Source organism: Roseovarius sp. MBR-51 (assembly GCF_053628575.1).
Genome location: NZ_JBRJGQ010000018.1, coordinates 1 through 52,264 on the forward strand (window position 1 = coordinate 1; position 52,264 = coordinate 52,264).

Annotated in this window: 68 protein-coding genes (1 of these 68 cut by a window edge); 49 read left to right on the forward strand and 19 right to left on the reverse strand. The window is 61.8% G+C overall.

What is annotated here, in order from left to right; all coding sequences use genetic code 11:
- The 11 genes from ACSSVY_RS19345 to rplP form a co-directional block, all read left to right on the forward strand.
- The coding region (locus tag ACSSVY_RS19345) for an EF-Tu C-terminal domain-related protein (RefSeq protein ID WP_207545791.1) at window positions 1-94 on the forward strand (94 nt) is incomplete at its 5' end.
- A gap of 82 nt (window positions 95-176) precedes the next feature.
- Window positions 177-485, forward strand: coding sequence for a 30S ribosomal protein S10 (gene rpsJ, locus ACSSVY_RS19350; RefSeq protein WP_008281867.1), 309 nt, complete (start codon window positions 177-179; stop codon window positions 483-485).
- 12 nt (window positions 486-497) lie between these two features.
- The gene (gene rplC / locus ACSSVY_RS19355; RefSeq protein ID WP_454271415.1) at window positions 498-1,340 is read left to right on the forward strand and encodes a 50S ribosomal protein L3; all 843 of its coding nucleotides are present in this window, start codon (window positions 498-500) and stop codon (window positions 1,338-1,340) included.
- The gene (gene rplD, locus ACSSVY_RS19360) at window positions 1,337-1,954 is read left to right on the forward strand and encodes a 50S ribosomal protein L4 (RefSeq protein ID WP_009817503.1); all 618 of its coding nucleotides are present in this window, start codon (window positions 1,337-1,339) and stop codon (window positions 1,952-1,954) included. Before rplC ends, rplD begins: the two co-directional genes overlap by 4 nt.
- Window positions 1,951-2,247: a 50S ribosomal protein L23 gene (locus ACSSVY_RS19365; RefSeq protein ID WP_454271416.1), complete on the forward strand. Its 297-nt coding sequence runs from the start codon at window positions 1,951-1,953 to the stop codon at window positions 2,245-2,247. Before rplD ends, ACSSVY_RS19365 begins: the two co-directional genes overlap by 4 nt.
- Before the next feature lie 152 nt (window positions 2,248-2,399).
- Entirely contained in the window at window positions 2,400-3,158 is a 759-nt protein-coding gene (locus ACSSVY_RS19370) for a class I SAM-dependent methyltransferase (RefSeq protein WP_454271418.1), read from the forward strand.
- A 268-nt stretch (window positions 3,159-3,426) separates the two neighbouring features.
- Complete coding sequence (gene rplB / locus ACSSVY_RS19375) at window positions 3,427-4,269, forward strand: 50S ribosomal protein L2 (RefSeq protein ID WP_009817507.1); 843 nt, start codon at window positions 3,427-3,429, stop codon at window positions 4,267-4,269.
- Window positions 4,270-4,272: 3 nt separating this feature from the next.
- A complete protein-coding gene (gene rpsS, locus ACSSVY_RS19380) occupies window positions 4,273-4,551 on the forward strand; it encodes a 30S ribosomal protein S19 (protein WP_009817508.1) in 279 nt (92 codons plus the stop codon).
- A gap of 3 nt (window positions 4,552-4,554) precedes the next feature.
- Window positions 4,555-4,935, forward strand: a complete 381-nt coding sequence (gene rplV / locus ACSSVY_RS19385; RefSeq protein WP_009817509.1) for a 50S ribosomal protein L22 — start codon at window positions 4,555-4,557, stop codon at window positions 4,933-4,935.
- A complete protein-coding gene (gene rpsC, locus ACSSVY_RS19390; protein ID WP_008281875.1) occupies window positions 4,935-5,642 on the forward strand; it encodes a 30S ribosomal protein S3 in 708 nt (235 codons plus the stop codon). Before rplV ends, rpsC begins: the two co-directional genes overlap by 1 nt.
- Before the next feature lie 13 nt (window positions 5,643-5,655).
- Window positions 5,656-6,069 carry a 50S ribosomal protein L16 gene (gene rplP, locus ACSSVY_RS19395; RefSeq protein WP_009817510.1) on the forward strand — a complete coding sequence of 138 codons (414 nt, stop codon included), beginning with the start codon at window positions 5,656-5,658 and terminating at the stop codon, window positions 6,067-6,069.
- 70 nt (window positions 6,070-6,139) lie between these two features.
- On the opposite strand, the gene ACSSVY_RS19400 is transcribed toward rplP, so the two are convergent.
- A complete protein-coding gene (locus tag ACSSVY_RS19400) occupies window positions 6,140-6,877 on the reverse strand; it encodes a hypothetical protein (RefSeq protein ID WP_454271421.1) in 738 nt (245 codons plus the stop codon).
- Between the two features lie 130 nt (window positions 6,878-7,007).
- Here ACSSVY_RS19400 and ACSSVY_RS19405 point away from each other — a divergent pair, with 130 nt between their 5' ends.
- The 15 genes from ACSSVY_RS19405 to ACSSVY_RS19475 all read left to right on the forward strand — a co-directional run bounded on the left by ACSSVY_RS19405 (window position 7,008) and on the right by ACSSVY_RS19475 (window position 13,883).
- Window positions 7,008-7,628, forward strand: a complete 621-nt coding sequence (locus tag ACSSVY_RS19405) for a 2OG-Fe(II) oxygenase family protein (RefSeq protein ID WP_454271423.1) — start codon at window positions 7,008-7,010, stop codon at window positions 7,626-7,628.
- A gap of 222 nt (window positions 7,629-7,850) precedes the next feature.
- A complete protein-coding gene (locus ACSSVY_RS19410) occupies window positions 7,851-8,057 on the forward strand; it encodes a cold-shock protein (protein WP_009817513.1) in 207 nt (68 codons plus the stop codon).
- Window positions 8,058-8,223: 166 nt separating this feature from the next.
- Window positions 8,224-8,802: a hypothetical protein gene (locus ACSSVY_RS19415; RefSeq protein WP_454271424.1), complete on the forward strand. Its 579-nt coding sequence runs from the start codon at window positions 8,224-8,226 to the stop codon at window positions 8,800-8,802.
- A 230-nt stretch (window positions 8,803-9,032) separates the two neighbouring features.
- Entirely contained in the window at window positions 9,033-9,233 is a 201-nt protein-coding gene (gene rpmC / locus ACSSVY_RS19420; RefSeq protein ID WP_454271426.1) for a 50S ribosomal protein L29, read from the forward strand.
- A gap of 12 nt (window positions 9,234-9,245) precedes the next feature.
- A complete protein-coding gene (gene rpsQ / locus ACSSVY_RS19425; protein WP_009817516.1) occupies window positions 9,246-9,476 on the forward strand; it encodes a 30S ribosomal protein S17 in 231 nt (76 codons plus the stop codon).
- A 78-nt stretch (window positions 9,477-9,554) separates the two neighbouring features.
- The gene (gene rplN, locus ACSSVY_RS19430) at window positions 9,555-9,923 is read left to right on the forward strand and encodes a 50S ribosomal protein L14 (RefSeq protein WP_008281882.1); all 369 of its coding nucleotides are present in this window, start codon (window positions 9,555-9,557) and stop codon (window positions 9,921-9,923) included.
- Window position 9,924: 1 nt separating this feature from the next.
- Window positions 9,925-10,236: a 50S ribosomal protein L24 gene (rplX, locus tag ACSSVY_RS19435; RefSeq protein ID WP_454271429.1), complete on the forward strand. Its 312-nt coding sequence runs from the start codon at window positions 9,925-9,927 to the stop codon at window positions 10,234-10,236.
- On the forward strand, window positions 10,229-10,792 hold the full coding sequence (rplE, locus tag ACSSVY_RS19440; RefSeq protein ID WP_009817518.1) for a 50S ribosomal protein L5: 564 nt from the start codon (window positions 10,229-10,231) through the stop codon (window positions 10,790-10,792). Before rplX ends, rplE begins: the two co-directional genes overlap by 8 nt.
- A 19-nt stretch (window positions 10,793-10,811) precedes the next feature.
- Complete coding sequence (gene rpsN, locus ACSSVY_RS19445; protein WP_040650498.1) at window positions 10,812-11,117, forward strand: 30S ribosomal protein S14; 306 nt, start codon at window positions 10,812-10,814, stop codon at window positions 11,115-11,117.
- A gap of 13 nt (window positions 11,118-11,130) precedes the next feature.
- On the forward strand, window positions 11,131-11,523 hold the full coding sequence (rpsH, locus tag ACSSVY_RS19450; protein WP_009817520.1) for a 30S ribosomal protein S8: 393 nt from the start codon (window positions 11,131-11,133) through the stop codon (window positions 11,521-11,523).
- A gap of 12 nt (window positions 11,524-11,535) precedes the next feature.
- Window positions 11,536-12,069 (forward strand): 50S ribosomal protein L6, encoded by a 534-nt coding sequence (gene rplF, locus ACSSVY_RS19455; RefSeq protein WP_454271431.1) that lies wholly within the window; start codon window positions 11,536-11,538, stop codon window positions 12,067-12,069.
- Window positions 12,070-12,080: 11 nt separating this feature from the next.
- On the forward strand, window positions 12,081-12,440 hold the full coding sequence (rplR, locus tag ACSSVY_RS19460) for a 50S ribosomal protein L18 (protein WP_009817522.1): 360 nt from the start codon (window positions 12,081-12,083) through the stop codon (window positions 12,438-12,440).
- 12 nt (window positions 12,441-12,452) lie between these two features.
- Entirely contained in the window at window positions 12,453-13,019 is a 567-nt protein-coding gene (rpsE, locus tag ACSSVY_RS19465) for a 30S ribosomal protein S5 (RefSeq protein ID WP_009817523.1), read from the forward strand.
- Window positions 13,020-13,031: 12 nt separating this feature from the next.
- On the forward strand, window positions 13,032-13,220 hold the full coding sequence (gene rpmD / locus ACSSVY_RS19470; RefSeq protein WP_009817524.1) for a 50S ribosomal protein L30: 189 nt from the start codon (window positions 13,032-13,034) through the stop codon (window positions 13,218-13,220).
- A gap of 225 nt (window positions 13,221-13,445) precedes the next feature.
- Entirely contained in the window at window positions 13,446-13,883 is a 438-nt protein-coding gene (locus tag ACSSVY_RS19475; RefSeq protein ID WP_454271433.1) for a GFA family protein, read from the forward strand.
- 23 nt (window positions 13,884-13,906) lie between these two features.
- Here the strand turns inward: ACSSVY_RS19475 and ACSSVY_RS19480 are convergent, their stop codons facing one another.
- Window positions 13,907-14,881 carry a glutathione S-transferase family protein gene (locus tag ACSSVY_RS19480; RefSeq protein WP_454271435.1) on the reverse strand — a complete coding sequence of 325 codons (975 nt, stop codon included), beginning with the start codon at window positions 14,879-14,881 and terminating at the stop codon, window positions 13,907-13,909.
- A gap of 298 nt (window positions 14,882-15,179) precedes the next feature.
- Here ACSSVY_RS19480 and ACSSVY_RS19485 point away from each other — a divergent pair, with 298 nt between their 5' ends.
- From ACSSVY_RS19485 to ACSSVY_RS19555, 15 genes are all read left to right on the forward strand, one after another.
- Entirely contained in the window at window positions 15,180-15,401 is a 222-nt protein-coding gene (locus ACSSVY_RS19485; RefSeq protein ID WP_454271437.1) for a DUF6732 family protein, read from the forward strand.
- On the forward strand, window positions 15,398-16,666 hold the full coding sequence (locus ACSSVY_RS19490) for a sirohydrochlorin chelatase (protein WP_454271438.1): 1,269 nt from the start codon (window positions 15,398-15,400) through the stop codon (window positions 16,664-16,666). Before ACSSVY_RS19485 ends, ACSSVY_RS19490 begins: the two co-directional genes overlap by 4 nt.
- Window positions 16,667-16,732: 66 nt before the next feature.
- Window positions 16,733-17,377, forward strand: a complete 645-nt coding sequence (locus ACSSVY_RS19495; RefSeq protein ID WP_454271440.1) for a precorrin-8X methylmutase — start codon at window positions 16,733-16,735, stop codon at window positions 17,375-17,377.
- Window positions 17,374-18,585 carry a precorrin-6y C5,15-methyltransferase (decarboxylating) subunit CbiE gene (gene cbiE, locus ACSSVY_RS19500; RefSeq protein WP_454271441.1) on the forward strand — a complete coding sequence of 404 codons (1,212 nt, stop codon included), beginning with the start codon at window positions 17,374-17,376 and terminating at the stop codon, window positions 18,583-18,585. The genes ACSSVY_RS19495 and cbiE overlap by 4 nt, the downstream gene beginning before the upstream one ends.
- Window positions 18,586-18,638: 53 nt before the next feature.
- Window positions 18,639-19,340, forward strand: coding sequence for a precorrin-2 C(20)-methyltransferase (cobI, locus tag ACSSVY_RS19505; RefSeq protein WP_454271443.1), 702 nt, complete (start codon window positions 18,639-18,641; stop codon window positions 19,338-19,340).
- Window positions 19,331-21,148: a precorrin-3B C(17)-methyltransferase gene (cobJ, locus tag ACSSVY_RS19510; protein WP_454271445.1), complete on the forward strand. Its 1,818-nt coding sequence runs from the start codon at window positions 19,331-19,333 to the stop codon at window positions 21,146-21,148. The genes cobI and cobJ overlap by 10 nt, the downstream gene beginning before the upstream one ends.
- Window positions 21,145-21,918 carry a precorrin-4 C(11)-methyltransferase gene (gene cobM / locus ACSSVY_RS19515; protein WP_296634675.1) on the forward strand — a complete coding sequence of 258 codons (774 nt, stop codon included), beginning with the start codon at window positions 21,145-21,147 and terminating at the stop codon, window positions 21,916-21,918. Before cobJ ends, cobM begins: the two co-directional genes overlap by 4 nt.
- A 161-nt stretch (window positions 21,919-22,079) precedes the next feature.
- Window positions 22,080-22,652, forward strand: a complete 573-nt coding sequence (locus ACSSVY_RS19520; RefSeq protein ID WP_454271446.1) for a helix-turn-helix domain-containing protein — start codon at window positions 22,080-22,082, stop codon at window positions 22,650-22,652.
- Between the two features lie 10 nt (window positions 22,653-22,662).
- Window positions 22,663-23,283 carry a LysE family translocator gene (locus ACSSVY_RS19525; protein WP_454271448.1) on the forward strand — a complete coding sequence of 207 codons (621 nt, stop codon included), beginning with the start codon at window positions 22,663-22,665 and terminating at the stop codon, window positions 23,281-23,283.
- Window positions 23,280-23,654, forward strand: coding sequence for a GFA family protein (locus ACSSVY_RS19530; RefSeq protein WP_454271450.1), 375 nt, complete (start codon window positions 23,280-23,282; stop codon window positions 23,652-23,654). The genes ACSSVY_RS19525 and ACSSVY_RS19530 overlap by 4 nt, the downstream gene beginning before the upstream one ends.
- A gap of 11 nt (window positions 23,655-23,665) precedes the next feature.
- Window positions 23,666-26,110, forward strand: a complete 2,445-nt coding sequence (locus ACSSVY_RS19535) for a GcvT family protein (protein WP_454271452.1) — start codon at window positions 23,666-23,668, stop codon at window positions 26,108-26,110.
- Entirely contained in the window at window positions 26,107-27,177 is a 1,071-nt protein-coding gene (locus ACSSVY_RS19540; protein WP_454271453.1) for an alcohol dehydrogenase catalytic domain-containing protein, read from the forward strand. Before ACSSVY_RS19535 ends, ACSSVY_RS19540 begins: the two co-directional genes overlap by 4 nt.
- A complete protein-coding gene (locus ACSSVY_RS19545; protein ID WP_454271454.1) occupies window positions 27,174-28,070 on the forward strand; it encodes a homocysteine S-methyltransferase family protein in 897 nt (298 codons plus the stop codon). Before ACSSVY_RS19540 ends, ACSSVY_RS19545 begins: the two co-directional genes overlap by 4 nt.
- Window positions 28,071-28,100: 30 nt before the next feature.
- A complete protein-coding gene (locus tag ACSSVY_RS19550) occupies window positions 28,101-30,548 on the forward strand; it encodes a GcvT family protein (RefSeq protein ID WP_454271455.1) in 2,448 nt (815 codons plus the stop codon).
- A gap of 97 nt (window positions 30,549-30,645) precedes the next feature.
- Complete coding sequence (locus tag ACSSVY_RS19555; protein ID WP_454271456.1) at window positions 30,646-31,290, forward strand: pseudouridine synthase; 645 nt, start codon at window positions 30,646-30,648, stop codon at window positions 31,288-31,290.
- Here ACSSVY_RS19555 and ACSSVY_RS19560 read toward each other — a convergent pair.
- The 11 genes from ACSSVY_RS19560 to ACSSVY_RS19610 all read right to left on the reverse strand — a co-directional run bounded on the left by ACSSVY_RS19560 (window position 31,262) and on the right by ACSSVY_RS19610 (window position 41,612).
- Complete coding sequence (locus ACSSVY_RS19560; RefSeq protein WP_454271458.1) at window positions 31,262-32,335, reverse strand: 3-carboxy-cis,cis-muconate cycloisomerase; 1,074 nt, start codon at window positions 32,333-32,335, stop codon at window positions 31,262-31,264. The two genes, ACSSVY_RS19555 and ACSSVY_RS19560, sit on opposite strands and share 29 nt — an antisense overlap.
- Window positions 32,332-33,120: a 3-oxoadipate enol-lactonase gene (pcaD, locus tag ACSSVY_RS19565; protein ID WP_454271460.1), complete on the reverse strand. Its 789-nt coding sequence runs from the start codon at window positions 33,118-33,120 to the stop codon at window positions 32,332-32,334. The genes ACSSVY_RS19560 and pcaD overlap by 4 nt, the downstream gene beginning before the upstream one ends.
- Window positions 33,117-33,950 (reverse strand): 3-keto-5-aminohexanoate cleavage protein, encoded by an 834-nt coding sequence (locus tag ACSSVY_RS19570; RefSeq protein WP_454271462.1) that lies wholly within the window; start codon window positions 33,948-33,950, stop codon window positions 33,117-33,119. Before ACSSVY_RS19570 ends, pcaD begins: the two co-directional genes overlap by 4 nt.
- 7 nt (window positions 33,951-33,957) lie before the next feature.
- Window positions 33,958-34,557, reverse strand: coding sequence for a protocatechuate 3,4-dioxygenase subunit alpha (pcaG, locus tag ACSSVY_RS19575; RefSeq protein ID WP_454271463.1), 600 nt, complete (start codon window positions 34,555-34,557; stop codon window positions 33,958-33,960).
- 2 nt (window positions 34,558-34,559) lie between these two features.
- Complete coding sequence (gene pcaH / locus ACSSVY_RS19580) at window positions 34,560-35,282, reverse strand: protocatechuate 3,4-dioxygenase subunit beta (RefSeq protein ID WP_454271465.1); 723 nt, start codon at window positions 35,280-35,282, stop codon at window positions 34,560-34,562.
- Entirely contained in the window at window positions 35,279-35,662 is a 384-nt protein-coding gene (gene pcaC / locus ACSSVY_RS19585; protein ID WP_454271467.1) for a 4-carboxymuconolactone decarboxylase, read from the reverse strand. Before pcaC ends, pcaH begins: the two co-directional genes overlap by 4 nt.
- Window positions 35,659-37,545 carry a bifunctional sugar phosphate isomerase/epimerase/4-hydroxyphenylpyruvate dioxygenase family protein gene (locus ACSSVY_RS19590; RefSeq protein WP_454271469.1) on the reverse strand — a complete coding sequence of 629 codons (1,887 nt, stop codon included), beginning with the start codon at window positions 37,543-37,545 and terminating at the stop codon, window positions 35,659-35,661. Before ACSSVY_RS19590 ends, pcaC begins: the two co-directional genes overlap by 4 nt.
- The gene (locus ACSSVY_RS19595; RefSeq protein WP_454271471.1) at window positions 37,542-38,405 is read right to left on the reverse strand and encodes a shikimate dehydrogenase family protein; all 864 of its coding nucleotides are present in this window, start codon (window positions 38,403-38,405) and stop codon (window positions 37,542-37,544) included. Before ACSSVY_RS19595 ends, ACSSVY_RS19590 begins: the two co-directional genes overlap by 4 nt.
- The gene (locus tag ACSSVY_RS19600; protein WP_454271473.1) at window positions 38,402-39,904 is read right to left on the reverse strand and encodes a tripartite tricarboxylate transporter permease; all 1,503 of its coding nucleotides are present in this window, start codon (window positions 39,902-39,904) and stop codon (window positions 38,402-38,404) included. Before ACSSVY_RS19600 ends, ACSSVY_RS19595 begins: the two co-directional genes overlap by 4 nt.
- Window positions 39,904-40,479 carry a tripartite tricarboxylate transporter TctB family protein gene (locus ACSSVY_RS19605; protein ID WP_454271474.1) on the reverse strand — a complete coding sequence of 192 codons (576 nt, stop codon included), beginning with the start codon at window positions 40,477-40,479 and terminating at the stop codon, window positions 39,904-39,906. The genes ACSSVY_RS19600 and ACSSVY_RS19605 overlap by 1 nt, the downstream gene beginning before the upstream one ends.
- 128 nt (window positions 40,480-40,607) lie before the next feature.
- Window positions 40,608-41,612, reverse strand: a complete 1,005-nt coding sequence (locus ACSSVY_RS19610) for a Bug family tripartite tricarboxylate transporter substrate binding protein (protein WP_454271476.1) — start codon at window positions 41,610-41,612, stop codon at window positions 40,608-40,610.
- Between the two features lie 157 nt (window positions 41,613-41,769).
- Between ACSSVY_RS19610 and ACSSVY_RS19615 the strand changes: the two genes are divergently transcribed.
- Complete coding sequence (locus ACSSVY_RS19615; protein WP_454271477.1) at window positions 41,770-42,462, forward strand: TetR family transcriptional regulator; 693 nt, start codon at window positions 41,770-41,772, stop codon at window positions 42,460-42,462.
- 109 nt (window positions 42,463-42,571) lie between these two features.
- On the opposite strand, the gene ACSSVY_RS19620 is transcribed toward ACSSVY_RS19615, so the two are convergent.
- Window positions 42,572-43,672, reverse strand: a complete 1,101-nt coding sequence (locus ACSSVY_RS19620; protein WP_454271479.1) for a PRC-barrel domain-containing protein — start codon at window positions 43,670-43,672, stop codon at window positions 42,572-42,574.
- 228 nt (window positions 43,673-43,900) lie between these two features.
- On the opposite strand from ACSSVY_RS19620, the gene ACSSVY_RS19625 reads away from it, so the two are divergent.
- Together ACSSVY_RS19625 and ACSSVY_RS19630 are read left to right on the forward strand one after the other, a co-directional pair.
- Window positions 43,901-44,086, forward strand: a complete 186-nt coding sequence (locus ACSSVY_RS19625; protein ID WP_296628458.1) for a PLDc N-terminal domain-containing protein — start codon at window positions 43,901-43,903, stop codon at window positions 44,084-44,086.
- 275 nt (window positions 44,087-44,361) lie between these two features.
- Window positions 44,362-45,939, forward strand: a complete 1,578-nt coding sequence (locus tag ACSSVY_RS19630; RefSeq protein WP_454271481.1) for a phospholipase D family protein — start codon at window positions 44,362-44,364, stop codon at window positions 45,937-45,939.
- On the opposite strand, the gene ACSSVY_RS19635 is transcribed toward ACSSVY_RS19630, so the two are convergent.
- Window positions 45,936-46,991, reverse strand: a complete 1,056-nt coding sequence (locus ACSSVY_RS19635) for an AI-2E family transporter (protein ID WP_454271483.1) — start codon at window positions 46,989-46,991, stop codon at window positions 45,936-45,938. The two genes, ACSSVY_RS19630 and ACSSVY_RS19635, sit on opposite strands and share 4 nt — an antisense overlap.
- A gap of 50 nt (window positions 46,992-47,041) precedes the next feature.
- Complete coding sequence (locus tag ACSSVY_RS19640) at window positions 47,042-47,773, reverse strand: Crp/Fnr family transcriptional regulator (protein ID WP_454271485.1); 732 nt, start codon at window positions 47,771-47,773, stop codon at window positions 47,042-47,044.
- Between the two features lie 85 nt (window positions 47,774-47,858).
- On the opposite strand from ACSSVY_RS19640, the gene ACSSVY_RS19645 reads away from it, so the two are divergent.
- Window positions 47,859-48,254, forward strand: coding sequence for a hypothetical protein (locus ACSSVY_RS19645; protein WP_454271486.1), 396 nt, complete (start codon window positions 47,859-47,861; stop codon window positions 48,252-48,254).
- 95 nt (window positions 48,255-48,349) lie between these two features.
- Here ACSSVY_RS19645 and ACSSVY_RS19650 read toward each other — a convergent pair whose 3' ends face one another.
- Both ACSSVY_RS19650 and ACSSVY_RS19655 read right to left on the reverse strand, forming a co-directional pair.
- Window positions 48,350-48,691, reverse strand: coding sequence for a phage holin family protein (locus ACSSVY_RS19650; RefSeq protein WP_454271488.1), 342 nt, complete (start codon window positions 48,689-48,691; stop codon window positions 48,350-48,352).
- 3 nt (window positions 48,692-48,694) lie between these two features.
- Window positions 48,695-49,024, reverse strand: coding sequence for a DUF883 family protein (locus tag ACSSVY_RS19655; RefSeq protein ID WP_454271490.1), 330 nt, complete (start codon window positions 49,022-49,024; stop codon window positions 48,695-48,697).
- A gap of 182 nt (window positions 49,025-49,206) precedes the next feature.
- Here ACSSVY_RS19655 and ACSSVY_RS19660 point away from each other — a divergent pair, with 182 nt between their 5' ends.
- A complete protein-coding gene (locus ACSSVY_RS19660) occupies window positions 49,207-49,377 on the forward strand; it encodes a DUF1328 domain-containing protein (RefSeq protein ID WP_009817562.1) in 171 nt (56 codons plus the stop codon).
- 107 nt (window positions 49,378-49,484) lie between these two features.
- Here the strand turns inward: ACSSVY_RS19660 and ACSSVY_RS19665 are convergent, their stop codons facing one another.
- Complete coding sequence (locus tag ACSSVY_RS19665) at window positions 49,485-50,303, reverse strand: response regulator (RefSeq protein ID WP_454271492.1); 819 nt, start codon at window positions 50,301-50,303, stop codon at window positions 49,485-49,487.
- 111 nt (window positions 50,304-50,414) lie between these two features.
- Between ACSSVY_RS19665 and ACSSVY_RS19670 the strand changes: the two genes are divergently transcribed.
- The 3 genes in view from ACSSVY_RS19670 to ACSSVY_RS19680 are tightly spaced (each overlapping or abutting the next) and all read left to right on the forward strand, a layout consistent with a single transcriptional unit that may run on beyond the window.
- On the forward strand, window positions 50,415-50,585 hold the full coding sequence (locus ACSSVY_RS19670) for a NepR family anti-sigma factor (RefSeq protein ID WP_454271494.1): 171 nt from the start codon (window positions 50,415-50,417) through the stop codon (window positions 50,583-50,585).
- Window positions 50,582-51,148: an RNA polymerase sigma factor gene (locus ACSSVY_RS19675; RefSeq protein WP_454271495.1), complete on the forward strand. Its 567-nt coding sequence runs from the start codon at window positions 50,582-50,584 to the stop codon at window positions 51,146-51,148. The genes ACSSVY_RS19670 and ACSSVY_RS19675 overlap by 4 nt, the downstream gene beginning before the upstream one ends.
- Window positions 51,145-52,264, forward strand: partial view of a sensor histidine kinase gene (locus ACSSVY_RS19680; protein ID WP_454271497.1) — the 5' portion only. It continues 635 nt past the right edge of the window; the window shows 1,120 of its 1,755 coding nt (coding positions 1-1,120); it begins with the start codon at window positions 51,145-51,147; its stop codon lies off the right edge, out of view. Before ACSSVY_RS19675 ends, ACSSVY_RS19680 begins: the two co-directional genes overlap by 4 nt.

Below are 52,264 nucleotides of genomic sequence, written 5' to 3' on the forward strand. Positions count from 1 at the left end.
CGCGCCGATCGCCATGGAAGACGGCCTGCGTTTCGCCATCCGCGAAGGCGGCCGCACCGTCGGCGCCGGCGTCGTGTCGAAGATCATCGAGTAACAACCTTTAAGGGTTCGACGAGGGAGGCCGGGTGGTCCGGCCTTCCTCCTATCAACTCCAATGCCGCGAAAGGCTAAGACAAATGCAAAGCCAAAATATTCGCATTCGGCTCAAGGCGTTTGACTACCGTGTGCTGGATGCCAGCACTCAGGAAATCGTCAACACTGCCAAACGGACCGGTGCCCAAGTGCGTGGGCCGATCCCGCTGCCGAACAAGATCGAAAAGTTCACCGTTCTGCGCAGCCCGCACGTGAACAAGAAATCCCGCGATCAATTCGAGATCCGGACGCACAAGCGTCTTTTGGACATCGTTGATCCCACGCCGCAGACGGTGGACGCGCTGATGAAGCTCGACCTCGCCGCTGGCGTGGACGTGCAGATTTCGGTTTAAGGAGAGCAAGAGATGTTGCGCTCTGGTGTGATCGCGAAAAAAGTCGGCATGACCCGGCTTTTCCTCGAAGACGGCAAGCAGGTTCCTGTGACCGTTCTTCAATTGGACAAACTTCAGGTGGTGGCACAGCGCACCCCTGAGAAAGACGGCTATACGGCCGTGCAACTAGGGGCGGGAACCGCAAAGGCTAAGCGCACGACGCAGCCAATGCGCGGTCATTTTGCCGCCGCCAAGGTCGAGCCTAAGCGCAAGATCGCGGAATTCCGCGTGGCGCCTGAGAACATGATCAACGTGGGTGAGGAAATCACCGCTGACCATTACTTTGAAGGTCAGTTCGTGGATGTGTCCGGCACCTCGATTGGTAAGGGTTTTGCCGGTGCGATGAAGCGCCACAACTTTGGCGGTCTGCGGGCCAGCCACGGTGTCTCGATAAGCCACCGTTCGCACGGCTCGACGGGTCAGTGTCAGGATCCGGGCAAGGTGTTCAAAGGCAAGAAGATGGCTGGACACATGGGCGCCGCCAAGGTGACCACGCAGAACCTGCAGGTCATCAAGACCGACGCGGATCGCGGCTTGATCATGATAAAGGGCGCTGTTCCGGGCTCTAAGGGCGGTTGGGTGACGATCAAGGATGCGGTCAAGAAACCGTTCCCCGAGAACGCCATTCTGCCAGCCGGTCTGCGCTCTGCTGCGGAAGAAGCTGCCAAGGCGGCTGAGGCCGCTGCCGCTGCTGCCGCTGCTGAGGCGGAAGCCGAAGCAAAGCGTCTGGCCGAAGAGGCTGCTGCCGCTGAAGAAGCTGCTATGAAAGAGGCTGAGGCCAGCATTCAGGCCGAGAAGAAGGAAGGCGAGGAATGAAACTCGACGTGATCAAACTGGACGGCGGCACGGCCGGCTCGGTCGATCTGGGCGAAGACATCTTCGGCCTGGAGCCGCGCGCGGACATCCTGCACCGCGTCGTCCGCTGGCAGCGCAACAAGGCGCAAGCCGGCACGCACAAGGTCAAGACCCGGTCGGAAACCAGCTATTCCACCAAGAAGATCTATCGCCAGAAGGGCACCGGCGGCGCACGCCACGGTGACAAGAACGCGCCGATCTTCCGTCACGGTGGTATCTACAAGGGCCCGACGCCCCGTAGCCACGCCCATGACCTGCCCAAGAAGGTCCGTGCGCTTGGTCTCAAGCATGCGCTCTCGGCCAAGGCCAAGGCGGGTGAGCTTGTGATCATCGACGTCGCATCGTCGAATGGCAAGACGGGTGAGTTGGCCAAGCAGGTCAAGAACCTCGGCTGGAAGCGCGCGCTGGTGATTGATGGCGCACAGGTGAATGCCGAATTCGCGCGTGCTGCGGCCAATATCGAGGGTCTCGATGTGCTGCCGTCAATGGGCGCAAACGTCTATGACATCCTCAAGCGCGACACGCTCGTGCTGACCAAGGCGGGTGTCGAAGCACTGGAGGCTCGTCTGAAATGAGCGCTAAACCTGAACATTACGATGTGATCCGCAAGCCGATCATCACCGAGAAGGCCACTATGGCCTCTGAGAATGGTGCGGTTGTGTTCGAGGTCCACATGGACGCCAATAAACCCCAGATCAAGGAGGCCGTCGAGGCGCTCTTTGGGGTGAAGGTGAAAGCTGTGAACACCTCGATCACCAAGGGCAAGCAAAAGCGCTTCCGGGGTCAGCTTGGCCGTCGGAATGACGTCAAGAAGGCCTATGTGACGCTGGCCGAAGGCAATACGATCGACGTGACCACGGGTCTGTGATCGCGGTGGGGTAACACCCACCCTACGGATCGAGATTTGAACCCCGGCTGCCGAAAGGTGGGCGGGGTTTGGCATTTGGAACAAGTGCCTTTTCACCGGAGCGGGGCAATGATACCTGACGCGGCAATGACCTCCGGGAATGAGACATCTCAATGCAGCTAGACATCGACATTGAAGCTGAAGCTGCGGAGGATCGGATTGCAGCCCTCGATCTCAGTTGCTTTGATCGCAACGATCTTGTGAACCTGATTTTGCAGCGGTCCGAAGTGATGTTCGACCGCCCCAAATCGGGACGTGTCATCAAGGCCTGGCAACAGGGTAATGACGCGCCGATCCAAGCTGTGGTGGACGACATGGGTGACACCATCGCGCGCCGGGCCGCAGGTGTCATTCATGCCGAATACAAAGCGATCAAAGGGCTCTTGCAGGAGCTGAACCCGAAGCACATCGCGGATATTGGCTGTGGCTATGGGTTTTTCGATCTCTTTGCGGCGCAGGACCTGACCTGCACAGTGCTGTTGATTGATATCGAATCGAATACGCATCGGCATTTCGGTTTTAACCCCGAGGGAGCGGCGTATTCATCGCTGAGCCGTGCGAGGCACCTGCTCACGGCGAACGGGATCGCCCCTGAGGCGATTGAAACGCTCAATCCCAATGAAACGACACCCGAGCCTGCGTCGGCCGTGGATCTGGCTGTCAGCTTTCTGTCCTGTGGGTTTCACTATCCGGTGGATCTCTATTTGCCGTTTGTAGACAAGGTTTTGCGGTCCGGAGGGGTTGCGATTTTTGATCTGCGCAAGAATACGGCTGAGGAGCAGGCGCGGAAACTGGGCGTCTACGGGGCGCTGTCCGATATGGACTCGCCGCCGAAATCGCGGCGCGTTCTGCTGCGAAAATCGCAGCCCTGACGCCAAGGGTGAGGCGTAGGGGCTGTGAGCGATCGAAAGGTCTGGCCTGTGGCCGCTTTCCCTTTAATTCTTGGTCAAACCCCTTGACCGCAAACGCGGCCTCCCCTATCAGACCCCATCCGCAAGGCCCCGGATTCGTCCGGGGCCTTGCAATTGTTCGCGAGAGCAATTCTAGCCGAGGACCTACGGGGCCTCATACCTTGGCCACCCTCGGGGGGCTACAACACAGGCAGGTTATCCTGCCGTAAGCAAACGGAAGACAGAAAGCATGGCACTCAAGTCGTATAAGCCGACGACGCCGGGCCAGCGTGGGCTGGTGCTGATCGACCGTTCGGAGCTGTGGAAAGGACGTCCGGTCAAATCTCTCACTGAGGGTTTGACCAAGCATGGCGGCCGGAACAATACCGGACGGATCACGATGCGTCGCAAAGGCGGCGGGGCGAAACGCCTCTATCGTATCGTCGATTTTAAGCGGACAAAGTTCGATATCTCGGCAACGGTTGAACGGATCGAATATGACCCGAACCGGACCGCGTTCATCGCGCTGATCAAATATGAAGATGGCGAGCAAGCCTATATCCTAGCGCCGCAGCGTCTGGCGATTGGTGACAAGGTTGTTGCGGCGGCCAAGGCCGACATCAAGCCGGGTAACGCGATGCCGTTCTCGGGCATGCCCATCGGTACGATCATTCACAACATCGAGTTGAAAGCTGGCAAGGGCGGGCAGATTGCACGCGCCGCTGGCACCTATGCGCAATTCGTGGGCCGCGATGGTGGTTATGCTCAGATCCGTCTGAGCTCGGGCGAGCTGCGTCTGGTGCGTCAGGAATGCATGGCCACTGTTGGGGCCGTCAGCAACCCTGACAACAGCAACCAGAACTACGGCAAGGCCGGTCGCATGCGTCACAAGGGCATCCGCCCGTCTGTGCGTGGTGTCGTGATGAACCCGATCGATCACCCGCATGGTGGTGGTGAGGGTCGCACCTCGGGTGGTCGTCACCCGGTTACGCCTTGGGGTAAACCCACCAAAGGCGCGCGCACCCGCAACAAGAACAAGGCGTCGCAGGATCTCATCGTGCGCTCGCGTCACGCCAAGAAGAAGGGCCGCTAACACATGGCACGTTCTGTATGGAAAGGCCCCTTTGTCGATGCCTATGTCTTGAAAAAGGCAGAAGCATCGCGTGAGTCGGGGCGCAATGAAGTCATCAAGATCTGGTCGCGTCGTTCCACGATCCTGCCGCAATTCGTGGGTCTCACGTTTGGCGTCTACAACGGCCACAAGCATATCCCTGTCAACGTCAGCGAAGACATGATTGGTCAGAAGTTCGGTGAATATTCGCCGACCCGGACCTATTACGGTCATGCCGCCGACAAAAAAGCGAAGCGGAAGTAAGTCATGGGCAAGGAAAAGAACCCCCGCCGCGTGGCAGACAACGAAGCGATGGCCAAGTTGCGCATGCTTCGTACCAGCCCGCAAAAGCTTAACCTCGTTGCCGCGATGATCCGTGGCAAGAAGGTCGACAAGGCGCTGACTGATCTGACATTCTCGAACAAGCGCATCGCCGCTGATGTCAAGAAATGCCTCCAGTCTGCAATTGCCAATGCCGAGAACAACCACAATCTCGATGTGGATGGTTTGGTCGTGGCGGAGGCCTATGTCGGCAAGAACCTTGTTATGAAGCGTGGCCGTCCGCGTGCCCGTGGTCGCTTTGGTGCGCTGAAAAAGCCGTTCTCGGAGCTGACAATCAAGGTGCGTGAAATTGAGGAGCAAGCCTAATGGGTAACAAAGTCAATCCGATTGGCATGCGCCTGCAGGTGAACCGCACCTGGGACAGCCGCTGGTATGCCGACACCAAGGACTATGGCAATCTGCTGCTCGAGGATCTTGCGATGCGCAAGTTCATCGGCGAAGAGTGCAAGCAGGCCGGGATCAGCCGTGTGATCATCGAGCGTCCGCATAAGAAGTGCCGCGTGACGATCCACACTGCACGTCCGGGCGTGATCATCGGCAAGAAAGGCGCCGATATCGAGGGTTTGCGCAAGAAGCTGGCGGCGATGACCGCGAGCGAACTGCACCTCAATATCGTCGAAGTCCGCAAGCCCGAGCTGGATGCGGCCCTTGTGGGTGAGAGCATCGCACAGCAGCTTGAGCGTCGTGTGTCCTTCCGTCGCGCCATGAAGCGTGCCGTGCAGAACGCGATGCGCATGGGTGCCCTTGGTATCCGGGTCAACGTTTCGGGCCGTCTTGGCGGGGCCGAGATCGCGCGGACTGAATGGTATCGTGAGGGCCGGGTTCCGCTCCACACGCTGCGTGCGGATATCGACTATGCGCCCGTCGAGGCCACAACGGCCTATGGGATCATCGGTATCAAGGTCTGGATCTTCAAGGGTGAAATCATGGAGCACGATCCCGGTGCCCGTGACCGCAAAGCCCAGGAACTCCAGGATGGTCCCGCGCCCCGTGGCGCCGGCGGCCGCCGTTAAGGAGGAATGAAAGATGCTTCAACCAAAGCGCACCAAATTCCGCAAGATGCACAAAGGCCGGATCAAGGGCGAGGCCAAAGGCGGCTCTGATCTGAACTTTGGCACTTTCGGTCTCAAGGCCACTCAGCCCGAGCGTATCACCGCGCGTCAGATCGAGGCCGCTCGTCGTGCCATGACGCGTCACATGAAACGTCAGGGCCGTGTCTGGATCCGGATTTTCCCGGATACACCGGTTTCCTCCAAGCCCACAGAGGTTCGGATGGGTAAAGGTAAGGGTTCGGTCGATTACTGGGCCTGCCGGGTCAAGCCGGGCCGGGTGATGTTCGAGATCGACGGTGTGAGCGAAGAGATCGCCTTTGAGGCGCTGCGTCTGGCGGCCATGAAGTTGCCGATCAAGACCCGCGTCGTGGTCCGCGAGGACTGGTAAAGGCGGCGGGGTAACACCCACGCTGAGAATTGCCCCCGTGCGAGAGATCGCGCGGGGGTTTTTTATGGCGCTAGTCTTGGTCCGGAGCGATGACTTCGGGCGCGACGACTGCTGGTGCGTTTGGGTTCGGGGCGTCGGCTTCTGGAGCGTAAACATCCGGTGAATTCACCACTTCGAGGCCGATATTGCCGAGGTGAGTGTTGCGCCCCCATTTCCGATGGATCAGCGCGCCATTGACGATGTAGAGGTCTTTGACGCGATACATCTGGCGGACACCGTCGTCGCCGCGAATGAAGATTGCGGCTGTTTGCAGCGTGTCATCATTGGGTTTATCGATCTCGAAATAGCTGGGGTCGGCGTTCTGCGCCAAGCCTTCCATGATCAAGAGAACCTCTGCGTAATCTGTCACCTTTTCATCCTGGAAGAAGTAGCAATAGCCCTCGGTGCCAGCGACGCCGACGCCGACGATTGCGCCCACGACAATTCCGGTTGGAGACATCAGCGCGGCGCCAATGGCACCGGCACCGCCACCCGATCCCGCGATTAGACCGATCGTGCTGGCGGCTGAGCTTCCGGCCACAGTGGACCCGAGCAAGGTTGCGCCGGTCACGGAGTGCGTGAGCGTGTAGAACCCAAGTGCCTTTTCAACGAGTGTTGGTGCGGATGTTACAGGCTCTGCCAGAGCGGCGACATTGGACCGCGCTGTTCCAAGCAGTTTGCTGAGACGCCAGTTGCAAACATCAGCCGATACAGGTGTGCCAAGCATCAAGAGTGCTGCTGCGAGTCGCCAGTTGATAGAGGTGCGCATCGGTCTTTCCTTTGAGAGGTCGTGTAGCTGTTAGGGCTGGTATCAAGGAATTGCGGGAGGGGCATCTCTTATTCCACAAACTGAAACCTGGCCCTTCTCTTTTCATTACCATCTGGGTATTGCGACAGACATGCCCAATATCGACTCGCTCTTTGTGACCCGCCTCTATCGTGCCGCCCTGAGCGAGCACGGACCTGCCATTGATCCCAAAGAGATGGAGGCGTCGTGCTATTCCATCGCCGAGGATGACGAGGCGGGGCAGGAGTGGTGTGACGAGAATGGCTATCCCGGCTATACGTCCTATGCTTCGCTCAGCGATCTGCCGTGGCGGTTTCCGATCTTTGCCGATCTGGTCAAGGTGCTGAACGCGCATGTCGCGGCCTTTGCCGAGGATCTGGAGTTTGATCTGGATGGCAAGGAGCTGAAGCTGGAAGACATCTGGATCAACATCCTGCCCGAGGGTGGCATGCATGCAAGCCATATCCATCCGCATTCGGTGATTTCCGGCACGACCTATGTCGCGATGCCAGAGGGGACGAGCGCGCTCAAGCTGGAAGACCCGCGGTCGGCGCGGATGATGGCCTCGCCGGTGCGGCGCAAGGATGCGCGGCAGGAGTTGCGGACGTTCATCTATGCCAAACCGGTGGTGGGCGACGTGCTGCTCTGGGAATCATGGCTGCGCCATGAAGTGCCGATGAACATGTCGGAAGAGGACCGGATCAGCGTCAGTTTCAACTATTCCTGGGGCTGAAGCCCGAAATCGCCCGATACGTTCGCAAAATGTTCTCAAAAAAATTCAGTAACTTATGATTCTCCCTTGTAAATTGGTGCGATTTCGGCCATATGCGGGGGGCTTACGTTATTCTCTTTCGATCATCTGTCTCCTCTAAACCGGCTGTCAGTACCTCGATCCAGACCGACCACGCCGCGACTGCCGCACTTACGCGGGCAGCACTACATAGGAGACGACACGATGGCCAATGGCACCGTGAAATGGTACAATTCCACTAAAGGCTTCGGCTTTATCGCACCCGACAATGGCGGCAAGGACGTTTTCGTTCATGTCAGCGCAATCGAGCGTGCGGGCCTGACCGGCCTTGCTGACAATCAGAAAGTGACCTTCGACATCGAATCCGGCCGTGACGGCCGTGAGAGCGCGTCGAACCTGCAACTCGCATAAGCGATCTGATCTGATGGAAACGGCCTCGGGGAAACCCGGGGCCGTTTCTATTTGTTGTGGGATAATTAAATTGGCTGTATCGCCAAATAGCATGTGAGACTTGACGCGTCTGATCAAGGGTTGTGAAGTGTTGAACTTGTAAACTTTAGTGTTCAAAGGAAGATCGGTGAAGCGTTCCACCACTTACGAGCTTGATCCGGGGCCGAAACGCATTCTTTGGATCATCATATGGGCATGTTTGATCAATTTCGTGATCCATCTTTTCCCAATCTCATTGCTGAGCCTGTTTGATATATATCCGTCCGTCTATGCGCAGGAGATCGCATTGGACCATACCGGGCAGCTTCAAGAAAAACTGAATAGGGCAAACGCTACCGTTGAAATGCTGATCGGCCTTGTTCTTCAGATGACGCTTGCAGCGTTGATGGTGGCTTGGGTTGTGATCCGTGAGATGTTTCGCGGTCTTGGTCGCGGACGACAGGCCATTGTTTTGAAACTGGATTCCTATGTGCTGCTCCTGGGTTTGATTGGCTTTGGCTGGGGCCTCCTTGTGGTTCTGATCCTAAAGGGTTTCGCCGCCTTTGAGGGATCGAGGTTAGGGAGTGCGCCACAATTTACATTGTTCGCTGTCGCGGGCTTAGCCGTCTTATCTCTGATATCGGCCTTCGCATTTCTTGTCGATCCGGCGAAGGCGCAAGCCAATTTGTCAAACATGAGGGCGACGAGACGGACAAATGGATGGTAAATGATGCGAGAGTGTGGGCATAACACCGGTGACAAAGGGAAGTTCTGGTTCTTTATACCAAAGGTTGTCCAAACTCCCCTTGCCCTCCGGTATCACCTCCCGTATAGAGCCCCAATCCGCGAGCCCCGGCCTGTCCGGGGATTCGCGTATTTGCAATTCATCCACCGGGTTTTGGGTTACCCTGAAGCAACCGTCAGGGGCCGTCCGGTGTTTTGAGAAAGGAACAGGCGATGAACGCCAAGGAACTGCGTGACAAGACCCCGGACCAGCTCCGGGAAGAGCTCACCAACCTGAAAAAGCAGCAGTTCAATCTGCGGTTTCGGGCGGCCACAGGCCAACTTGAGAACCCCGCTCAGATGCGCACGGCGCGCCGCGATGCCGCGCGCCTGCTGACGATTCTGAACGAAAAAGCCAACGCGGCAGCAGAGTAAGGAGCCTGAGATATGCCCAAACGTATTCTTCAAGGCGTCGTCACCTCTGATGCCAACGCCCAGACCGTCACCGTATCGGTCGAGCGCCGTTTCAAGCACCCCGTGCTGCAGAAAACCATTCGTAAGTCCAAGAAATACCGGGCTCACGATGAGAACAACACGTTCAAAGTGGGCGATGCCGTTCGGATTGTCGAATGCGCGCCCAAATCCAAGACGAAGCGTTGGGAGGTGCTGCAGGCTTAAGCCTCGGCGCCTTTCGGCATTAATCGAAACCCTGGGGATCAGGCATTGCATCGCCCCCCATAGGTCGGGAGAAACCAAATGATCCAGATGCAGACCAACCTGGATGTTGCTGACAACTCTGGCGCTCGCCGAGTTCAGTGCATCAAGGTCTTGGGTGGTTCCAAGCGTCGATACGCATCCGTGGGCGACATCATTGTCGTCTCGGTCAAGGAAGCCATCCCCCGCGGCCGCGTGAAGAAAGGGGACGTCCGCAAGGCCGTCGTCGTGCGCACCGCCAAAGAAGTCCGTCGTGAAGACGGGACCGCCATTCGTTTTGACCGCAACGCCGCCGTGATCCTGAACAACGCAGGTGAGCCGGTTGGTACCCGTATTTTCGGGCCGGTCGTGCGCGAGTTGCGGGCCAAGAACTTTATGAAAATCATCTCGCTCGCCCCGGAGGTGCTGTAAGATGGCTGCCAAACTGAAAAAAGGTGACACCGTGATCGTTCTGTCCGGCAAGGACAAGGGCCAAAAAGGCACGATCACCAATGTCGATCCGAAATCCGGCAAGGCCGTGGTCGAGGGCGTCAACATGGCGATCCGCCACACCCGTCAGAGCCAGACCAGCCAAGGCGGTCGCATCCCCAAGGCGATGCCGATCGACCTGAGCAATCTGGCGATTGTCGACAAGAACGGCAAACCGACCCGCGTCGGGTTCAAGATTGACGGCGACAAGAAAGTGCGCTTTGCCAAGACCACGGGGGACGTGATCGATGCTTGATACCGCAACCTATACCCCACGCCTCAAGGCCCACTTCCGTGAGGTCATCAAGCCCGCTCTGAAAGAAGAGTTCGGCTACAAGAATGACATGCAGATCCCGCGTCTGGACAAGATCGTTCTCAACATCGGCTGTGGCGCCGAGGCTGTGCGCGACTCGAAGAAGGCGAAGTCGGCTCAGGAAGATCTGAGCACGATTGCCGGTCAACGCGCTGTTGTCACCAAGGCTCGCAACTCCATCGCCGGGTTCCGCGTTCGTGAAGACATGCCTCTCGGGGCAAAGGTCACGCTGCGTGGCGACCGCATGTATGATTTCCTCGATCGTCTGATCACCATCGCGATGCCGCGTATCCGCGACTTCCGGGGTGTGTCGGGCAAGTCGTTCGATGGGCGTGGCAACTATGCCATGGGCATCAAGGAACATATCATTTTCCCCGAAATCAACTTCGACAAGGTCGACGAAGTTTGGGGGATGGACATCGTCATCGCAACCACGGCGAAGACCGACGCTGAAGCCAAGGCGCTGTTGAAGCAATTCAACATGCCCTTCAACAGCTGAGCCGGGGGAGGATAGATCTATGGCTAAGAAATCAATGATCGAGCGTGAAAAGAAGCGCCAAGTGCTGGTGGACCGTTTCGCCAAGAAACGCGCTGCGCTGAAAGTGATCATCAACGACCAGAGCAAGCCGATGGAAGAGCGGTTCCGCGCCTCCATGAAGCTTGCGGAACTGCCGCGCAACAGCTCGGCCACTCGGCTGCACAACCGGTGCCAGCTGACGGGTCGTCCGCATGCGTATTACCGCAAACTCAAAGTGTCCCGGATCATGCTGCGCGAGCTAGGCTCGAGCGGGCAGCTGCCCGGCGTCGTGAAATCGAGCTGGTGAGGAGGTCAGAGATATGAACGATCCTATCGGCGATATGCTCACCCGTATCCGCAACTCGCAGATGCGCGGCAAGTCCACGGTCAGTACGCCTTCTTCGAAAATGCGCGTGCGCGTTCTCGATGTTCTGGCGTCCGAGGGCTATATTCGTGGCTATGAGATGACCAAGGATGCCAATGGCCATCCCGCCATCGAAATCAGCCTCAAGTATTATGAAGGCACCCCCGTCATTCGCGAAATGAAGCGGGTTTCCAAACCCGGTCGTCGCGTCTATCTGGGTGTCGATGACATTCCGCAGGTCCGTCAGGGTCTCGGTGTGTCGATTGTCTCCACCTCCAAGGGTGTGATGTCGGATGCAGCAGCGCGCGCAGCCAATGTTGGCGGCGAAGTGCTCTGCACTGTCTTCTAAGGAGACCTGGACATGTCACGTATCGGCAAACAACCCGTGTCTCTGCCGGATGGCGTCACCGCGACGCTGTCGGGACAGACGATCGAAGTCAGAGGCCCCAAGGCGACCAAGACCTTTACCGCGACGGATGATGTCACCATCACCATCGACGGCAGCGTCATTTCGGTCACGCCGCGCGGCAAATCCAAACGTGCCCGCCAGCAGTGGGGGATGACCCGGACGGTCATCGCCAACATGGTGCATGGTGCCAAGGATGCCTTTAAGAAAGAGCTGGAGATTCGCGGTGTGGGCTATCGTGCCCAGATGGCGGGCAATGTGCTCAAACTGAACCTCGGCCTCAGCCATGACGTCGATTTCCCCATTCCGGAAGGTGTGACTGTTACCGCACCCAAGCCCACCGAACTGGTGGTCGAGGGCACGGACAAGCAGCTCGTTGGACAGGTCGCGGCCAATATCCGCGACTGGCGACGCCCCGAGCCCTACAAGGGCAAAGGCATTCGCTACAAAGGCGAGTATATCTTCCAGAAGGAAGGCAAGAAGAAGTAAGGACGCGACAGATGGCAAACAGCAAAAGAAAACTGTTCCTCAAACGCCGCCTGCGCGTTCGGAACAAACTCCGCAAGGTCAATGCAGGGCGCGTGCGCCTCAGCGTTTTCCGCTCCAACAAGAACATCAGCGTGCAGCTGATCGACGACGTCAACGGTGTGACGCTCGCCGCTGCCTCGACCCTCGAAAAGGATCTGGGCATGGTGGGCAAGTGCAATGTGGAGGCGGCCGCCAAGGTCGGCACCACGATTGCCGAGCGGGCTCAGAAGGCCGGCATCACCGAGGCCTATTTCGATCGGGGCGGCTTCCTGTTTCATGGTCGCGTCAAGGCAGTTGCCGACGCCGCGCGTGAAGCTGGCCTGAAGATTTAAGGGGACGAGAGAATGGCAAGAGAAGACAACCGTCGTGACCGTCGCGAGCGCGACGAAACACCGGAATTCGCCGACCGTCTCGTGGCGATCAACCGCGTGTCGAAAACTGTAAAGGGCGGTAAGCGCTTTGGGTTTGCGGCACTGGTGGTCGTGGGCGATCAAAAGGGCCGCGTCGGCTTTGGCAAGGGTAAGGCCAAGGAAGTTCCCGAGGCGATCCGCAAGGCCACCGAGGCCGCCAAGCGCGCAATGATCCGCGTGCCGCTGCGCGAAGGCCGGACCCTGCACCACGACATGGAAGGTCGCCATGGCGCCGGCAAGGTCGTGATGCGCACAGCCCCCACCGGGACCGGCATCATCGCCGGCGGTCCGATGCGCGCCGTGTTCGAGATGTTGGGAATTCAGGACGTGGTCGCGAAATCGACCGGGTCGCAGAACCCCTACAACATGATCCGCGCCACGCTGGACGGTCTCAAGAAAGAGACCAGCCCGCGTATGGTGGCGCAGCGCCGTGGCAAGAAGGTGGCCGACATCCTGAAAAAGGGTGACGAAGCGCCGGTTGCCGAAGCGGCAGAAGCGTAAGGAACCGGACAAATGGCAAAAACCATCGTCGTCAAGCAGATCGCCAGCCCGATCCGCCGCCCCGAAGATCAGCGTCAGACCCTCATCGGTCTGGGGCTCAACAAGATGCACAAGACACGCGAGCTTGAGGATACCCCCTCGGTGCGCGGTATGGTCAACAAGATCCCGCATCTGGTCAAGATCATCGAAGAGCGCGGCTAAACCCGCGCGCACGGGGAGGGGCACATCCGTCCCTTCGGAAATCAGAACGCCCCGGCCCGAGAGGACCGGGGCGTTTTCGTTTGTCCGCTGGTGTCATCCTTTAGTCGCGTCCGACCAGAATCAGCGCCGAGGTCCGGCGTGGTGCATGATAGGTTGAGGGCCAGGGTGGATCCGGGGTCTTGAACCCCGGGTCGCCCATCCGCATCGCTTTGAGGAGGAAGGCCGATGTCTGACAAAAGTTCCGGTGGTTGCGACCACATCCATACCAAGACGACCCATGCGCCGATTGACAATCACACCTGTCATTGTTCCGTGTGCAAGAACGTAACCGGGCAACCGACGACGCATGTTGTGTTTTTCAAGCACGGCGATGTCGTGGTTGACAATGAGGCGGGGCTGAACCGTCAGCCCTTCAATGCCAATAATCCTGAGGGCCCGCTTGAGCTTTGCACCTGTGCGACATGCGGGACGCCGATCATGCTCGATGACAAGCAGCACCGGATCAGGGTGATCGTTCCCAACCTTATGGGCTATGGGGACCAGATCGACGCAGCGAGCTATCATGCGTTCTATGATCCTGCCACCGGCGTGCCCAAGCCATCGGACGGGCGTCCTGTCCATGCCGCGCTGCGGCCGGATTTTGTCTGGCCTGATCCGTCCTGAGCGGCGGCTTGGCCGGGACTGTCTCAGCCCCGGCCGTGTGGCATCTCGAGGTCTAGCACCGGGTTGATCGGGATGATCCGGTTCGGATTGATCGTATCGTGGCTGTAATGATAATGCCGGACGATATGGTCGAAATTCACGGTCTCACGCACCCCCGGCCATTGGTAGAGTTCGCGCAGATAGCCCCAGAGATTGGGGTAATCGACGATCCGCGCCCGGTTGCATTTGAAATGCAGGTGATAGACCGGATCGAACCGGATGAGGGTGGTAAAGAGCCGCCAATCGGCCTCTGTCACACGGTGCCCCATGAGATAGCGGTTTTGAGCCAAGTGGTTTTCGAGCCAATCGAGGCTGTCGAAAAGGGGGTATACGGCCGCCTCATAGGCATCCTGCGTGGTAGCAAAACCCGCCTTGTAGACGCCGTTGTTGATGGTGTCGTAGATACGCTGGTTTATCGGCTCAATGGCGGCGCGCAGGTCTGTGGGCCAAAAATCAAGCGTGTTGCCGGTGATCCCGTCAAAGGCGGAATTGAACATGCGGATGATCTCGGCGCTTTCGTTGGAGACGATGGTCTCGCGCTCTGTGTCCCAGAGGATCGGCACGGTGACGCGGCCTGAAATCTTGGGGTCTGCCTTGCGGTAGATGTCGCGGGCGAAGGGCAGACCATAGAGCCGGTCGCCCGTGGCGCCGGGGAAATCGGTGCAGAATTCCCAGCCCTCCGAGAGCATGTCGGGATGCACGACCGAGACGCCGATGTGATCCTCCAGCCCTTTAAGCGCGCGAAAGATCAGGGTGCGATGCGCCCAGGGACAGGCCAGCGACACATAGAGGTGATAGCGCCCGCTCTCTGCCTTGAACCCGGCCTCGCCCGAGGGACCGGCGCTGCCGTCTGCGGTGATCCAGTTGCGGAACTTCGCCGTCGAGCGCACGAATTTGCCGCCTGTCGAGTCGGTGTCATACCAGGTGTCTTGCCATTCTCCGTTGACCAGTTGGCCCATGTTCAAAGTCTCCTCTTTGTCCATAACCTAGGGCCGGGGGTGCGGGTCGGAAATGCACAGCACCGCGCAGTCGCCGTGCAGGTCTGCACATGTCGCGAACGGGGGCGGGGGCTTCGTTTCTTCGTTTGCAGCCGCGCGGGCCAGCGCCTATAACCGGGCGATGACGAAGCCCGCGACCGGGCCGGAAAGGTGTGCGACGATTGGCTGACCCATGTCGGGGGCGGATCGCGCGTCGTCGGGGCCTGTGGCCCGCCGCCCCTTTTCGCCCTGTCGCGCGACCGAGGATAAGGGGACTGCCATGCGATTTGCCACCATTCTGACCGCGCTCTTGAGCGGCACCGTTGCCCATGCCCATCCGGGCCATCTGGCCGAGGTTGCCGGGCATGGCCATTGGTTGGGAGCCGCGGCGCTTGGGGCAGCGATCGCGATTGGCCTCTGGTCCGGGCTGCGGGCGCGCAAGGATCGCGCGGCGGACGAGGCCGAGGATGAGGCCACAGAAGAAGAGCCGCAGGAGGCATGAGAATGGTCAAGACGGGTGTGATGATCTGCGGGCATGGCTCGCGCAGCCAATCGGCGGTCGATGAATTCAGCGTGTTGGCGGATAAACTGCCGGGCTATCTGCCCGATGATTGGCTGATGGAATACGGCTATCTGGAGTTTGCCAACCCGGTGATCCGCGACGGTCTGGACCGTCTGCGCGCGGCGGGGTGCGAGCGGATTTTGGCGGTGCCGGGGATGCTCTTTGCCGCGATGCATTCCAAGAACGACATTCCCACCGTGCTCAACACCTATGCTGCCACCCATGGCATCGAGGTGCGGTATGGCCGCGAATTGGGGGTGGACCCCAAGATGATCGCCGCCGCCGGGGCACGCATCCGCGAGGCGATTGACCGCGCCAATGTGAAACATGGCGAGGTTGGCCTGCATGACACCTGCCTTGTGGTGATCGGACGCGGTGCGTCGGACCCGGATGCCAATGCCAATGTCGCCAAGATCGCGCGCCTGTTGCACGAAGGCCTCGGCTTTGGCTGGTGCGAGGTGGGTTATTCCGGTGTGACCTTCCCGCTGGTGGAACCCTGCCTGCAACATGTGGTCAAGTTGGGGTACAAACGCGTCGTGGTGTTTCCCTATTTCCTCTTTTCCGGCATCCTGATTGACCGCATCTATGGCTTTACCGACCGCGTCGCGGCAGAGCATCCGGGCATGCAATTCGTCAAGGCCGGCTATCTGGGTGATCATCCCAAGGTTTTGGAAACCTTTGCCGAGCGTGTGACCGAGCAACTGAGTGCAGTGCCGCCGCCCAATTGCGGCACCTGTCAGTATCGCACGCAAATCCTCGCCATCGAAGGCGGGGCGGTGCAGCGCATCACGCCCGAACAGCGCGCCGCCCTGGCCGAGGCACGGGGCGCGGGCCATCCCGCCTTTGGCGATGTGCCGCCGCCCACCTGCGTTATGTGCAAATACCGCACGCAGGTCTTGGGTTTCGAGGCCGAGGTGGGCGCGGTGCAAGAAAGCCATCATCACCATGTCGAAGGGCAAGGTGCCTCTGCGCCCGGCTCGAACGTGGCGGATTGCACGCTCTGCGATACCTTCTGCACCGGGCTCTGCCGGTTGGAGGCGCAGGCCAAGCACCACCATGACCATGATCACGGGCATCACCATCACCACGATCATAATCATGATCACGGGCATGATCACCATCATGATCACGACCACCACCACGCGCCCTATCCCCATGCCCGCCATCCGCATGGGCCAGAGAGCGCGCGGCGGACCAAGGTCTGAGCACGGCTTCTTCTTGGTGAAAATACTCCCGCCGGAGGCTCTGACGCTCGCGGCATTCGCAAAGGCATGACAGTGCGCCCCTATGAAAAGAACCCCTCTGCCATCTACGAGATGAGCTTTGCCACGGTGCGCCAAGAGGCGCGGCTCGATCGGTTCGGCCCTGGCATGGAGGCGCTCGCGATCCGGCTCATTCATGCCTGTGGTATGGTCGAGGTGGCAGATCGGCTGGCGTTTTCAAGCGGGGCCTATGCGGCGGGTCATGCCGCCTTGCAGGCTGGTGCGCCCGTGTTTTGTGATTGCGAGATGGTGGGGGCGGGGATCATCCGCCGCTACCTGCCCTGCCAGAACGACGTGGTCGTGACGCTGAACGACCCGCGGGTGCCGGGCATTGCGGCGGGGATCGGCAATACCCGTTCGGCGGCGGCCGTTGAATTGTGGGCGGAACGGCTGGAGGGGGCTGTGGTGGCAATCGGCAATGCGCCCACCGCGCTCTTTCATCTTCTCGAACTGCTCGACGAGGGCGCGCCGCGTCCGGCGCTGATCCTTGGCTTTCCTGTCGGGTTCGTCGGGGCCGCCGAGAGCAAAGCCGAACTCGCGGACAACCCGCGCGGCTGCGAGTTTGTCGCCCTGCGCGGACGGCGTGGCGGGTCGGCGATGGCGAGTGCGGCGGTCAATGCGCTGGCGGCCGGGTTACCGGAGGTGGGCGCGTGACGGGCGGACTAGACCCTTGGCTGCATATCGTGGGCGTTGGCGAGGATGGGATGGCGGGGCTCTTGCCTGCCTCCCGTGCCATTGTCGAGACGGCAGAGGTGATCGTGGGCGGCGAGCGGCATCATCAACTTTCCGAGGCTGTGCGCGCCGAGCGGATTGCCTGGCCGTCGCCATTTGATGCGTTGACGGACCTCTTGGCCGGGTTGCGCGGGCGGCGTGTGGTGGTGTTGGCCACGGGCGACCCGCTGTGGTTCTCCGTGGGCGCGCGGATCGGGCGGAGCTTGCCGCCCTCCGAGATCGTCTATCATCCGCAGCTCTCGGCCTTTCAACTTGCCGCCGCGCGGATGGGGTGGAGCATGGCGGATCTTGAGACGCTGACCGTACACGGCCGGCCTGTCGAGCAGATGATCGCCTTCATCCAGCCCGATGCGCGGCTCTTGATCCTGACCACCGGGGCTGAGACGCCCGCGCAGATTGCGCGGTTTCTGACCGAGCGGGGATTCGGGCAATCGCGGATGACGGTGCTGGCCAATATGGGCGGGGCCGAGGAGGCGCGGTTTGACGGGCTGGCCGAAAGCTGGGCGCATGTGGTGCCGCCGTTCAACACGCTGGCAGTCGAGTGTGTGGCAGCACACGATGCCGCGCTGATGCCCCGAGTGCCGGGATTGGCGGATGATCTCTTTCAACATGACGGCACCATGACCAAGCGCGAGGTGCGCGCCGCCACGTTGGCCAAGCTGATGCCGATGCGCGGCGCGCTCTTGTGGGATATCGGCACCGGTTGTGGATCTGTCGCGGTGGAGTGGATGCGCGGCGCGCGCTATGCCCGCGCGATTGGCATTGAGCCGCGCGCGGATCGGCGCGCGATGGCGGCGGCGAATGCCTTGGCGCTTGGGGTGCCACGGCTGGAATTGATCGAGGGGCGGGTGCCCGAGGCGTTGGCGGGGCTTGATGCCCCCGATGCGGTCTTTATCGGCGGTGGGCTATCAGAGGCAGTTTTTGACGCAGCCTGGCGCGCGCTGCGGCCTTTGGGGCGGCTGGTGTGCAATGCCGTAACGCTGGAGAGTGAGGCCGTCCTGGTGGCGCTTTACAAGCGCCACGGCGGCGAGTTGGTGAAATTGCAGGTCAACCGGGCCGAACCGGTGGGGGGGCTGACCGGTTGGCGGCCGCTCATGCCGGTCACGCAATGGAGCCTCGTGAAGCGATGAGCGGCGGGCGTTGGAATTGAGTATTTTTGGAACGATGAAAGGCGGGCGCGCGCATGGCTGGTAAGCTCTTTGGCGTGGGTCTGGGGCCGGGCGATCCGGAGTTGATGACGCTGCGCGCGCATCGGCTGATTTCGACTGCGCGGGTCGTGGCCTATCCGACATTGGCGGGCGGCGAGAGTTTTGCCCGTGCGATTGCCGCCGGGGCGATTGCGCCGGGCGCGCGGGAGATCGTGATGGACGTGCCGATGACGGTCGAACGGGCCCCGGCGCAGGCGGCCTATGACCGGGGGGCCGCCGAAATCGCCGAAGCGCTCGATGCAGGTGACGATGTGGTCTGTCTTTGCGAGGGCGATCCGTTTTTCTATGGATCTTTCATGTATCTCTTTGCCCGGCTGAGTGGGCGCTATGAGGTCGAGGTGGTGCCCGGTGTGACCTCGATTGCCGCCTGTGCGGCGCGGGCGGGGCGGCCACTGGTCGCGCGCAATGAGCGGCTGACGGTGCTGCCGGGGCCGCTGCCCGAGGCGGAGTTGCGGGCGCGGATCGAAGGGGCCGAGAGTGTCGCCATCATGAAGGTGGGGCGGCATCTGGCCAAGATCCGGGCGGTGATCGACGATCTGGGGCTGACCGCGCAGGCGGTCTATGTCGAACGCGCGAGCCTGCCCGAAGAAGTGGTCTGCCCTCTGGCGCAAGCCCCTGAAAAGGCGCCTTATTTTTCAATGATTCTGCTCACGAAAGGGGCCGATCCATGGCTGTGAGACCTGTTGTTCTGGCGCTGAGCCGCTCTAGTGAGGCGGTGGCGCATCGCGTGGCGGAACTGATTGGCGGCGATGTGCATGGGCGCGAGGGGCGTGTGCAACAGGCTGCTGCGTGGTTTCCCAATGCGCTGGATCATGCGCGCGACCTCTTTGCCGCCGGGGTGCCGGTGGTGGGGGTTTGCGCGAGCGGGATTTTGATTCGGGCGGTTGCGCCGCTCTTGAGTGACAAGCGGGGCGAGCCGCCGGTGGTGTCGGTGAGTGACGATGGGTCTGTGGTGGTGCCGCTTTTGGGTGGGCATCGCGGTGCCAATCGTCTGGCGACGGTAATTGCCAAGGGATTGGGGGCCGTGGCAGCGGTGACGACGGCGGGTGATGTGGCGATGGGTGTGGCCCTGGATGCGCCGCCTCAGGGCTACCGGCTGGCCAATCCCGATGACGCCAAGGCGGCGATGGTCGCGATGCTGGCGGGCGAGGGTGTCAGCGTAACGGGTGAGAATATATTTGATATCAAGGATATGAGCGGCACTGTTGAGTTGGTGGTGAGCGAGGCGCCGGTTGCGGGCAATGATCGGCGGCTGGTCTATCATCCACAGCGTTATGCCCTTGGTTTGGGCTGTGCGCGGGGGTGTGACACGGAGGAACTGTGGGATCTGGTCTGTCGGACGCTGGAGGAGGCCGGGATTGCGCCGGGGGCGGTGGCCTGTGTGGCGTCGATTGACCTCAAGGCCGATGAAGGTGCGATGAATGTGGTGGCGCGGCGGTTGGGCGTGCCGTTCCGCCTGTTCACGGCGGCGGAGTTGGAGGCCTATGCCGGGCAGTTGGCGAACCCGTCTGAGGTGGTCTTTGCCGAGGTCGGATGCCATGGCGTGTCTGAGGGGGCGGCGCTGGCCTGTGGTGGTCAACTGGTTGTAGAGAAACGAAAAACTGCCAACGCGACCTGTGCCCTGAGCCGGTCCGAGGCGGTTATAACTGAGATGCCGGGGCGGGCGCGGGGACGGTTGAGCGTGCTGGGCATTGGCCCCGGTCAGGCGAGTTGGCGGACGCCGGAGGTGTCGCGGCTTGTCGCTGAGGCTGACGAGTTGGTGGGGTATGGCCTCTATATTGACCTCTTGGGACCCTTGGCGGCGGGGAAGAGTCGCAGCGATTTTCCGCTGGGAGGCGAGGAGGCGCGGTGCCGTTATGCGCTGGAGCAGGCAGGGCAGGGAAAGAACGTTGCGCTGATTTGTTCAGGAGATGCAGGTATTTACGCGATGGGGGCGTTGGTTTTCGAGTTGCTCGACCGAGGCCCGGAGGCGCTAGGGGTGAGTGATGCGGCGCGGCGGGTTGAGGTTGTGTGCTCGCCCGGTGTGTCGGCGCTTCAGGCGGCGGCGGCGCGGGCGGGGGCGCCACTTGGGCATGATTTCTGCACGATTTCGCTCAGTGACCTATTAACGCCGCGCGAAGATATCATTCGGCGGTTGAATTCTGCGGCAGAGGGCGATTTTGTGATCGCTTTCTACAATCCGGTGTCCAAGACGCGGCGGACTTTATTGTCCGAGGCGCGGGATATTTTGCTGAAACACCGCCCGGCGGATACGCCGGTGCTGTTGGCAAGCTCGCTCGGGCGGCCCGAAGAATCCATACGCTACAGGCGCTTGGCCGATTTGCAGGTGGATGAGGTGGATATGTTAACGGTCGTGCTGGTGGGGTCCTCGAACAGCCGTCTGGCGCAGTTGGGCGAGGGGCCGCGCATGTTCACGCCGCGCGGCTATGCGCGCAAGATTGATGGTGATCTGGCTGAGGTCAGAACAGGGAAGGCATTGAAATGACGGTCTATTTCATCGGTGCGGGGCCGGGTGATCCGGAGCTTTTGACCAAGAAGGCGGAGCGCATCATCGGGCAATGCCAAGTCTGCCTCTATGCCGGGAGTCTTGTGCCGGCCGAGGTTGTGGCCGGTGCGCCCGAGGGGGCGCTGGTGATGGACACCGCGCCGATGACGCTGGAGGATACCCACGCGGTCATTTTAGAAAGCCATACCAAGGGCTTGGACGTGGCGCGGGTGCATTCGGGCGATCCGTCACTCTATGGTGCGATTGCGGAACAAATTCGTAAACTTCGGGCTGATGGCATTGAGTATCAGATCATTCCGGGGGTTCCGGCCTATGCGGCGGCGGCGGCGGCGTTGGGGCAGGAATTGACCGTGCCGGAGATCGCACAAAGCATTGTTTTGACACGGGTTTCCATGAAATCCACGTCGATGCCCGAGGGTGAGACGCTGGAGAATTTCGCGCGCACCGGGGCGACGCTGGCGATTCACCTTGGTATCCGTAACCTACGGGAAATACACAGAATTTTGGCGCCCTACTATGGGGACGACTGTCCTGTGGTGGTGGCCTACCGGGTGGGGTGGCCGGATCAGATGTTTATCCGGGGCACGCTTGCGGACATTCACGCCAAGGTCCGAGCCGAGAAGATCACCCGTACAGCCTTGATTCTGGTGGGAAAAGTTCTGGGCGAGATCACTGATTTCAAGGATAGCGCGCTCTATGATCCGGGTGTGCCGCATGTGCTGCGGCCCAAGGTGGCGGCGAAGGCCTAGACCTTACGTTTCGTAAGGTTTGTAAGGGGATTTTGTAAGGTCGGCGCAGGCGTTGCGCGCGGGTGCGCGCGTGCCTGCAAATTCTTCGTGAAATATCAGTTGATTTTTTCACGGAATCGGCGCAGCGTGAAAATTGAGCAGAATTTTTCACGAGACCCCCGATGCATCAGAGTGAGATCAATGCGATGCGCAGCCTTGGCGCGGACCTGCGCGCCTTGCGCAAGGCGCGCGGGCTGACGCTGGCGGCGCTGGCCGAGATGCTGGGGCGGTCGGTGGGCTGGCTGAGCCAAGTCGAGCGCGATCTGTCGGAGCCGTCGATCAGCGATCTGCGGCAGGTGGCCGAAGTGTTGGGCGTGCCGATGTCGTTGCTCTTTGGCCATGCGAGCGCGCCCGCCGAGGAACAGGGCTATGTGGTGCGGGCAGGCGCGCGGCGGCCGATGGGGTCGGGGGAGGAGGGGTTGATCGAGGAGTTGCTCTCACCGGACTTGACGGACGATTTCGAGGTGATCCATTCGACCTTTCGCCCCCGGTCCAAGATGCAGCGCCCGGCGCAGCGCCCGACGCAGGAGGTGGGCTATATCCTGTCAGGGCGGCTCGATCTGAGCATCGGTGGGCGGACATTCACCGTCGGTCCCGGCGACAGTTTCCGGTTTCGCGGCGAGCCCTATGGCTGGGCCAACCCCTATGACATCCCTTGCGTGGCGATCTGGGTAATCGCCCCGCCAGTGTATTGAGGGGCAGGACATGAGCTATCACGCCTGGACCGTGTTTGCGCTCTTCTGGGTGGTGTTTGTCACCACGCCGGGGCCGAATGCGGTCAATTGCATCACCAACGGCATGACCATCGGGTTTCGGCGCAGCCTGTGGGGGGTGTTGGCGATCCTGACGCAAGCCACTCTGTTCCTGAGCCTGTCGGCGGCGGGGGTGACGGCGCTGATTGCGGCCTCGCCTGTGGCGTTTCAGGTGGCCAAGCTGATCGGGGCGGGGTTCCTGATTTACCTCGGGGTGCGGGGCTGGATTCTGGCGCGGCGGCCTGTTGAAGCGGGCGCGGCACCGGGCGGATCGGTCTATTGGCGGGCCTTGGCGATTGCCACGATCAACCCCAAGAGCGTGGCGGGGTATCTGGCGGCGTTTAGCCAATTCGTGCAGCCCGATGTGCCGATTGGCGCGCAGATGTGGGTGATTTTCCCCACCGCGCTGAGCCTCACGACGCTGAGTTATCTGGGGTATACTGCTCTTGGGGCGGGTCTTGGCCGCGCCGCGTTGGGCGCTGTGTTCAACGTCTGGCTGCGGCGGGGGATGGCCGCCTGTTTCGTGATCTATGGCGTGGCCTTGGGCAGCGCCTCAACACCTGGGAGGGGATGATGCTGACAGGATCGTGTCTGTGTGGAGATGTGACATTTACGGTGGCGGCCGCGCCTGAGGGGGTGAGCGCCTGTCATTGCGGGCAGTGCCGCAAGCAATCGGGGCATGTCTGGGCCTCGGCCTATGTGGCGGCGTCGGATTTGAGTATTTCAGGACCGGTGAGTTGGTATGAGGCGAGTGAAATCGCCAAGCGCGGGTTTTGTCCCAAGTGTGGCTCGTTCCTGTTCTGGAAGGCGCATGATGAGGACACCATGAGTTTCGCGCTGGGGGCGCTGGAGGCGCCGACCGGGCTGCGGTTGGAGAAGCACATCTTTGTCAAGGACAAGGGTGATTATTACGACATCGCGGACGGCGTGCCGCAGACGGATTGAGGACGAAAAGAATGGCGGAATTTCCGGGCACGGCGCGGGTTGTGATCATCGGCGGGGGCGTGGTGGGCGCGTCCTGTCTCTATCATCTGGCCAAGGCTGGGTGGGCGGATTGCGTTCTTTTGGAAAAGAACGAGTTGACCGCTGGCAGCACCTGGCATGCGGCGGGCAATGTGCCGACGTTTTCGACAAGCTGGTCGGTGATGAACATGCAGCGCTATTCCACCGAGCTCTATGCGCGGCTGGGGGCGGAGGTGGGGTATCCGATGAATTACCACCAGACCGGCTCGATCCGGCTGGCGCATAGCCGCGAGCGGATGCAGGAATTCCAGCGTGCGCGGGGGATGGGCAAGTATCAGGGGATGAACCTTGATATTCTGGGCGTGGACGAGATCAAGGCGCGCTATCCGTTTCTGGAGACGCATGATCTCGCGGGGGCGCTCTATGATCCCAATGATGGCGATATTGATCCGGCACAGGTGACGCAGGCGCTGGCCAAGGGGGCGCGCGACATGGGCGCGACGATCCTGCGGTTCACGCCCGCGACCGGGGTGCGGCGCGAGAATGGGGAATGGATTGTTGCCACCGAGAAGGGCGAGATCCGCTGTGAGTATGTCGTGAACGCCGCCGGATACTATGCGCAGCGGGTGGGCGAATGGTTCAAGCCCTATGGCGGGCGCACGGTGCCGATGATGGTGATGAGCCATCAGTATCTCTTGACCGATGAAATCCCGGAACTGGAGGCGTGGAGCCGGGAGCAGGGGCATAAATTGCCGCTGCTGCGTGATGTCGACAGCTCCTATTACCTGCGACAGGAGAAATACGGTCTGAACCTTGGCCCCTATGAGCGCAATTGCAAGGCGCATTGGGTGAAGCCTGAGGACCCGATGCCGGAGGATTTCAGCTTTCAGCTTTACCCTGACGATCTGGAGCGGTTGGAGTGGTATATCGAGGATGCGATAGCGCGGGTGCCGTTGCTGGGGGAGGCGGGGATTTCCAAGGTGATCAATGGGCCAATCCCCTATGCGCCGGATGGTCTGCCCTTGATTGGCCCGATGCCGGGGGTGCCCAATGCGTTCGAGGCCTGCGTCTTTACCTTTGGCATCGCGCAGGGCGGCGGGGCCGGCAAGGTGCTGGCGGAATGGGTGACGGAAGGCGCGACCGAGTGGGACATGTGGGCCTGTGACCCGCGCCGCTATACCGATTACACCGATCCTGAGTATTGCGTGGCCAAGGGGATGGAAGTTTACGGGCATGAATATGCCATGCATTTCCCGTGGCACAGATGGCCTGCGGCACCGGATCGCAAGGTGTCGCCGGTGCATGACCGTGTGAAGGCATTGGGCGGTGTGATGGGGGTCTATAACGGTTGGGAGCGGGCCAATTGGTTTGCAAAGCCGGGCGATGACACGTCAGAGGCGGCGACGCAGACATGGGACCGCGCGGGCCCTTGGGAGGCGCGTATCCGCGAGGAATGCGAGGCGGTGCGGGATGCCTGCGGCGTGCTCGATCTGCCGGGGTTCACGCGGCTTTGGATCGAGGGGGCGGGGGCCGACGACTGGCTGCGCCGCTTTGTGACCGGGGGATTGCCCAAGGTGGGGCGGATGAACCTGGTTTACGTCGCCGACACGCGGGGGCGGATCGTGACCGAGTTTTCCTGTATCCGGCTGCAAGAGGACAGTTTCGTGCTGATCACGGCGGCCACGGCGCAATGGCATGACGGCGAGTTGGTGCGCCGCGCGCTGCCCGAGGGACTGAGCCTGCGCGAGACCACGACGGAGCGCGATGCGCTGCTTTTGGCGGGGCCGAAGAGCCGCGAGATTCTGGCAGGGCTGACCGATGCCGATCTGAGCCTGCCCTGGCTGAGCCATCAGCATGCGACCGTCGCGGGGCAAAAGGCGTTTTTGATGCGCGTGAGCTTTACCGGCGAATTGGGCTGGGAAATCCATGCCGAGAATGCGGCGATCCCGGCGATTTATGAGGCGCTGATGGGTGCGGGGGTGAAGCCCTTTGGCATGTTCGCGCTGAATAGTTTGCGGATCGAAAAGGGCTATCGCGCGTGGAAAGGCGATCTGAGCACCGATTATTCGATGCTGGAGGGGGGACTTGAGCGGTTCGTCAAATTCGACAAGCCGCAGGATTTCCCCGGCAAGGCGGCGATTTTGGCTGAAAAGCAGCGGGGCGTGCAGAAACGCTTTGTCACGCTGATCGTCGAGGCCAAGTCGGCGGATGCGCCCTATATGTCGACGCTCTGGCATGACGGGCAGATCGTGGGCGAGACCACGAGCGGTGCCTGGGGTTACCGGGTGAATGCCAGCGTGGCCTTGGGCATGCTGCGCGCCGATCTGGCGGTGCCGGGGACCGAAATCGAGGTGGAGATTTACGGGGAGCGCTGCCGGGCGGTTGTGCAGCCCGATGCGCCCCTCTGGGATCCGGAGAATGAGCGGTTGCGTGCATGACCCTGCCTGAAACCATGCGCGGCGTGTATCTCACCCGTCATGGCGGACCTGAGGCGTTGCAGTGGCGCGCGGATATTCCGGTGCCACGGCCCGGCCCCGGCGAGGTGCTGGTGCGGGTGCGGGCGGCGGGGGTCAACAACACCGATATCAACACCCGCGAGGGCTGGTATGCGGCGGAGGTGACCGGGGCCACGGGCGAGACAGGTGACGGTGTGGAGCGTGGCGGCTGGGCGGGCGCGCTGGCGTTTCCGCGCATTCAGGGCGGTGATCTCTGCGGCGAGGTGGTGGCACGGGGGCCGCAGGTCGAGACCCCGGCGCTGGGCGCGCGCGTCACCTGTCCCATCAACATTCCGCGCCCGACCGAGGAAAATCCGTTCGGGTTCATCGCGCTGGGTTCTGAGATTGACGGGGCCTTTGCCGAGTATTGCCTGATGCGGGCTGATGACCTCTATGATGTGAGCGATGTGCCGCTCTCGGATATTGAGATTGCGGCGCTTCCTTGTGGTTTTGGCACGGCGCTGGGCCTCTTGGAACGGGCGGGGGTGGGGCCGCGCCAAGAGGTGTTGATCACCGGGGCCTCGGGCAATGTCGGCCTTGCGGCGGTGCAGATTGCCGCCGCCTTGGGCGCGCATGTGACCGGCATCGCCGCGCCTGCCAAGGCGGCGATACTGCGCGCGGACGGCGCGGCGGAGGTGATCGCGCGCGACGCCCCACTGTCTGAGAACCGCTATCATGCGGTGATCGACCTTGTGGGGGGCGCGGGCTTTGCAACGCTTATCGACGCGCTGCGCCCCGGTGGGCATTATGCCGTGGCGGGGGCGATTGCCGGGCCGATGGTCACTGCCGATCTGCGGCGCATCTATCTGCGCGATATCACGATCCACGGCTGCACCTATCAGGCGCCCGAGGTCTTTGCCCGGTTGATCGAGCTGGCGCGCGCGGGCCGCCTCCACCCTCGGATCGCCGCCACCTATCCATTGCGTAACATCGCCCGTGCGCAGGCGGATTTTCAGGCCAAGACCCATGCTGGGAAATTGGTGCTTTTGCCCCCGGAGGATAAAGAATGACCGAAATCACAGTGCTCGATGGGTCCATCGGGCAGGAATTGGTGAAACGCTCGGGCGACCGGGCGACGCCGCTCTGGTCGACGCAGGTGATGATTGACCATCCCGGGATCGTACGCGCGGTGCATGACGATTATTTCGCGGTGGGGGCGACGGTGGCCTCGACCAATACCTATGCGGTGCTGCGTGACCGTTTGGCGCGGGTGGGATTGCAGGATGAGGTAGCGCGGCTCACGGATGTGGCGGTGTCGGCAGCGGTGGCGGCGCGGGATGCGCATGGATCGGGTCGGGTGGCAGGGGCGATCGGGCCGCTGGTGCAATCCTATCGCCCGGACCTCTGCCCGCCCAGCATGGAGGCGGCGGCGGCCTATGCCGAGAATGTGGCGCTGCTCAGGGATCGGGTGGACCTGATCCTGCTGGAAACCATGGCCTCGGTCGATCAGGCGCGCGGTGGGTTGATGGCGGCGGGGCTGAGTGGCCTGCCGGTCTGGCTGGGCGTCACGGTGATGGATGACGATGGCACGCGGCTGCGCTCGGGCGAGGCGCTGGGTGATCTGGCAGGGCTGGTGGCCGAGTTTGCGCCGGAGGCTGTCTTGATCAACTGCACGCGGCCGGAATCCGTGGCGGCGGGGCTGGAGATCGTGCGCGGCTTTGGCCTGCCGTTTGGGGCCTATGCCAATGGGTTTACCTGTATCAGCGCAGGCTTTCTGGGCGCGGCTCCCACGGTGGATGCGCTGGAGCAGCGGAGCGATCTGAGCCCCGCCGCCTATGCCGAGTTTGCGATGGGGTGGGTCGGGCAGGGGGCCAGCATCGTCGGCGGCTGCTGTGAAGTGGGGCCTGCGCATATCGCGGAACTGGTGCGGCGGTTGCGGGCGGCCGGGCATGACATCGTCTAAGACTTTTATCATTATATCATGGGGTTATGAATGACCGATCTTCCAACTCAGGCCCGTGTGGTCATCATCGGGGGCGGCGTCGTGGGCTGCTCTGTTGCCTATCATCTGACCAAGCTGGGCTGGCGTGATGTGGTGCTCTTGGAGCGCAAGCAGCTCACCTCGGGGACTACATGGCATGCGGCGGGGCTGATCGGGCAATTGCGCGCAACGGCCAATATGACGCGGCTCGCGCGGTATTCGGCGGAGCTATATACCGGGCTTGAGGCCGAGACGGGCGTTGCCACCGGGTTTCGGCAGGTGGGATCGGTGTCGGTCGCGCTGACGTCCGAGCGGCTGGAGGAACTCAAGCGCAATGCCGCGATGGCGCGGGCGTTTGGCGTGCCGGTCGAGGAGATGAGCCCGAGTGAGATCAAGGTGCGGTATCCGCATCTCAACCTTGAGGGGGTGACGGGCGGGGTCTGGTTGCCCACGGACGGGCAGGCGGACCCGGCCAATATCGCGCTGGCGCTGGCAAAGGGGGCGCGCAACCGGGGCGCGCGGGTGCAGGAACGGGTCAAGGTCACGGGGATTGCCCGCGCGGGGCGGCGCGTGACCGGGGTGGATTGGCAGGGCGAGGATGGCAGCGCGGGCCATATCGCCTGTGAGATGATCGTCAATTGCGCGGGCATGTGGGGGCATGAGGTGGGTCGGATGGCGGGCACCAATGTGCCGCTGCATGCCTGCGAGCATTTCTATATCGTGTCCGAGCCGATTGCGGGATTGACGCAATTGCCGGTGCTGCGGGTGCCCGATGAATGCGCCTATTACAAGGAAGATGCAGGCAAAATCATGCTGGGCGCGTTCGAGCCGATCTCGAAACCTTGGGGGATGAATGGCATTCCCGAGAGTTTCGAGTTTGATCAACTGCCCGAGGATTTCGACCATTTCGAGCCGATATTGGAGGCGGCGGTGAACCGGATGCCGATGCTGGCGGAGGCGGGAATTCACACGTTCTTTAACGGTCCGGAAAGCTTTACTCCCGATGATGCCTATCATCTGGGGCTTTGCCCCGAGATGGACAATGTCTGGGTTGCCGCCGGGTTCAATTCCATCGGCATCCAGTCGGCCGGGGGGGCGGGTCATGCGCTGTCACTCTGGATGGAGGAAGGGGCGCGACCGTTTGATCTGGGTGATGTGGATGTGGCGCGCATGCAGCCCTTTCAGGGCAACAAGCGCTATCTCTTTGAGCGGTCCACGGAGACGCTGGGCCTGCTTTATGCCGATCATTATCCGTATCGGCAAAAGGCCACGGCGCGCGGTGTGCGGCGCACGCCGTTTCATGCGCAGCTCTTGGCCCAAGGCGCTGTCATGGGCGAATTGGCGGGCTGGGAGCGGGCCAATTGGTATGCCGATGCCGGGCAGGAGCGAGAGTATCAGTATTCGTGGAAACGGCAGAACTGGTTTGAGAATGCCGGGGCCGAGGTGCGGGCCATTCGCGAGGCGGTTGGCATGTATGACATGTCGAGTTTCGGTAAGCTGCGGGTTGAGGGTGCTGGTGCCGAGGCGTTTCTGAACCATGTCTGTGGGGCAGATATGTCTGTGGCGCCGGGGCGGATTGTCTATACGCAGTTTCTGAATGCCAAGGGCGGCATCGAGGCGGATGTGACGGTCACGCGGCTGAGCGAGACCGCCTTTCTGGTGGTGACACCGGCGGCGACGCGACTGGCGGATGAAACCTGGCTGCGGCGGCATGTGGGGGAGCGTGCGGTGGTGATCACCGATGTGACCGCAGGTGAGGGCGTGTTGGCGGTGATGGGACCGAAGGCGCGCGATCTCATGCGCGCGGTCTCGCCCGATGATTTCTCGAACGCAAGCCATCCCTTTGGGCAGGCCCGGCAGATCGAGATTGGCATGGGCGTCGCGCGGGCGCATCGCGTGTCCTATGTGGGCGAGTTGGGATGGGAGATCTATGTGAGCGCCGAGATGTGCGGCCATGTGTTCGAGGTGCTGCACGCGGCGGGTGCGGATCATGGGCTGAAGCTCTGCGGGATGCATGCGATGGACAGTTGCCGGATCGAAAAGGCGTTCCGGCATTTCGGCCATGATATCACCTGCGAGGATCATGTGCTGGAGGCGGGGCTTGGCTTTGCCGTGGCCACGGGCAAGGCCGATTTCATCGGGCGCGATGCCGTTCTGCACAAGAAGGAGACGGGGCTGGAGCGGCGGTTGGTGCAGTTTCGGCTGACTGACCCTGAACCGATGCTCTATCACAACGAGCCGCTTCTGAGGGATGGCGAGATCGTGGGCTATCTGAGTTCGGGGGCCTATGGGCACCATCTGGGGGCGGCGATGGGCATGGGCTATGTGCCCTGCAAAGGGGAGAGCGTGGAGCAGGTTTTGGCGTCCTCTTACGAGGTGGATGTGGCCGGGGTCAGGGTGAAGGCAGAGGCGTCGCTCAGGCCGATGTATGATCCCAAATCCGAGCGCGTGAAGGCGTGAGCAGGGTGGGGGGCCAGCCCCCCACGCCCCCCGGAGTAATTAGGGAACGACGAAAGCGGGAGTGGTCATGGCGTGGCGGGTCGTGTAAGGCGCGGCCATGAGTGACTATGATCCGCCGACCGATCCGCTTGAGGTGCTGCATGACGATCACGAGATCGTCGTGGTGAACAAGCCTGCGGGGCTCTTGAGTGTGCCGGGCAAGGGCGAGCATCTGGCCGATTGCCTGATGGCGCGGGTCAAAGATGTGTTTCCCACCGCGCTCTTGGTGCATCGGTTGGACCGCGATACGTCGGGCGTGATGATCTTTGCGCTGACGCCGCATGCACAGCGGCATCTGGGGCTACAATTCGAGAAGCGGCAGGTGCGCAAGACCTATGTGGCGCGGGTTTGGGGGCGGTTGGAGCCGCAGGAGGGCGTGGTTGATCTGCCGCTCATCGTGGATTGGCCCAATCGTCCGTTGCAGAAGGTCTGTCACGAGACCGGGCGCGCGGCCTTGACCGAATGGCGGGTGCTGCGTGCGGGCGACGAGGAAAGCCGGGTGCGGTTGAGCCCCAAGACCGGGCGGAGCCATCAGCTGCGGGTGCATATGCTGGCGCTGGGCCATGTGATTTTGGGCGATCCGCTCTATGCGAGCGGGGCGGCGCGGGACTATCCGCGCCTGATGCTGCATTCCGAAGAATTGCGGCTGCGCCATCCCGATGGCGGGGCCGGGGTCAAGTTTCGGGTGGCGGTGCCGTTCTGAGGCCGATGTGGGTCACGGCGTGACAAAGCTCTGATGCGGCGGTGAGGGCGCGGCCTGTGGCCTGCGCCATGTGCGGCAGGACCATCCATTCCAGCGCCCAAGCCGTGCCCGAGCGTTCCTGTTCATGGATCACCGCGTGATGCAGGGCAGAGACCTGCACCGCGTTGAAGCGGCCAAGGGTCACCAAAAGCTCTGCTAAAATAGGGTTCTGCTTGTGCGGCATGGCCGAGGAGGTGCCGGTGCCGGAGAGATGGATTTCGTCGAAGCCTTGCTGCGCCATCAGGGCAACATCCTGTCCCATCTTGGCGAGCGTGCCGGAGATGAGCGAGAGGGTGCTTGCGTAATCGGCGAGACCGTCGCGCGTGGCGTGCCAGCAGGTGGGCGGATTGCCGAGGCCCAAGGCATTGGCCAGATGCGCCGCGATGCGGGGGGCATCGGCGCCCATGGCGGCGCGGTCGCCAGCGGCGCCGCCGAATTGCAGGAGCGCGACGCCGTCGGTCGCACGGGCCAAGCGGGTGCGATGGGCCGAGAGCGGCGAGATCCAAGGGCGCAGGCGGTCGCGCACGCGAATGGGCATGGCGGCCTGCATCCGGGTGCGGCCCATGAGCGGGTTGGCCCCGAAGCGGTGGTCGAGATCTGCGAGGGCGGATTGCAGGCTGGCGAGGCGGTGATCGAGGAGTTTGGTGGTGGCCTGAAGGGTGAGGGCAAGCGCCGTGTCGAGCACGTCTTGCGATGTGGCACCCTGATGCACGGCGGTGGGGTCGGGGGCGGTTGCCTTGAGCAGGCTGACAAGGGCCGGGATGGGCAGGCCGTCGCGGGCGGTGCCGGTGGCCAGCGCCGTGAGGTCGGGGGTGATGCCGAGGATATGGCGGGCGGTTTCTTCGGCTGTGCCTGCGTCGATGCGGCCGACATGACCCAAGGCGCGGGACCATTCGGCCTCGAACCGGAGCATGTGCTGCAGTTGCGTGTCGGGCGACCAGAGTGCGGCAATCTCGGGATCGCCGAAGAGCGCGCCGAGCCAAGGGTGATCGAAAACGCCGGTCATGGGAGCGTGCCGTAGAGGTCGCGCAGGAGCGAGGTGAGGCGATCGGGGGTCTCGATGCAGGGCAGGTGGCCGACACCGTCGAGGCAGGTGTAGCGCGCGCCGGGGATCATCTTGGCCAGCGCCTCGACCAGCGGTGGCGGGGTTGCGCCGTCCTGTGCGCCGGATACGCAGAGGGCGGGGAGGCGCAGGCGCGCGGTGCTGGCGGTGAGGTCGGCGTCGCGGATTGCGGCGCAGGTGGCGGTGTAGCCATCGGCGGGCGTGCGGATCAGCATTTGACGCCAGCCCGAGAGCGCCACGGGATGGGCGGCGCGCCAATCGGGGGCGAACCAACGCTCAAGAATGGCGTCGGCCATGGCCGCGATGCCGCTGGTCTGGACGGTGTTGATGCGCATGTTCCATGCCTCTGCCGTGCCAATCTGTGCCCCGGTGTTGCACAGCATCAGCCCTGCCACAAGATCGGGGCGCTGATGGGCCAGCGATTGCGCGATCATGCCGCCCACCGAGACACCGCAGATCAGGGCGTCTGAGAGGTGCAGATGGTCCATCAGCGCAGCAAGGTCAGTGGCAAGGGTGGCGATGGTGATGGGCCCCTGTTCGCTGAGGCCGTGGCCGCGTTTGTCCATGGCGAGGGTGGGGATTTCGGGGGGCAGTTGGTGGCGCACCGCGTCCCAGATGCGCAGATCGGTGCCGAGGGAATTGGCGAAGACAATGGCGCGGCGGGCGGGGTCGCCTGCGTGATGGTGATAGTGGAGTGTGACGTCCTGGGGCCGGGCAAAGCGGGTCATGCCGGGGGCCTCAGCCCGAGGATGGCGCGCGCCTCTTGCCATGTGGCGACGGGGCGCTCGTATTTCTCGCACAGGTCCGCTGCGCGCCGCACGAGGGCGGCGTTGGAGGGGGCGAGGCGGTCTCGGTCAAGGCGCACGTTATCCTCAAGCCCGGTGCGGGTATGACCGCCCTTGGCGATGCACCATTCGTTGAGTGTAAGCTGGGCGGGGCCGATGCCCGCACCGCACCACTGGGCATCGGGGGCGAGGCGGTGGAGGGTTTCGATGTAGAAATCGAGCACGCGCTCGTCGGCGGGCATGGAATTTTTCACGCCCATGACGAATTGCACATAGAGCGGCGATTTCAGACGCCCGTCCTTGGCCATGGTGCAGGCTTGGATCACATGGCCGAGGTCAAACGCCTCGATCTCCGGCTTGACGTCATGGGCCATCATTTCGGAGGCGAGCCAGTCCACGAGATCGGGGCTGTTTTCATAGACGCGGGTGGGGAAGTTGTTGGACCCCACCGAGAGCGAGGCCATATCGGGGCGGAGTGGCAGCATGCCGCCGCGCTCATGCCCGGCACCGGAGCGGCCGCCGGTGGAAAGCTGGATGATCATGCCGGGGCAATGCTGCTCCAGCCCTTCCTTGAGGCGGGCGAACCGCTCGGGGTCAGAGGTGGGGCGGCCTGCGTCGTCGCGCACATGGCAATGGGCGATGGTGGCCCCGGCCTCGAACGCCTCATGGGTGCTTTCGATCTGTTCCGAGATCGTGATCGGCACGGCGGGGTTGTTGGCCTTGGTGGGAAGCGAGCCGGTGATGGCGACACAGAGGATGCAGGGGTTGGTCATGGCGGCCTCAGACATCGAAAAAGACGGTTTCGGCGTCGCCCTGAAGGCGGATGTCGAAATGGTAGGTGGAGCCATCGGCGCGGGCGATGAGAGTGGCGCGGCGGTGGGCCTGTTCCACGAGGTTGAGGACCGGGTCGGCGGCGTTGGCTTGCGCTTCATCGCCGAAATACATGCGGGTGTTGAGGCCCACGTTTAGCCCGCGCGCGACGAGCCAGAGGTTGAGATGCGGCGCCATGGGCCGGGCGTTGCGGCCCATGACGGGGCCGGGTTTGACGGTGTCAAAGCGGAATTGCCCGGTTTCGAAATCGGGAACGATGCGGCCCCAACCGCGAAAGCCCTCCTCGACCTCGCCTGCACCGGGATAGACGCCTGCGGCATTGGCCTGCCAGACCTCGATCAGCACGTCCTTGACCGGGGCGCCGGTGCCGTCGGTGACGGTGCCGGTGACGGTGATGAGCGTGCCTGTGGCGTTGGGACCGGCAATGTCGCGGCCAAGTTCGGTGGCGTAGATGTCAAAGCCCGCATCGCCGGGGGCGAGGCCGATGTGGACATAGGGACCGGCAGTTTGCGAGGGGGATTCCTTGAGGTAGTCAAGCGGTTGGGCCATGGTCAATTCCCCTCGGGTCGGTTTTCGAAATAGGTGGAGCGGGTGCCGCGCAGCACGATGTCGAATTTGTAGGCAATGGCATCGAGTGGGACGGAGGCATTCATGTCGAGCGCCGCGACGAGTTGGTCGATGGCGCGGGGGTCGGGGATGGTCTGGACGATGGGGCATTTGGCAATCAGCGGATCGCCCTCGAAATACATCTGGGTGATGAGGCGCTGGGCGAAGGCTGTGCCGAAAACCGAGACATGGATATGCGCGGGCCGCCAGTTGTTGACCCAGTTGCGCCACGGGTAAGCGCCGGGTTTGATGGTGCGGAACACGTAAAAGCCGTTCTCGTCGGTCAGGGTGCGCCCGCAGCCGCCGAAATTGGGATCAATCGGGGCGAGGTAGCTGTCCTTTTTGTGGCGATAGCGGCCACCGGCATTGGCCTGCCATATTTCCACGAGCGTATGGGGCACGGGGCGGGCGTTTTCATCGAGCACGCGGCCATGCACGATAATGCGCTCGCCGATGGGATCGCCGCCATGGGCGTAGTTGCGGATGAGGTCATTGTCGAGCGGGGCGATGTCATTGTGCCCGAACGTGGGCCCGGTCAGTTCGCTGGCCGAGGTCTGAAGGGACAGGAGCGCGAAACGGGGCGACCGGGCGACGGAGGTTTTATAGTCGGGTGTCAGGGCGGGCGGGTGCCATGTGCGGTCGCGCTGAAAGAGGTCTGTGGCGGTCATTGTCTGTCCCTTTCCATCTCTGCAAACGTGTCTTTGGCCAGTTTGATGGCGTGATTGGCTGCCGGAACACCGGCGTAGATCGCGACATGCTGGAACGCCTCGATCACGTCGCGGGGGGTGGCGCCGGTGTTGGCGGTGGCGCGGATGTGCATCGGGATTTCCGCGAAATTGCCGGTGGCGGCGAGCAGCGCCAGCGTGAGCATCGAGCGTTCACGCAGGGTGATGCCATCGCTGGCCCAGACCGTGCCCCAAGCGGATTCGGTGATGAGGGTCTGAAAGGCCGCGTCGAACTCGGTCTTGGCGGCCTCGGCGCGGTCAACATGGGCGTTGCCCAGAACGCGACGGCGCACGGCCATGCCAGTGCTGTATCGGTCGGTCATCGTTTCGGTATCCCCTTGTGGCGCATGAGGCGTTTTTGGGCGGCGATGCGGAAGGGGGCGTTGGGCGCGCCATAGCCCTGATAGCCGCCCGCGCGCTCTACGATTTCAAAGAACATGCCGCCTGCGTAGGGGCGCGAATAAAGCTGATAGAAGGCACCTGTTGCATCCTCGTCATAGAGGATATTGCCCGCTTCGAGCCGCGCCAGAAGGTCGGGGGCGAGATCGAAACGCGCCGCGAGATCGGCGTAGTAATTGGGCGACATGGGCAGAGGTTCAAAGCCGCGCGCGGTGAGGGCGCTTGCGGTGGCAAAGATATCATCTGTGGCCAGTGCGATATGCTGGACCGACGCGCCAAAGCTGTCGGCGAGGAAATTGCCCGCCATGGTGCGGTGGGTTTCCGCGCCGTTGAGCGTGATGCGGAACGCGCCGTCCGGGGTTTCCAACGCCTGAGAGCGCACGAGGCCATCGGGATCGACCACATCGACCATGGGGGATTTGCGCATGTCAAAGAGCGTGGTGTAAAACAGCGACCACGAGAGCATCTGATCATAGCTCATGGTTTGTGCCAGATGGTCGATGCGGGTGAGGCCCGCGCCGGTTTGGGCGGGCTGGTCGGGGGTGAATTCGACCGACCAGACATCGCTCAGACCGCTTTTGTCGTCGATGAAATGCAGCACGCTGCCGCTGAGGCCACGGATGGCGGGAATGTCCAATTCGCCGGGGCCAAGCGGCTGTGAGAAGGGATGCGCGCCTAGGCCCGTGGCGCGGGTGACAGTGGCGGGGGCGTCGTTTACGCTGAGGCCCACATCGCAGACGGTGGTGCCGTGCATCGTATAGGCGCTGCTGGCATAGCCGGTGGTCTCTCGGTTCACGACGATGCGAATATCACCTTGGGTCCAGAGCGAGAGCTGTTTCGAGATATGGCGGCCTGCCGGGGTGAAACCGAGGGTTTGCAGGAGGGATTCGAGCGCTGTCGCCTCATCCCCGCGCGTGGCGAATTCGACGAAGGACACGCCCCTGACCTGCGCGCGGGCGGGCATTGCGGGCAGGTTCAGGGCGGTGTCGGGTTCCCGTCTGCGCACATCGTCAAGGAGGGCTGTGAGCGAGCGATAGCCGTCTTCGGCCACGGTGCGGGTGCTGCCGCCGCGAAACTGGTCGTTGAAGATTTCGAGCGAGATGGGACCAGCGTAGCCGGTGGCGACCACGGCCTGCATGAAGCCGGTCACGTCAAGATCGCCTTCGCCGGGCATGTTGCGGAAATGGCGGGACCAATAGAGCAGGTCCATGTCGATGCGGGGGGCGTCGGCGAGTTGGACAAAGAATATCTTGTCGCCGGGGATGCGGCGGATGGTGTCGGGGTCGATTCCGCGCCCGAGGGTGTGAAAGCTGTCGAGGATGAGGCCGACATGGGCGTGATCGGCGCGGCGCACGATTTCCCAGGCATCGCGGTGATCGTTGACATGGCGGCCCCAAGCGAGCGCCTCGAAGCCCACGCGCAGGCCGCGTTTTGCCGCGCGTTCTCCGAGTTCGTGAAAATCCTCGGCGGCGCGGTCTATGCCGCCCAGTGATTGCGGATGGCAGGAGGAGCAGACCAGAATGAGGTCAGTCCCGAGTTCCTGCATCAGGTCGAATTTGCGCTCCGCCCGGTCGAACGCCTTGGCGCGCAGGGGGGCGGGCAGGCCTTCGAAATCGCGGAAGGGTTGGAACAGGGTGATCTCAAGCCCCATGGAGCGGATCATCTCGCCCACCTCGCGGGGGGCGCCGTCATGGGCGATGAAATCCTGCTCGAAGATTTCGATGCCGTCAAAGCCTGCGGTGGCGATGGCCTCGAGTTTCTCGGGCAGGCTTCCGGAGACGGAAACGGTGGCGATGGAGGTTTTCATGGGGCATCCCCTTCGATAGCGGTGCGCAGGGCGGGCTCGTCCAGCGGCGTGTCGGTGAAGATCGCCCAGGCATCGACGCCCTGACCAAAGAAAAGCTCGTAGCCCGAGATGATATGCAGCCCGGCGGCGGTGGCATCGTGCAGGAATGGGGTATCGACGGGGGTATAGACTGCATCAAAGGCCCATTTGGCCCCAGTCATGGCGGTGGGGGGCAGGGGGGTGCCGCCGATGCCGACCATCCCGAGAGGCGTGCAGTTGATAAGGCCATCGGCCCCATTGGCGGCGGCGATGGGATCGGTCGAGACCTCGATTTTTGTGTCGGTGCCAAGGGCGCGGAGGCTAGAAGCCAGTGCCTCGGCCTTAGCCGGGTCGAGATCGACGCAGCGGATGGCGGTGGCGTTGAGGCCGATGAGGCCGAAGGCCACCGCCTTGCCCACGCCGCCCGTGCCGATGAGGCAGACGGTGCCGGGATTGGCGGTGCCCAGACCTGCGCGATAGGCGCGCATGAAGCCGGTGTAATCGGTGTTGAACCCCTGCGGGCCGTCCGCGTCAAAGACCACGGTATTGACCGCGCCGATGGCGCGCACCAGCGGGTCGGAGACGGTGACGCGGCGGGTCACGAGTTCCTTGTAAGGGTAGGTGATGTTGAGGCCACGATAGCCGGTTGCCTGCGCCTGATCGAACACCTCGTCAAAGGTGAGGTGCAGGTCTCGGGGAATGAGGCGGTCGTAGGTGACGGTGAGGCCGGTCAACTGCCCGGCGGTGACATGCAGCCGGGGGGATTTCGAGCGGGTGATATTGTCGCCGATGAGGCCGAGTTTGACAGTGCGTGTATGGGTGCGTGTGCAAGTCATGGTCATGCCTTTCGGAAGAGGCGGGTTTTCAGGGCGGTCCAGAGCGGTGTCTGGCTGACGAAGATCAGGATCACCGCCGCGAAAAGGGTGAAGGAGAGGGGGCTGGTGAGGATGCCTTCGAAGAAGCGGCCCAAGTCCTCGCGTTCCGAGATGATGGCGCGACGCCAGTTGTCATCCAAGAGCCGCGACAGGATCACCCCGAGGATGACGGGGCCAAGCGGATAGCCGTAGTGGCGCATGAAGTAGCCAAAGACGCCAAAGCCCAGCATCCAGTAGACATCCGAGATCGAATTGTTGACTGCATAGGCCCCGACGATGGACAGCAAGAGAATGAGTGGGATGATGACGGAGCGCGGCATTTCCACGATCTTGGTAAAGATGCGGATGCCGGTGAGGCCAAAGATCAGCATGAAGATATTGGCCATGAAGAGCGCGCCGACGATGAACCAGAACATATCGGGCTGATCCACCATCAGCATCGGGCCGGGGTTGAGCCCGTGGATGAAAAGCGCGCCGATCATGATGGCGGTGACGGCGTCGCCGGGGATGCCCAGCGTCATCATCGGGATGAAGGCCCCGCCCACGGCGGCGTTGTTTGCGGTTTCAGGTGCGACGAGCCCCTCCATCGCGCCCTTGCCAAAGGGCACCTTGGGGTTCTTGGTCACGCGCTTGGCGTGGTCATAGGCCATGAGGGCCGCGATATCGCCCCCCGTGCCGGGCAATGCGCCGATGATCACGCCGATGGTCGAGGTTTGCAGCGAGAGCGGCAGGTATTTGCGGATCACGCCAAAGGAGGGCACGATCTTGGTGATCTTTTGGCGGACGGCGGTCTTGTCGACGTTCTGAAGCTGCAAGAGCGCCTCGGACACGCCGAACATGCCGATCATCACGGCGATGAAGGAAATTCCGCCCTCCATCAGTTGCAGATCGAAGGTGAGGCGTTCGGTGAAGGTGAGCGGATCACGCCCGACCGCGCCGATGGCAAGCCCCAAAGCCCCGGCAAAGATGCCCTTGACCAGAGAGCCGGACGAGAGTGAGCCGACCAGAAGGATGCCCAGAACCGCGAGCAGCATATAGTCGCGCGGTTGGAATTTCAGCGCGAAGACTGAGACATAGGGGGCGGCGAGGGCCAGCACGAGGATGCCGATCAGCCCGCCGAAAAAGGACATGACGGTGGTCACGCCGATGGCCTGCCCCGCCTCGCCGCGCTGGGCCATGGGGTAGCCATCCATTGCGGTGGCAATGGCCGAGGGCGCGCCGGGAATGTTGAGCAGGATCGCCGTGCGCGAGCCGCCATAGACGCCGCCCATGTAGATGCCGACCATGAGGGAAATCGCCGGATAGACCTCCCATGAAAACGTAAAGGAAATGAGGATCGACACGGCCATTGTGACCGAGAGGCCGGGAATGGCCCCGATATAGATGCCTGCAAAGGTGCCGATGGCGACCAGAAGCAGCAGATCAGGTTGGGTAAAAACCGTGAGCAGGGCCAAGAGAGTGTCCATTACGAGCCCTTCCCGGACAGAAGGTTGCGGAAAAGCTGGATGAATTCCGCCTCGGGCACGACGCCGGAGGGCAGCAGCACGGTAAAGATCACGCGGAATACGATCCAGATTACGGCAAGCGCGCCGAGGGCTGTGAGGATGGTCCGGGGCCAGCCCCAGCCGGACAAGAGCCGGATTGCGGCAATCAGAAAGAGGGCTGCGGTGGGCAGGAACCCGAGAGGTTTCAGAAGCAGGCCAAAGATCACGAGGAAGCCTACGAAGACGAGGACCGTCACCGGCAGGATATCGCGCCTCAGGGTTTCAGTCGTGACCTTTGGCAGGCGTGCGGTGCGCCATGCGACGATGAGGGCCGAGATGAGCATCACGGCGGTCGTGGCCATGGGCACGGAACCGGGTGCGGAGAGCGCCTCGAACCCTGAAATCGCATAGGCGTTGTAGAGAAGGATCGCGCTGGCAAGGCTGAGGAAGAGGGCAAAGCCCAGTTCGCCGGGTCTGCGTTTGGCGTCATACCCGCCGGGTGTTGCGTCGGACGTACCGTCGTGGTGGTCCTGATCGCCTCTGAATTCGGGGTCCATCGTGGTCTCCTCCCTTGGCGCAACCGGGCTCCAATCCCGAAACGCAACGCGCCGCCCGGCCTGAGGCGCGGGCGGCGCCAGGTGTGGCTGGCCAGACGGCCAGCCGCTTTGACTGCTTTTGGGTGGTGTTACTCGCCGGGGCGCGCGATGCCGAACTCTTCCGGCGAGGCTTTGGTCAGACCTGCCTCTTGCAAGAGCCAAGCGGTGTTTTGCTGCCATGTGGTCAGAAACTCGGTCGCCTCGTCACCGCTGATCGACATCATGGTAAAGCCGCGGCCATCCATCAACTCGAGGAAATCAGCGTTTTGTGCGCCGGTCGTATAGGCCTCGGTCAGCTTGGCCACCACGTCATCGGGGGTGCCTTTGGGGACGAAGACGCCAAAGAACGGACCCCAGGGCAGATAGGTGCTGTAGCCGTCGTTGAAGGAGGTGACGGTGGGCACGTCGGGCAGTTTTGCGCTGGCCTCGGTGTCAAAGATCGCCAGCGGTTTCATGGCGCCCGCACGGATGGATTCGATGGCGGCGCCGAGAACGGCGGGCATCACGTCGATGGCCCCACTTTGCAGGGCGGTGAGGGCAGGGCCGTCGCCGTCATAAGGGATGGCGGTCACGTCAAGCGCGCCTTCGACGGTGTTCATCATGGCGGTGACAACGGAGGGCACGCCGCCCGGTCCGGTGGAACCGATGCGGAGTTCGCCCGGATTGGCCTTGATGAAATCCATCATGCCGGCGTAATCGTCAAACGGGGCATCGTTGCGGGCGACCAGAATGGGCGTGCCGCGGGCGAGGATGTTGATCGGGGTGAATTCCGAGTAATCCTTGTCACCCAGACCCATCACCTTGTAGAGCAGCGGGTTTTCCGCGCCCATCAGCAGCGTGTAGCCATCGGCATCCGAGTCTGCCACATGGTTGAGGGCAATCGCGCCCACCGCGCCGGTCATGTTCTGCATGACCACGGTGCCACCCAGCACGGTTTCGGCATGCGGTGTGACCGCGCGCATCACCGTGTCGGTCGAGCCACCGGCCCCCCACTGAATGATTCCTTGAATTTCTTTGGCGGGGTAGTCCTGCGCGGTTGCAACGGCGGCACTCAGCCCGAACGCAATGACTGCGCCAATCAGCTTACGAGACATCTCTGTCCTCCCTAGATTTCTTCGCTGACGATTCGCTCCTCGCACCGCCAGTTGACCCATTTATGTACCTTGCGGTTAATTTGTCAAGATAAATGGACCTCAGGGTTAAATTCATGCTATCCAAGGGTGGAATCAATGAGTGGGACGAGGCGGTTGCATGGATGCGAGTGAGGGTGAGACAGGCCGCAAGCGCAAGACGTCATGGAAGAAAGATCCTGCGGCGGTGCGGCAGGACATTCTGACGATTGCGACGCAGGAGTTTGCCGCGCATGGGCTCTCGGGGGCCAATATCAACGAGATTGCGCGCCAGACCTCCACCTCGAAGCGGATGATCTATTATTATTTCGGGGATAAGGAGGGGCTCTATTGCAGTGTGCTGGAGGGCGTCTATGCCACGCTGCGTGCCCGCGAGGATGATCTCGACGTCGCCGGGCTTGAGCCGGTCGCGGCGCTGCGGCGGCTGATCGAGGCGACGTTCGAGGCGCATGTGACCGCGCCGCATTTCATCCGGCTGGTGATGATCGAGAATATCCACAATGCCGAGTATCTGCGCAAATCCGAGAGTGTGCCAAAGCTGAACCGCTCGATCATCGACAAGCTCGAGGATGTCTGCGCGCGTGGCAAGGCGGCGGGGCTGTTTCGCGAGGGTGTCGATGCGCTGGAGCTGCATTGGCTGACCAGCTCGTTCAGTTTCTACAACGTGTCGAACCGGGCGACGTTCTCGACCTCATTCGGAACGGCGCTCTATTCCACAACGCGGCAAAGCCAATTGCTCGAGCGATTGGTGGATATGGTGCTGGCGACGGTGGTGATCGGGTATGAGCCGAAAACCTGGAATGATCCAGTCTGACCGTTGCGTCTGACCATTGAACGGGTGCGGGCCGTGATGTCCGCTCTGCAAACGAAAAGGGCCGCGCAAAGATGCCCGGCCCAATCAATGAGTGGTCAGTCGTGGTGGGTTAGCCTTCCCACTCTTGCATGTTCTCCAAATCCTCAGCCGAGAGGCTGGTGGTGGCTTGGAGGGCATTGGTCACGCCGTCTTGATCGCGGGTCAGGTTGATGTCGTCAAACGAGACCGCAACCGGCTTTTCGCCCATTCCAAGGAAACCGCCCACGTCGACGATGACGTGCTCAACCTTACCATCGTCGGTCAGAACGATGTCCGAGATTTCGCCAACATGCTCGTCGTCAGCGCCGTAAATCGCCACACCTGTAAGGTCTTCGGCGGTGAGGGCGTTGCGTTCAGCATCGGTCAGCCCCGGCATGTCCTCGGCTTCGGCGTTGGCAGTGGCCTCGGCGTTGGCATCAGCATCGACGCCTGCACCGGAGCTCATGCCTGCGTCCGCATTGGTGGTTGCATCCGCATTGGTGCCTGTATCCACAGCGGTGCCTGTACCCGCAATGGTGCCAGTGTCCGCAGCGGTGTCCGCACCCGAGTTGACCTCGGCATTGGCGTCCGTGTCGGATGCCATGGTGTCGCTTTCGAGATTGTTCTCGGAGGATGCGCCCTCATTGGTGCCAGCAAAGAAGCTGCCGCCCTCGTCCAGAACGCTCTGACGGTCCAGTTCTTCACGCTCTTCCAGTGCGGCGCGGTCCCCGGTGAAGACGACGAAGTATTCATCCTCCGACCCCTCTTCGGTCACCATCTTGAGTTGGTCCATCGAGGTGCTGAGTTCTTTGCCCCCTATCCCGAGGAATCCGCCGACATCAAGAGTGATGGACTCGATCTGACCATCTTTGGACAGGATGACGTCATTGACTTCGCCGACGTTTTCCCAATCATCGGACGGTGCCGCGATTGTGTCGACGATGCCGGCGTCGGGGGCGTCTTCGCTCTGCATGTAGACGGTTTTGCCGATAAGGTCCGACGCGCCGATCTCGAGGCCGTTCAGGTCCATCGTGACATCAGCGTTGGCATTGGCTTTCGCGCCCGAGGTGTCGCTCGACGTGTCTGACGACTGTGTTGTGCTCGGTGCGGTCTGATCCGTTGTCTCAGACTGGGCAAAGACCGGCATTGCGGTCAGCGCGACGATCGCGGTGGTGGCTAGAATGCGTTTCATGAGTGAACTCCTTAGTCCTGCGTTGGTTTGACGCCGCAGTGTCGCAGCGCCCTGACTACCCAACCGTCAGAGCCGCAGAAGGTTTCAAAATTGGGTCAAAATATACTTGAAAATCTGACGGAACTTTGAGCGGAACCATGCGTTTCATGGCAGCGAGTCTGCGCCTCTTCTGGGCTGGACATTGATCGTGTCCCATGTGGCGCGCTGTTGAAGATTGGAGTTTTGACCATGCTTGAGATCACCGGTATTGGCGGGATCATTCTGTTGATCCTGGATATATGGGCCATCGTTTCGGTCGTTGGATCGGGGGCGACCACGGGCAAGAAGGTTCTTTGGGTCGTGTTGATCCTGTTGCTGCCGCTCTTGGGCTTTATTCTGTGGCTGTTGTTCGGGCCGCGATCTGGCCGGGTGTAACGCTCGTGTGGTCGGGCGGGCCTTGGCCCGTTGACCCTCTTGCATCGTCAAATGTTTTTGCGGAACCGTTTCGGCGATGGAGCGTTGTAACACAGTGGCCAGCGTGATGCGCTGACCGTCCGGAGCCTGGCTATCATCCCCAAGATGCAAGGCAAGCTCTGCCGCACCCATCCCGTGTCCCTTGGGTGCTTGCCCCCGCCTGTCCCGGCGGGGGCATTTACGACCGAATCTCAGGGAACAGCGGACCACGACATCAACCTCTGATCGGCAGGACCATGACCCAGACCAAGCCAGCGCAGGATGACACATCGACAGCCGCGATTGAGAGCCTCGAGGTTCTGGTCACCGCTGAAGAGGCATATCCGGCGCTGGAGCGCGCCTTTTTAGAGGCGCAGACCGAGGTTTCGGCCTGTTTTCGAGTGTTCGATCTGAGGACGCGGTTGCGCTCGTCCGAGGCGCGCGAGATTGGAACGACGTGGTTTGATCTCTTTGTGCATACGTTGGATCGCGGTGTGTCGATCCGGCTTGTGGTTTCGGATTTCGATCCGATTGCTGCGGTGCATCTGCATCGGCTCGCGTGGCAGACACAAAGGCAGATTTCGGCCGTGCGGGAATTGGCGCAGCCGGGGGCGCGGCTGGAGTTTACCGTGGCGCTGCACGACGCCAAGAGCGGCGTCTTGCCCCGCGTTTTGTTCTATCCGCTGGTCCGGATGAAGATCCGCGAGATGGTGGACAAATGGTATCACATGACCAAGGAAGAGCGCGGGCGATTTCGCGCCGAGACACCCAGATTGCGCAGCCTGTGCCGGGTGGATGACCGGGATCAACTCTGTTTTCCGCTGCGGTTGATGGACCTGCATCCCGCGACGCATCATCAGAAACTGGCGGTGTTCGATCGCCGTCTGGTTTATATCGGCGGGCTTGATCTGAATGAGCGGCGTTATGACACCAAGCGGCATCGCCAAGAGCCGAACCAGACCTGGCATGATGTGCAGGTGATGGCGACCGGGCCCGTTGCAGAGGCCGCTCAGGCGCATCTTGAGGGGTTTCTGGCGTCTGTCGTGCGCAAATCCGCACCGCCGCGCGCTGTGCCGGGATTTCTGCGCACGCTGTCGCGCCGCCGATTGAGCGCGCCGATGCGGATGTCACCGCACACGGTGCTGCGCGAGATCGAGGCCGCGCATCTGCGAGCCATCGCCAAGGTGGAGCGGCTGGTGTATCTGGAAACGCAGTATTTTCGGCACGTGCCCTTGGCGCGGGCGCTGGCGCGGCGCGCGCGGCATTGTCCGGATCTTCGGGTGATTGTCGTGCTTCCGGCTGCGCCGGAAGAGGTGGCGTTTTCCAGTGATCCGGGGCTGGATGGCCGCTTTGGCGAGCATCAGCAGGCCCGCGCGCTGGCCTATCTCAAGGCGGCGTTTGGGCAAGACCGGCTGTTGATCGCCTCGCCGGTGCAGCCGCGCGCGAGTGACAGTGACGGGCGTGATGCGCTCGAGAAGTCGCCGCTCGTCTATGTGCATTCCAAGGTCTCGATCTTTGACGAGTCCTCCGCCATCGTTTCTTCGGCCAATCTCAACGGGCGCAGCATGAGATGGGATACCGAAGCCGGTTTGCACATCACGCAAGCCGATCAGGTGGCCTTGATCCGCGAGCGTGTGATGGGGTGTTGGTTGCCCAAGGATGCGGGATCTGCGTTTCTCGATATCGACACGGCCTTTGCCCAGTGGCAGCGTATGGTGAGCAGCAACAGTGCGCTGCCGCCGCAGCACCGTCGCGGATTCCTTGTGGATTACGATTCCGATGCTGCCAAGGCGATTGGTCTGCCCGTGCCGGGGATGCCCGAAGAGGTGGTTTAAGGCGCGGGGTCTTCGACGGTCACATCGACCGCGAAGATATCCAGAAGGGCGAGCGCGATCACGAGAACCGGAATGGCGATGATGCCGCCAATCGGTCCCCAGAGCCAGAGCCAGAACACCAGAGATACGAAGATGAGAAGCGGATTGACTGAAATATGTCGCCCGACAAAGGACGGGGTGACAAACTGTGCCTCAATCATGTTGAGGAACAGAAAGATTGCCGGGGGGGCCACAGCCATCAGGCCGTCAAAGGCGACGATCCCGGCCAACAACAATCCCGCCGCCACGGTCATTGGCCCCACATAGAGCACGAAATTGAGCAGGGCCGCGACAAAGGCCCAGACAAAGGGGCCGGGCAGGTCGATCAGAAACAGCGCCCCGCCCAAGGCAGCACCCAAACCTGCGTTGATGCAGGAAATGGCGAGGAAATAGCGAGCTACCAGCCGTTCGGCATTGGTAAAGCGGCGCAGAATGTCCTGAGTATCGTCCGAGGTGCCGATCCAGAGCGACAGCCATGCATACATGCGCTTGCGTGTCAGCAGAAAGAAAAACAGCGTACCGCAGAACACCAGCACCTGCGCCAGCACCACTGGGGCCAAAAAGAGCGCACTGGTGAGGTTGGGCATGCCGCCGCCTTCGGATGTGTCGCCGGCCGCGTCGGCCGCGGCTCCGAGCGCCTCTCCGACCTCGCGGTTGACCTCTTGCAGGCCACGAATGAGGTTGCTGACTTCTGAGATGATCGAGCGCAATTCGAACTGGATGCGCGGCAGCTCCTCGGCGATTTGCCAGATCACGGGTTCCGCCAGAATCGCCAGAGTGCCGATGGCCGAGACGCCAAGGATCAGCACGGTGGATGAGGCGAGGCCGGATGAAAAGCCGATCCGCTCGAATAGATCGGTGACGGGGGCGAGCATGACCCCGGTCACAAGCGCCAGAACCATCGGCGCGAAAATATCCGCGCCGGTCTGGAGGGCTGCAAAGCTGAGGATGAGGGCGATCAAGATCACCGCCACGCGGAGACCCGGATCACCGTCGACGGTAAATCTGTACATTCTTTCCCAACGCCCTCGTTCAGGTTTGGTTCCCGTGCGGGAGCATTATTTCAGATCAGCGGGCGCTTCATTGGGTCGCGGTCGGGTTCAAGCTGGGCAATGCGGCACAGCGCGTCGCGATCATGGAGGATCAATCGACCGTTTTGCCACGTGGCGGACCGCTGTTCGCGCAGCCGTTTGAGCATCTTGTTGACATGGACCACGGAGAGACCGAGCGCATCGGCAAGATCCTGTTGCCGATAAGGCAATGGCATCTCTTGTCCGGTGGTCAATCCGATTGCCGCGCCCCGGTCAAAGAGCCGCACAAAGGCGCGCGCGATGCGTTCCAACCCGTCCATATGTCCGAGGATGGCCAGGCTTTCGCCAAGGAGGTGTTCTTCGACGGCGGCAATCCATGTGAGGTCATAGGCGCGGTCGGGATGGTCGCGAAACAATTCCCACAGGCGTTTGCGGTCAAAGACACAGAGTTTCATATCTGTTGTCGCCTCGACCGAGTGCTGCATTTCCTGCATTACCCCGGCCTGTAGCCCGATGAAATCGCCGGGCATCACGAAGTTGATCACTTGTCGCTCGCCCGAGAGCAGCGTCTTGTAGCGCAGGCCCATGCCGCTCAACGCGGTATAGAGTTGCGGGCTGTTGGAGGCCTCCATCATCAGCGTTGTGCCGCCATCCACCTCAAGCTCGCCGGTCTTGAAACCCTGCATGAACGTGACCTCCTGGGGGGTCATCTGCACAAACAGATCACGGGCGCGCAGGGGGCAATTTTGACATTTTGTGACCATGTGAAAAAACCTCTTAATAGATGTCACAGTTTAATGCATGACGTCGAATAATGTTCCAGAATTAGGAATGTTTGGACATCACCCAATGAGAGAGCCCCTAATGCCCTTTGATGAGACGACGCCGCCGGAGCCGCCGGTTTATATCGTCATGGACAGTAATTTGCTGATTGCGGAGGATCTTTGTGGTTCACTTCAGGCGGCAGGACCGTGCCGTGTGATCAATGCGTCGCACCCGGATGAGTTGATTCGCATTCTGGAGGGCGAAACGCGGGTATCCGCAGCCTTTTTGGAAATGCGCTATGATCAGGTGCTCGATGCGGGGCTGGACAGCGCGCTCAGCCTGCGGGGGGCACGAATCGTGCTGACCATGGGCGAGGAAGACGAGATCAAGGTGGCCAAGCAGGGCTGGGCCATGCTCGTGCGGCCCTTTACCGAGGACATGATTCGCGGCGTACTGCGGCCCATGGTGAAAGAGGTCTAGAGTTTTGGGTTTTTGTTGAGATTCGAAACCCCTCATCTTGTTTGTATTGGCGCTCGTTCGTGGCGAGGCCAAGCATCTGCTGGTGTGGAAGTAGCCTAGGGCCGCGGGGCGCGGGCGGAGCGACCGGCCTGCAAACCCACGGCAAAGGCCTCAGCCACCTGCAACAGCGGTTCTTTGGCAGGCGGCTGTTCGGGTGCGGTCTCGGCGTCGGTCGATTGACTGCCAAGCGCCAGAAAGCAGAACCCAAGAACGAGATAGAGCGCGCCGATGACGGTGTGTGCGACAAGCGCACTCTCATAGGTGGCGATCAGAATCCAGAGCGCCACGGTCAGAAACCCCAAGCCCGCCAGACCAAAAACCACGCCTGCCACGGTGAACGCCGCCGCGCGCGCGGCATTGCGTGCGCGGCGGCGAAGGTGAGAGACAATGCCGCCCATCGGTTATTTCCGGCCCGTCATGAACCCGAGTAGAAATCCAATCCCAACGGCGAGACCAACTGCGGCTGCGGGCTGGCTGCGGACAGCGTCTGCGGCCTGTTGGCCCATTTCCTCGGCGCGGTGCTGCGCGGCATGCAATTGCTGCTCGCCTGTCTGACGCAGTTCCGACACCTTGCGGCGCGCGCCATCGACGGCCGCATCGCGCGTCGCTCCGCCAAGTCCCGAAAGAGTCTTGGAGATGGCCGAGATATCCTCGCGCAGCGTCACGATCTGTTTTGAGAGCTGGTCAATCTCGTCTTGCGGCGATGTGTCGATGGATTTTGCTTGTGCCATGATTGCGTCCTTTCGTGTTGACATATGACACTTAACGCACGCGGCCCCGCGCGGTTCCGGGAAAGCTGAAAGAAACTTGAAACGCGAGGATTTTGAGGGAGAACGGATTTTTCGGGAACCAAAACAGCCCCATGCCAGTTGGGTTAGCAATCGGAACCATGTTGCATTGAAAGGAGAGTCCGATGCTGTACTGGGCACTTGTATTCTTGGTGGTCGCGCTGATCGCTGGTGTTTTGGGGTTTGGTGGCGTCGCCTCGGCCTCGGCGGGGATCGCACAGATTCTGTTCGTGATCTTCCTCGTGTTGTTTGTCGTCGCAATGATCGCCCGCGCCCTGCGTGGTCGCGCACCCTGACGGGTGATGGAGATACGCCCCGCGTGTGAGCGCGGGGCGATTGCAGAGAGACCCTCAGACCATGACCCCGTGCCTAAAACGCGCGGGGTCATGTCATGTCAGATGGCTTAATCCTGAAGTGTTTCTGTGCTGGCAAAGAACATCGCCTGACTGACGGCGGATTGCACCTGTTCCTCGCTATAGGGTTTGGTAATCAGAAAGGCCGGTTCGGGCCGTTCGCCGGTCAGAAGCCGCTCGGGGAACGCGGTGATGAAGACGATCGGCCGGTCGCCCAATTCCTTGAGGATGAGATTGACCGCGTCGATGCCCGAGGATTTGTCGGCCAGTTGAATATCGGCCAGGATCATCTCTGGCGGGTCGCGCCGTGCGAGTTTCACCGCCTCGTCGCGGGTGCGCGCGATGCCGGTGATATCATGGCCCATATCCTCGACAATGGCGCGGATATCCATGGCAATGATCGCCTCATCCTCGATGATCATGATCCGGCCCCGGATCGAGTTGGTCATTTCGGTGCGCGCGATGGTCAAAAGCGCGGTGGCCTCATCCGCCGTGCCGCCGATGATCTGGGCGATGTCGGGCGCGCGAAAGCCCTCGATGCTGTGCAGCAAGAGCGCCTCTCGGGTGTTCTTGGTCAGATTCGCGAGCCGCCATTGCGCGCGCGCCTCGGGAGAGGTGGCGGCGTCCGCCTCGGCGACGGGCGAGCCGGACGAGATCCAGATTTGATGAAAGGCGCGGAACAGGGCGGTCTTTGGGGTGAGCCCGCTGTTGAACACGTCCTGATCTTCGAGCAAGGCCTCGAGTGTTGCGAGCGCATAGTGATCGCCCGTCTGCTGATTGCCGGTCAGGGCACGCGCATAGCGCCGAAGATAGGGAAGGTTTTCGGCGATCTGAGTGCTCAGGTCCGGCTGGCGGGATGTTTCCGTCATGTGTGTCCTCAAAAAATGTGTCCTTCAGGGAACCAAACGCCGATGAGCGTGTTATGTTCCCGGACAGGTGCAAAAAAGTACCGACCCCATGATGGCAGATGAATAGGCGAAATGGCAAAGAATCGCAGGACCAAGAAATTGACTCAAACAATCGACGAGAATCTCCGGCGTGTCTATGCGGACACGGCAAAGGAGCCTGTACCGGAACGCTTTACCAAGCTGCTGGAGCAATTGCGCCAGCAGGGCGAGGACAAGCAGAAATCCTCTGGTGATGATTCGTGAAAAACGACATAGACCCGAAAACGGACCCGCGCGAAGAGCTGCTGGGGCACTTGCCTGCGATGCGCGCCTTCGCCCTGAACCTGACGCGCAATTCTGCAACGGCGGATGATCTGGTGCAGGACGCGGTGGTCAAGGCCTGGGGTAATTTTGACAAGTTCAAACCGGGCACGAACCTGCGCGCATGGCTGTTCACGATCCTGCGCAACACGTATTATTCGCTCTATCGCAAGCGCCGCCGCGAGGTCGAGGACCCCGATGGCAAGATGGCTGGGCAATTGTCAGAAAAGCCGGCGCATGACGGGCATTTGGCGATGACGGATTTCCGCGCGGCCTTTGCCAAGCTTACCGATGAGCAGCGCGAAGTTCTGATCCTCGTCGGGGCCGAGGGGTTTTCCTATGAGGATGCCGCAGAGATGTGCGGCTGTGCAGTGGGCACGATCAAGAGCCGCACCAACCGTGCGCGCAAGCGGCTGGCGGAGTTGATGCATCTGGATGATGAGGACGAGTTGGAAATGACCGATGCCGCGACAATGGCGGTGGTGAGCGGGACCTCGGTTGCATGAAATTGAGGCTGGCCGCGCTGCGTGGGCTCTGGACGCCCAATCTCGCGCTGCAATTGGGGCTTGGTTTGAGTCTCGCCATCCTGCCGCTCGGTTTTGTATCCGTGTATCAGACCTACAAGGTTCTAGACGAACGGCAGGCCCTCTCGGAAACGGCGCTGTTGGAGCAGACCCAACAGGCCGTTGCCGAAAGCCGGGACATGATCCAATCCGCGATGAGCACGGCCGAGACGCTGGCGATCACGGTGTCCGTGTTTGACACGTCCGAGGACACCTGTGATGCGGTGATGGCGCGGGTGGTGGAAGAGAACCCAATCTACAGCTTTGCGGGCTATGTCGATGACGAACTCAACCTTGTGTGCGCGTCGAATGGCGGGCGGCAGGATCTGAGCAATCTGGATGCCATTCGCACCGAACTCACCAGCCGAGAGACCGAAATCCTGATGCATCCGTTGGAATTCATCGGCGGTGTCGCCACGGTCAGCGTCGCGGTGCCGGTTTTTGCAGGCGGGCGGTTTCGCGGGACAGTCTGGGTCGCGATGCCGGTCACTGCGCTCAACGACAAGCTGTCGACCGTCGTGCCCGATGTCGATCTCGTGCTGTTTCAGTTCGAAGGCAAGATTGTCGCCACCGCCAAGTTTTCGGATTTCCGGCGCTCGGTTCTTCCGGCGTCGCATGGCTTGGGCGGCTTGGCGGAGAAGGGGCGGCAGACGTTTCAGGATGTGAATCAGGAGGGCAAGACGCGCGATTTTGCGGTGGTCCCGATTGTCAGCGACAAGGTCTTTGCCTTGGGCAGCTGGGAGCCTCAGCTCGGGCGCGGTGCGCTGCCGGGCTATGAGGGGGCCTTTGCTCTGTATCTGCCGTTGGTCATGTGGGTGATCACGATTGTGGTGGCCTATGTCGGCGTCAATCATCTGGTGATCCGGCATGTGCGCCGCCTGCGGTCTTGGATGCGGCTCTATGCGGCGGGGCGCGGTGATCTGGACAAGGCGCGGCTCGACAATGCTCCGGAGGAGTTGGAGGTCGTGGCCGAGGCGTTCCGTGCCATGACCCGGCGGCTGTCAGAGCAGGAGCGGCGGCTGGAAGAGGATTTGAACGAAAAGACCGTGCTCTTGCGCG

Excerpts from the sequence above, each read along its gene's own strand:
- ACSSVY_RS19615 (WP_454271477.1), top strand. The coding sequence starts at position 41,770 with ATGGATGCGAGTGAGGGTGAGACAGGCCGCAAGCGCAAGACGTCATGG.
- rpsS (WP_009817508.1), top strand. The coding sequence starts at position 4,273 with ATGGCACGTTCTGTATGGAAAGGCCCCTTTGTCGATGCCTATGTCTTG.
- rplX (WP_454271429.1), top strand. The coding sequence starts at position 9,925 with ATGGCTGCCAAACTGAAAAAAGGTGACACCGTGATCGTTCTGTCCGGC.
- ACSSVY_RS19495 (WP_454271440.1), top strand. The coding sequence starts at position 16,733 with ATGACAGTGCGCCCCTATGAAAAGAACCCCTCTGCCATCTACGAGATG.
- pcaD (WP_454271460.1), bottom strand. The coding sequence starts at position 33,120 with ATGACCCGCTTTGCCCGGCCCCAGGACGTCACACTCCACTATCACCAT.
- ACSSVY_RS19525 (WP_454271448.1), top strand. The coding sequence starts at position 22,663 with ATGAGCTATCACGCCTGGACCGTGTTTGCGCTCTTCTGGGTGGTGTTT.
- ACSSVY_RS19475 (WP_454271433.1), top strand. The coding sequence starts at position 13,446 with ATGTCTGACAAAAGTTCCGGTGGTTGCGACCACATCCATACCAAGACG.
- ACSSVY_RS19610 (WP_454271476.1), bottom strand. The coding sequence starts at position 41,612 with ATGTCTCGTAAGCTGATTGGCGCAGTCATTGCGTTCGGGCTGAGTGCC.
- rpmD (WP_009817524.1), top strand. The coding sequence starts at position 13,032 with ATGGCAAAAACCATCGTCGTCAAGCAGATCGCCAGCCCGATCCGCCGC.
- rplR (WP_009817522.1), top strand. The coding sequence starts at position 12,081 with ATGGCAAACAGCAAAAGAAAACTGTTCCTCAAACGCCGCCTGCGCGTT.
- ACSSVY_RS19535 (WP_454271452.1), top strand. The coding sequence starts at position 23,666 with ATGGCGGAATTTCCGGGCACGGCGCGGGTTGTGATCATCGGCGGGGGC.
- ACSSVY_RS19550 (WP_454271455.1), top strand. The coding sequence starts at position 28,101 with ATGACCGATCTTCCAACTCAGGCCCGTGTGGTCATCATCGGGGGCGGC.
- ACSSVY_RS19645 (WP_454271486.1), top strand. The coding sequence starts at position 47,859 with ATGAGAGAGCCCCTAATGCCCTTTGATGAGACGACGCCGCCGGAGCCG.
- ACSSVY_RS19490 (WP_454271438.1), top strand. The coding sequence starts at position 15,398 with ATGAGAATGGTCAAGACGGGTGTGATGATCTGCGGGCATGGCTCGCGC.
- rplV (WP_009817509.1), top strand. The coding sequence starts at position 4,555 with ATGGGCAAGGAAAAGAACCCCCGCCGCGTGGCAGACAACGAAGCGATG.
- ACSSVY_RS19540 (WP_454271453.1), top strand. The coding sequence starts at position 26,107 with ATGACCCTGCCTGAAACCATGCGCGGCGTGTATCTCACCCGTCATGGC.
- ACSSVY_RS19555 (WP_454271456.1), top strand. The coding sequence starts at position 30,646 with ATGAGTGACTATGATCCGCCGACCGATCCGCTTGAGGTGCTGCATGAC.
- rpsH (WP_009817520.1), top strand. The coding sequence starts at position 11,131 with ATGAACGATCCTATCGGCGATATGCTCACCCGTATCCGCAACTCGCAG.
- rpsC (WP_008281875.1), top strand. The coding sequence starts at position 4,935 with ATGGGTAACAAAGTCAATCCGATTGGCATGCGCCTGCAGGTGAACCGC.
- rplP (WP_009817510.1), top strand. The coding sequence starts at position 5,656 with ATGCTTCAACCAAAGCGCACCAAATTCCGCAAGATGCACAAAGGCCGG.
- ACSSVY_RS19640 (WP_454271485.1), bottom strand. The coding sequence starts at position 47,773 with ATGGTCACAAAATGTCAAAATTGCCCCCTGCGCGCCCGTGATCTGTTT.
- ACSSVY_RS19370 (WP_454271418.1), top strand. The coding sequence starts at position 2,400 with ATGCAGCTAGACATCGACATTGAAGCTGAAGCTGCGGAGGATCGGATT.
- ACSSVY_RS19530 (WP_454271450.1), top strand. The coding sequence starts at position 23,280 with ATGATGCTGACAGGATCGTGTCTGTGTGGAGATGTGACATTTACGGTG.
- rpsE (WP_009817523.1), top strand. The coding sequence starts at position 12,453 with ATGGCAAGAGAAGACAACCGTCGTGACCGTCGCGAGCGCGACGAAACA.
- pcaH (WP_454271465.1), bottom strand. The coding sequence starts at position 35,282 with ATGACCGCCACAGACCTCTTTCAGCGCGACCGCACATGGCACCCGCCC.
- ACSSVY_RS19410 (WP_009817513.1), top strand. The coding sequence starts at position 7,851 with ATGGCCAATGGCACCGTGAAATGGTACAATTCCACTAAAGGCTTCGGC.
- ACSSVY_RS19480 (WP_454271435.1), bottom strand. The coding sequence starts at position 14,881 with ATGGGCCAACTGGTCAACGGAGAATGGCAAGACACCTGGTATGACACC.
- ACSSVY_RS19520 (WP_454271446.1), top strand. The coding sequence starts at position 22,080 with ATGCATCAGAGTGAGATCAATGCGATGCGCAGCCTTGGCGCGGACCTG.
- ACSSVY_RS19545 (WP_454271454.1), top strand. The coding sequence starts at position 27,174 with ATGACCGAAATCACAGTGCTCGATGGGTCCATCGGGCAGGAATTGGTG.
- ACSSVY_RS19630 (WP_454271481.1), top strand. The coding sequence starts at position 44,362 with ATGACCCAGACCAAGCCAGCGCAGGATGACACATCGACAGCCGCGATT.
- rpsJ (WP_008281867.1), top strand. The coding sequence starts at position 177 with ATGCAAAGCCAAAATATTCGCATTCGGCTCAAGGCGTTTGACTACCGT.
- ACSSVY_RS19590 (WP_454271469.1), bottom strand. The coding sequence starts at position 37,545 with ATGAAAACCTCCATCGCCACCGTTTCCGTCTCCGGAAGCCTGCCCGAG.
- rpsN (WP_040650498.1), top strand. The coding sequence starts at position 10,812 with ATGGCTAAGAAATCAATGATCGAGCGTGAAAAGAAGCGCCAAGTGCTG.
- ACSSVY_RS19365 (WP_454271416.1), top strand. The coding sequence starts at position 1,951 with ATGAGCGCTAAACCTGAACATTACGATGTGATCCGCAAGCCGATCATC.
- ACSSVY_RS19660 (WP_009817562.1), top strand. The coding sequence starts at position 49,207 with ATGCTGTACTGGGCACTTGTATTCTTGGTGGTCGCGCTGATCGCTGGT.
- ACSSVY_RS19665 (WP_454271492.1), bottom strand. The coding sequence starts at position 50,303 with ATGACGGAAACATCCCGCCAGCCGGACCTGAGCACTCAGATCGCCGAA.
- rplB (WP_009817507.1), top strand. The coding sequence starts at position 3,427 with ATGGCACTCAAGTCGTATAAGCCGACGACGCCGGGCCAGCGTGGGCTG.
- rpsQ (WP_009817516.1), top strand. The coding sequence starts at position 9,246 with ATGCCCAAACGTATTCTTCAAGGCGTCGTCACCTCTGATGCCAACGCC.
- rplE (WP_009817518.1), top strand. The coding sequence starts at position 10,229 with ATGCTTGATACCGCAACCTATACCCCACGCCTCAAGGCCCACTTCCGT.
- rplC (WP_454271415.1), top strand. The coding sequence starts at position 498 with ATGTTGCGCTCTGGTGTGATCGCGAAAAAAGTCGGCATGACCCGGCTT.
- ACSSVY_RS19650 (WP_454271488.1), bottom strand. The coding sequence starts at position 48,691 with ATGGGCGGCATTGTCTCTCACCTTCGCCGCCGCGCACGCAATGCCGCG.
- pcaG (WP_454271463.1), bottom strand. The coding sequence starts at position 34,557 with ATGGCCCAACCGCTTGACTACCTCAAGGAATCCCCCTCGCAAACTGCC.
- ACSSVY_RS19670 (WP_454271494.1), top strand. The coding sequence starts at position 50,415 with ATGGCAAAGAATCGCAGGACCAAGAAATTGACTCAAACAATCGACGAG.
- ACSSVY_RS19405 (WP_454271423.1), top strand. The coding sequence starts at position 7,008 with ATGCCCAATATCGACTCGCTCTTTGTGACCCGCCTCTATCGTGCCGCC.
- cobJ (WP_454271445.1), top strand. The coding sequence starts at position 19,331 with ATGGCTGTGAGACCTGTTGTTCTGGCGCTGAGCCGCTCTAGTGAGGCG.
- ACSSVY_RS19595 (WP_454271471.1), bottom strand. The coding sequence starts at position 38,405 with ATGACCATGACTTGCACACGCACCCATACACGCACTGTCAAACTCGGC.
- rplD (WP_009817503.1), top strand. The coding sequence starts at position 1,337 with ATGAAACTCGACGTGATCAAACTGGACGGCGGCACGGCCGGCTCGGTC.
- ACSSVY_RS19600 (WP_454271473.1), bottom strand. The coding sequence starts at position 39,904 with ATGGACACTCTCTTGGCCCTGCTCACGGTTTTTACCCAACCTGATCTG.
- ACSSVY_RS19400 (WP_454271421.1), bottom strand. The coding sequence starts at position 6,877 with ATGCGCACCTCTATCAACTGGCGACTCGCAGCAGCACTCTTGATGCTT.
- rpmC (WP_454271426.1), top strand. The coding sequence starts at position 9,033 with ATGAACGCCAAGGAACTGCGTGACAAGACCCCGGACCAGCTCCGGGAA.
- pcaC (WP_454271467.1), bottom strand. The coding sequence starts at position 35,662 with ATGACCGACCGATACAGCACTGGCATGGCCGTGCGCCGTCGCGTTCTG.
- cobI (WP_454271443.1), top strand. The coding sequence starts at position 18,639 with ATGGCTGGTAAGCTCTTTGGCGTGGGTCTGGGGCCGGGCGATCCGGAG.
- ACSSVY_RS19655 (WP_454271490.1), bottom strand. The coding sequence starts at position 49,024 with ATGGCACAAGCAAAATCCATCGACACATCGCCGCAAGACGAGATTGAC.
- ACSSVY_RS19560 (WP_454271458.1), bottom strand. The coding sequence starts at position 32,335 with ATGACCGGCGTTTTCGATCACCCTTGGCTCGGCGCGCTCTTCGGCGAT.
- ACSSVY_RS19485 (WP_454271437.1), top strand. The coding sequence starts at position 15,180 with ATGCGATTTGCCACCATTCTGACCGCGCTCTTGAGCGGCACCGTTGCC.
- cobM (WP_296634675.1), top strand. The coding sequence starts at position 21,145 with ATGACGGTCTATTTCATCGGTGCGGGGCCGGGTGATCCGGAGCTTTTG.
- ACSSVY_RS19635 (WP_454271483.1), bottom strand. The coding sequence starts at position 46,991 with ATGTACAGATTTACCGTCGACGGTGATCCGGGTCTCCGCGTGGCGGTG.
- ACSSVY_RS19625 (WP_296628458.1), top strand. The coding sequence starts at position 43,901 with ATGCTTGAGATCACCGGTATTGGCGGGATCATTCTGTTGATCCTGGAT.
- rplF (WP_454271431.1), top strand. The coding sequence starts at position 11,536 with ATGTCACGTATCGGCAAACAACCCGTGTCTCTGCCGGATGGCGTCACC.
- ACSSVY_RS19620 (WP_454271479.1), bottom strand. The coding sequence starts at position 43,672 with ATGAAACGCATTCTAGCCACCACCGCGATCGTCGCGCTGACCGCAATG.
- ACSSVY_RS19605 (WP_454271474.1), bottom strand. The coding sequence starts at position 40,479 with ATGGACCCCGAATTCAGAGGCGATCAGGACCACCACGACGGTACGTCC.
- ACSSVY_RS19570 (WP_454271462.1), bottom strand. The coding sequence starts at position 33,950 with ATGACCAACCCCTGCATCCTCTGTGTCGCCATCACCGGCTCGCTTCCC.
- rplN (WP_008281882.1), top strand. The coding sequence starts at position 9,555 with ATGATCCAGATGCAGACCAACCTGGATGTTGCTGACAACTCTGGCGCT.